Origin of the sequence: Halomonas alkalisoli (assembly GCF_021412585.1) — a bacterium.
In the GTDB taxonomy this organism is placed as follows: Bacteria; Pseudomonadota; Gammaproteobacteria; order Pseudomonadales; family Halomonadaceae; genus Halomonas; species Halomonas alkalisoli.
The window spans coordinates 1-57,235 of the sequence record NZ_JAKCMI010000018.1; the positions used below are offsets into that span (position 1 = coordinate 1).

Annotated in this window: 52 protein-coding genes (1 of these 52 cut by a window edge); 29 read left to right on the top strand and 23 right to left on the bottom strand. The window is 64.8% G+C overall.

Features of this window, described 5'->3' with window-relative positions:
* A partial coding sequence (locus tag LY622_RS05230; protein WP_234289923.1) for a hypothetical protein occupies positions 1–211 on the top strand: 211 nt, incomplete at its 5' end.
* A 217-nt stretch (positions 212–428) separates the two neighbouring features.
* On the opposite strand, the gene LY622_RS05235 is transcribed toward LY622_RS05230, so the two are convergent.
* The 4 genes from LY622_RS05235 to LY622_RS05250 are packed head-to-tail and all read right to left on the bottom strand — an operon-like array spanning position 429 to position 6,131.
* Positions 429–3,287, bottom strand: coding sequence for an FAD-binding and (Fe-S)-binding domain-containing protein (locus LY622_RS05235; protein ID WP_234289924.1), 2,859 nt, complete (start codon positions 3,285–3,287; stop codon positions 429–431).
* On the bottom strand, positions 3,284–3,952 hold the full coding sequence (locus tag LY622_RS05240; RefSeq protein WP_234289925.1) for a LutC/YkgG family protein: 669 nt from the start codon (positions 3,950–3,952) through the stop codon (positions 3,284–3,286). The genes LY622_RS05235 and LY622_RS05240 overlap by 4 nt, the downstream gene beginning before the upstream one ends.
* Positions 3,949–5,379 (bottom strand): LutB/LldF family L-lactate oxidation iron-sulfur protein, encoded by a 1,431-nt coding sequence (locus tag LY622_RS05245; protein ID WP_234289926.1) that lies wholly within the window; start codon positions 5,377–5,379, stop codon positions 3,949–3,951. Before LY622_RS05245 ends, LY622_RS05240 begins: the two co-directional genes overlap by 4 nt.
* The gene (locus LY622_RS05250) at positions 5,376–6,131 is read right to left on the bottom strand and encodes a (Fe-S)-binding protein (RefSeq protein WP_234280462.1); all 756 of its coding nucleotides are present in this window, start codon (positions 6,129–6,131) and stop codon (positions 5,376–5,378) included. The genes LY622_RS05245 and LY622_RS05250 overlap by 4 nt, the downstream gene beginning before the upstream one ends.
* 371 nt (positions 6,132–6,502) lie before the next feature.
* Here LY622_RS05250 and LY622_RS05255 point away from each other — a divergent pair, with 371 nt between their 5' ends.
* The 3 genes from LY622_RS05255 to LY622_RS05265 are packed head-to-tail and all read left to right on the top strand — an operon-like array spanning position 6,503 to position 10,589.
* Positions 6,503–7,276 (top strand): GntR family transcriptional regulator, encoded by a 774-nt coding sequence (locus LY622_RS05255; RefSeq protein ID WP_234280463.1) that lies wholly within the window; start codon positions 6,503–6,505, stop codon positions 7,274–7,276.
* Positions 7,277–7,288: 12 nt separating this feature from the next.
* Positions 7,289–9,214, top strand: a complete 1,926-nt coding sequence (locus LY622_RS05260; protein WP_234289927.1) for a sensor histidine kinase — start codon at positions 7,289–7,291, stop codon at positions 9,212–9,214.
* Positions 9,207–10,589, top strand: a complete 1,383-nt coding sequence (locus tag LY622_RS05265) for a sigma-54-dependent transcriptional regulator (RefSeq protein WP_114479537.1) — start codon at positions 9,207–9,209, stop codon at positions 10,587–10,589. The genes LY622_RS05260 and LY622_RS05265 overlap by 8 nt, the downstream gene beginning before the upstream one ends.
* Here LY622_RS05265 and LY622_RS05270 read toward each other — a convergent pair.
* The 3 genes from LY622_RS05270 to LY622_RS05280 form a co-directional block, all read right to left on the bottom strand.
* Positions 10,565–11,236 (bottom strand): metal-dependent hydrolase, encoded by a 672-nt coding sequence (locus LY622_RS05270; protein WP_234280466.1) that lies wholly within the window; start codon positions 11,234–11,236, stop codon positions 10,565–10,567. The genes LY622_RS05265 and LY622_RS05270 overlap by 25 nt on opposite strands.
* 238 nt (positions 11,237–11,474) lie before the next feature.
* A complete protein-coding gene (locus LY622_RS05275; protein ID WP_234289928.1) occupies positions 11,475–12,023 on the bottom strand; it encodes a gamma carbonic anhydrase family protein in 549 nt (182 codons plus the stop codon).
* A 31-nt stretch (positions 12,024–12,054) separates the two neighbouring features.
* Positions 12,055–13,395: a sodium-dependent transporter gene (locus tag LY622_RS05280; RefSeq protein ID WP_234289929.1), complete on the bottom strand. Its 1,341-nt coding sequence runs from the start codon at positions 13,393–13,395 to the stop codon at positions 12,055–12,057.
* Between the two features lie 170 nt (positions 13,396–13,565).
* On the opposite strand from LY622_RS05280, the gene prlC reads away from it, so the two are divergent.
* From prlC to LY622_RS05305, 5 genes are all read left to right on the top strand, one after another.
* Positions 13,566–15,617: an oligopeptidase A gene (gene prlC / locus LY622_RS05285; protein ID WP_234289930.1), complete on the top strand. Its 2,052-nt coding sequence runs from the start codon at positions 13,566–13,568 to the stop codon at positions 15,615–15,617.
* A gap of 82 nt (positions 15,618–15,699) precedes the next feature.
* On the top strand, positions 15,700–15,945 hold the full coding sequence (locus LY622_RS05290) for a YheV family putative zinc ribbon protein (RefSeq protein WP_066443493.1): 246 nt from the start codon (positions 15,700–15,702) through the stop codon (positions 15,943–15,945).
* Between the two features lie 391 nt (positions 15,946–16,336).
* Positions 16,337–17,320, top strand: coding sequence for a TAXI family TRAP transporter solute-binding subunit (locus LY622_RS05295; RefSeq protein WP_234280470.1), 984 nt, complete (start codon positions 16,337–16,339; stop codon positions 17,318–17,320).
* Between the two features lie 90 nt (positions 17,321–17,410).
* On the top strand, positions 17,411–19,570 hold the full coding sequence (locus LY622_RS05300) for a TRAP transporter permease (RefSeq protein ID WP_234289931.1): 2,160 nt from the start codon (positions 17,411–17,413) through the stop codon (positions 19,568–19,570).
* A gap of 111 nt (positions 19,571–19,681) precedes the next feature.
* Entirely contained in the window at positions 19,682–20,764 is a 1,083-nt protein-coding gene (locus LY622_RS05305; protein ID WP_234289932.1) for a TAXI family TRAP transporter solute-binding subunit, read from the top strand.
* Between the two features lie 69 nt (positions 20,765–20,833).
* On the opposite strand, the gene sodC is transcribed toward LY622_RS05305, so the two are convergent.
* Both sodC and metF read right to left on the bottom strand, forming a co-directional pair.
* A complete protein-coding gene (gene sodC, locus LY622_RS05310; protein ID WP_234289933.1) occupies positions 20,834–21,370 on the bottom strand; it encodes a superoxide dismutase [Cu-Zn] SodC in 537 nt (178 codons plus the stop codon).
* 74 nt (positions 21,371–21,444) lie between these two features.
* Positions 21,445–22,284, bottom strand: a complete 840-nt coding sequence (gene metF / locus LY622_RS05315; RefSeq protein ID WP_234289934.1) for a methylenetetrahydrofolate reductase [NAD(P)H] — start codon at positions 22,282–22,284, stop codon at positions 21,445–21,447.
* Between the two features lie 238 nt (positions 22,285–22,522).
* Here metF and LY622_RS05320 point away from each other — a divergent pair, with 238 nt between their 5' ends.
* The 3 genes from LY622_RS05320 (at position 22,523) to LY622_RS05330 (ending at position 24,373) form a co-directional block, all read left to right on the top strand.
* Complete coding sequence (locus LY622_RS05320; protein WP_234289935.1) at positions 22,523–23,455, top strand: AEC family transporter; 933 nt, start codon at positions 22,523–22,525, stop codon at positions 23,453–23,455.
* 88 nt (positions 23,456–23,543) lie between these two features.
* Complete coding sequence (locus LY622_RS05325; RefSeq protein ID WP_066443465.1) at positions 23,544–23,903, top strand: DUF6152 family protein; 360 nt, start codon at positions 23,544–23,546, stop codon at positions 23,901–23,903.
* A 5-nt stretch (positions 23,904–23,908) separates the two neighbouring features.
* Entirely contained in the window at positions 23,909–24,373 is a 465-nt protein-coding gene (locus LY622_RS05330) for a hypothetical protein (protein ID WP_234289936.1), read from the top strand.
* On the opposite strand, the gene ahcY is transcribed toward LY622_RS05330, so the two are convergent.
* Together ahcY and metK are read right to left on the bottom strand one after the other, a co-directional pair.
* The gene (ahcY, locus tag LY622_RS05335; protein ID WP_234289937.1) at positions 24,370–25,779 is read right to left on the bottom strand and encodes an adenosylhomocysteinase; all 1,410 of its coding nucleotides are present in this window, start codon (positions 25,777–25,779) and stop codon (positions 24,370–24,372) included. The genes LY622_RS05330 and ahcY overlap by 4 nt on opposite strands.
* A gap of 170 nt (positions 25,780–25,949) precedes the next feature.
* Positions 25,950–27,170 (bottom strand): methionine adenosyltransferase, encoded by a 1,221-nt coding sequence (gene metK, locus LY622_RS05340; RefSeq protein ID WP_234289938.1) that lies wholly within the window; start codon positions 27,168–27,170, stop codon positions 25,950–25,952.
* Between the two features lie 313 nt (positions 27,171–27,483).
* Here metK and tkt point away from each other — a divergent pair, with 313 nt between their 5' ends.
* Complete coding sequence (gene tkt / locus LY622_RS05345) at positions 27,484–29,475, top strand: transketolase (RefSeq protein WP_234289939.1); 1,992 nt, start codon at positions 27,484–27,486, stop codon at positions 29,473–29,475.
* 79 nt (positions 29,476–29,554) lie between these two features.
* Here tkt and LY622_RS05350 read toward each other — a convergent pair whose 3' ends face one another.
* The 3 genes from LY622_RS05350 to LY622_RS05360 form a co-directional block, all read right to left on the bottom strand.
* Positions 29,555–30,607, bottom strand: coding sequence for a class I fructose-bisphosphate aldolase (locus tag LY622_RS05350; protein WP_234289940.1), 1,053 nt, complete (start codon positions 30,605–30,607; stop codon positions 29,555–29,557).
* A gap of 126 nt (positions 30,608–30,733) precedes the next feature.
* Positions 30,734–31,135: an Hsp20/alpha crystallin family protein gene (locus LY622_RS05355; RefSeq protein ID WP_234289941.1), complete on the bottom strand. Its 402-nt coding sequence runs from the start codon at positions 31,133–31,135 to the stop codon at positions 30,734–30,736.
* A gap of 29 nt (positions 31,136–31,164) precedes the next feature.
* A complete protein-coding gene (locus tag LY622_RS05360) occupies positions 31,165–31,626 on the bottom strand; it encodes an Hsp20/alpha crystallin family protein (protein WP_234289942.1) in 462 nt (153 codons plus the stop codon).
* A gap of 163 nt (positions 31,627–31,789) precedes the next feature.
* On the opposite strand from LY622_RS05360, the gene LY622_RS05365 reads away from it, so the two are divergent.
* The 15 genes from LY622_RS05365 (at position 31,790) to LY622_RS05435 (ending at position 47,014) form a co-directional block, all read left to right on the top strand.
* Positions 31,790–32,146 carry a CidA/LrgA family protein gene (locus LY622_RS05365; RefSeq protein WP_234289943.1) on the top strand — a complete coding sequence of 119 codons (357 nt, stop codon included), beginning with the start codon at positions 31,790–31,792 and terminating at the stop codon, positions 32,144–32,146.
* Positions 32,139–32,861, top strand: a complete 723-nt coding sequence (locus LY622_RS05370; RefSeq protein WP_234289944.1) for an LrgB family protein — start codon at positions 32,139–32,141, stop codon at positions 32,859–32,861. The genes LY622_RS05365 and LY622_RS05370 overlap by 8 nt, the downstream gene beginning before the upstream one ends.
* A 74-nt stretch (positions 32,862–32,935) precedes the next feature.
* Positions 32,936–33,961, top strand: coding sequence for a type I glyceraldehyde-3-phosphate dehydrogenase (locus tag LY622_RS05375; protein WP_234289945.1), 1,026 nt, complete (start codon positions 32,936–32,938; stop codon positions 33,959–33,961).
* 65 nt (positions 33,962–34,026) lie between these two features.
* Positions 34,027–35,193, top strand: a complete 1,167-nt coding sequence (locus LY622_RS05380; protein WP_234289946.1) for a phosphoglycerate kinase — start codon at positions 34,027–34,029, stop codon at positions 35,191–35,193.
* Positions 35,194–35,294: 101 nt separating this feature from the next.
* A complete protein-coding gene (gene fba, locus LY622_RS05385) occupies positions 35,295–36,359 on the top strand; it encodes a class II fructose-bisphosphate aldolase (protein WP_234280483.1) in 1,065 nt (354 codons plus the stop codon).
* A 553-nt stretch (positions 36,360–36,912) separates the two neighbouring features.
* Entirely contained in the window at positions 36,913–37,923 is a 1,011-nt protein-coding gene (locus tag LY622_RS05390) for a glycosyltransferase family 2 protein (RefSeq protein ID WP_234289947.1), read from the top strand.
* Positions 37,924–37,941: 18 nt separating this feature from the next.
* A complete protein-coding gene (locus tag LY622_RS05395) occupies positions 37,942–38,988 on the top strand; it encodes an NAD-dependent epimerase/dehydratase family protein (RefSeq protein ID WP_234289948.1) in 1,047 nt (348 codons plus the stop codon).
* Between the two features lie 64 nt (positions 38,989–39,052).
* Positions 39,053–39,832 (top strand): glucose-1-phosphate cytidylyltransferase, encoded by a 780-nt coding sequence (rfbF, locus tag LY622_RS05400; RefSeq protein ID WP_234289949.1) that lies wholly within the window; start codon positions 39,053–39,055, stop codon positions 39,830–39,832.
* Positions 39,833–39,838: 6 nt separating this feature from the next.
* Entirely contained in the window at positions 39,839–41,146 is a 1,308-nt protein-coding gene (locus tag LY622_RS05405) for an NAD(P)H-dependent oxidoreductase (protein ID WP_234289950.1), read from the top strand.
* 40 nt (positions 41,147–41,186) lie between these two features.
* A complete protein-coding gene (rfbC, locus tag LY622_RS05410; RefSeq protein ID WP_234289951.1) occupies positions 41,187–41,735 on the top strand; it encodes a dTDP-4-dehydrorhamnose 3,5-epimerase in 549 nt (182 codons plus the stop codon).
* A 97-nt stretch (positions 41,736–41,832) separates the two neighbouring features.
* On the top strand, positions 41,833–42,858 hold the full coding sequence (locus tag LY622_RS05415; RefSeq protein ID WP_234289952.1) for a LacI family DNA-binding transcriptional regulator: 1,026 nt from the start codon (positions 41,833–41,835) through the stop codon (positions 42,856–42,858).
* A 145-nt stretch (positions 42,859–43,003) separates the two neighbouring features.
* Positions 43,004–43,978: a sugar kinase gene (locus LY622_RS05420; RefSeq protein ID WP_234289953.1), complete on the top strand. Its 975-nt coding sequence runs from the start codon at positions 43,004–43,006 to the stop codon at positions 43,976–43,978.
* Between the two features lie 10 nt (positions 43,979–43,988).
* Positions 43,989–44,969: a 2-hydroxyacid dehydrogenase gene (locus tag LY622_RS05425; protein ID WP_234289954.1), complete on the top strand. Its 981-nt coding sequence runs from the start codon at positions 43,989–43,991 to the stop codon at positions 44,967–44,969.
* 125 nt (positions 44,970–45,094) lie between these two features.
* Positions 45,095–45,448 (top strand): hypothetical protein, encoded by a 354-nt coding sequence (locus tag LY622_RS05430; protein WP_234289955.1) that lies wholly within the window; start codon positions 45,095–45,097, stop codon positions 45,446–45,448.
* 177 nt (positions 45,449–45,625) lie between these two features.
* Positions 45,626–47,014, top strand: a complete 1,389-nt coding sequence (locus tag LY622_RS05435) for an SLC13 family permease (protein ID WP_234289956.1) — start codon at positions 45,626–45,628, stop codon at positions 47,012–47,014.
* Positions 47,015–47,199: 185 nt separating this feature from the next.
* On the opposite strand, the gene LY622_RS05440 is transcribed toward LY622_RS05435, so the two are convergent.
* The 9 genes from LY622_RS05440 to LY622_RS05480 form a co-directional block, all read right to left on the bottom strand.
* Positions 47,200–47,592 carry a hypothetical protein gene (locus LY622_RS05440; protein ID WP_234289957.1) on the bottom strand — a complete coding sequence of 131 codons (393 nt, stop codon included), beginning with the start codon at positions 47,590–47,592 and terminating at the stop codon, positions 47,200–47,202.
* Between the two features lie 300 nt (positions 47,593–47,892).
* A complete protein-coding gene (gene uxuA, locus LY622_RS05445; RefSeq protein ID WP_234289958.1) occupies positions 47,893–49,071 on the bottom strand; it encodes a mannonate dehydratase in 1,179 nt (392 codons plus the stop codon).
* Positions 49,072–49,086: 15 nt separating this feature from the next.
* Positions 49,087–50,556, bottom strand: a complete 1,470-nt coding sequence (locus tag LY622_RS05450) for a mannitol dehydrogenase family protein (RefSeq protein ID WP_439649576.1) — start codon at positions 50,554–50,556, stop codon at positions 49,087–49,089.
* 19 nt (positions 50,557–50,575) lie between these two features.
* On the bottom strand, positions 50,576–51,856 hold the full coding sequence (locus LY622_RS05455) for a TRAP transporter large permease (RefSeq protein ID WP_234289960.1): 1,281 nt from the start codon (positions 51,854–51,856) through the stop codon (positions 50,576–50,578).
* Positions 51,857–52,444 (bottom strand): TRAP transporter small permease, encoded by a 588-nt coding sequence (locus tag LY622_RS05460; RefSeq protein ID WP_234289961.1) that lies wholly within the window; start codon positions 52,442–52,444, stop codon positions 51,857–51,859.
* A gap of 47 nt (positions 52,445–52,491) precedes the next feature.
* Positions 52,492–53,460 (bottom strand): TRAP transporter substrate-binding protein, encoded by a 969-nt coding sequence (locus LY622_RS05465; protein WP_234289962.1) that lies wholly within the window; start codon positions 53,458–53,460, stop codon positions 52,492–52,494.
* 69 nt (positions 53,461–53,529) lie between these two features.
* Entirely contained in the window at positions 53,530–54,552 is a 1,023-nt protein-coding gene (locus tag LY622_RS05470; RefSeq protein ID WP_234289963.1) for a Zn-dependent oxidoreductase, read from the bottom strand.
* A 10-nt stretch (positions 54,553–54,562) separates the two neighbouring features.
* A complete protein-coding gene (gene manD / locus LY622_RS05475) occupies positions 54,563–55,774 on the bottom strand; it encodes a D-mannonate dehydratase ManD (RefSeq protein WP_114479495.1) in 1,212 nt (403 codons plus the stop codon).
* A gap of 68 nt (positions 55,775–55,842) precedes the next feature.
* Entirely contained in the window at positions 55,843–56,598 is a 756-nt protein-coding gene (locus tag LY622_RS05480; RefSeq protein ID WP_234289964.1) for a GntR family transcriptional regulator, read from the bottom strand.
* A gap of 268 nt (positions 56,599–56,866) precedes the next feature.
* Between LY622_RS05480 and LY622_RS05485 the strand changes: the two genes are divergently transcribed.
* Positions 56,867–57,235, top strand: partial view of an HAD family hydrolase gene (locus LY622_RS05485; RefSeq protein WP_234280498.1) — the 5' portion only. 330 nt of this gene lie beyond the right edge of the window; only the first 369 of its 699 coding nucleotides appear in the window; the start codon lies at positions 56,867–56,869; its stop codon lies off the right edge, out of view.

Genomic DNA, 57,235 nt, shown 5'->3' on the forward strand with positions numbered 1-57,235 from the left:
CTCGCTTGCTGTCGTGGCGGCCGACTCTGTCGGCGGCCTCGCCAGCGCCCTGCGAGGAAGGCGTATTCTACTGAAGTGGCTGAGTTTGTCAACTCTCTTCGCGGCCGTCACCGGGGTGAGCCTGATGCGAAGCGCCGCGCTTGCCGGCTGCCTTCAGCGTGGCGTGCATTCTACCGTCTCCGGTGCTTCTGTCAATCGCGAATCGCTCTAGCCGATTCGAAAAAAACCAAACAGAAACAAGCACTTTCTCCACTTCCACCGCCGGTAACGTTTGCCCGTTGCCGGCAGCGGATGCGTACTTTACGGGCTGGGGGCCGCGGCCGCAAGGACTTTTGTCGGAAAATTTCACCGCCCGCCCGAAACGCCCGTCCACAGGCGGTTTCGGGCGAGTGGCTGTGGATAACCGGTCGCTTTCGGCTCGCCTGCCGCTATTGGCTTGCACGATCGAGCAGCGACAGGATCGAACGATAGGGGATGCCCCCATGCAGCGCCAGCCCGATCTCACAGGTCTTGGAATTGGAGTAGCCCGCATCGCAATCTGCCACCTGGGCGGCCAGCCCCTTCAGCGCCGAGGCATTGAGCTCCGGCGTGGAAAGCCCCTTGTCGCCGGCGAAGCCACAGCAGGTGATCTCCGCCGGCACCACCACCTCACGGGCACAGGCCCTGGCCAGCGCCACCATGCGCTCGCCAAGCCCCATATGAGTACTGGAGCAGGTGACATGTACCGCGACACGCTCATCCAGGGGTGTGAGCTCGAGCCGTGGCAACAAGTGGTCATGGGCGAAGGCAACCGGCTCCTGCACTGACAGACGCTGATCCAGGCGCGATTGCATATGCAGCACACAGGGGCTGGTGTCGCTGATGATCGGATAGCGACCGTTCTGGCTGGCCACCAGCAACTCGCGATTGAGTTCACGGGCCTTGTGCGTCGCCTCGTCGAACTGCCCCTTGGAGTGAAACGCCATGCCGCAACACAGATGCCCCGTCATCTCGGGCAGTATCACCTCGAAACCCGCCCGCTCCAGCAGCGACAGGGTAATCTCCATGATCGAGCGGCTCTCGGCATCGCCATGGGTGGCACCGAACACTCGAGTCGCACAGGAGGGCAGGTAGACCACCTTGTCCCTTGATCCACCACCGGGTGAGCGCTGCTTGAGTACTCGTATCGGCGCCGCCTTGGGCAGGGTGGGCACCCACTGGGGCACTCGGTTGCCACTGGCCTTCGTTATCGTACCGCTGACGCGGGAGAGTCCCTTCTCGCCCAGCACCGCACGGCCAACGCCTGCCATGTTCAGAACGCCCCGGGCAACACGCGTCACCCCGGAGAAGTGGCGCCCCACCCGCCGCGACAGATCGGCATGCTTCGCCAGGCGCTCATGACGCATCTCGCGGATCAGTTCACCGGTATTGATACCCACCGGACACTGGGTGGCGCAGAGGCCGTCGACGGCACAGGTCTCGTCGCCGGCGTAGCGATAGTCGCGGCGCAAGGTGGCCAGCCGTTCGGCATCCTCCCCGTCGATGGCATCGCCCAGCGCCTCGAGCCTTGCCATCTCACGGGCAATGACGATGCGCTGGCGCGGCGTGAGGGTCAGGTCCTTCGACGGGCAGACGTGCTCGCAGAAACCGCACTCGATGCACTTGTCGATGATGTCGTGGGCCGCCGGCAACGGCTTGAGGTTCTCCAGGTGCAATGTCGGGTTGCGGCTGAGGATGACCTCGGGATTGAGCAGATTCTCGGGGTCGAACAGCGCCTTGATCTGCCACATCAGGGCGTAGGCCTCGGGCCCCCACTCCAGCTCGACATAGGGAGCCATGTTGCGTCCGGTGCCGTGCTCGGCCTTGAGCGAGCCGCCGTACTCGACGCCGACCAGCTGCGCCACTTCGTCCATCAGAGCCTGGTAGCGCTCCACCTCGCCGGGCTTCTCGAAGCCCTGGGGGAAGACGAAGTGCAGGTTTCCTTCCAGGGCGTGGCCGAAGAGGATGGCCTCCGGATAGCCATGGCGATGGAAGGCATCGGTCAGCGCCTGAACGCCTTCGTCGAGGCGCTCGATGGGAAAGGCCACGTCCTCGATGATCACCGTCGTGCCGGTGTCACGCACCGCGCCCACCGCGGGAAAGAGACCCTTTCGGATCTTCCAGTAGAGCTCGTAGGTGCCCTTGTCGCGGGTGAAGGTAACGGGCTCCAGGGTGTGAATGCCCTCAAAGATGTCACGCACCGCCTGAAGCCGCGCTTCGAGCTCGCCCTCGTCATTGCCGCGTACGTCGATCAGCAGCGCGGCCGCCCCTTCCGGCAGCGTTTTCAACACCTCGGGCATTCCCGGCTTGCGCTCCACCGAGCGCAGCGCCGCGCGGTCCATCAGCTCCACCGCGGAAACCGGCGCCGGCTTGAGGGCGATCGTCGCCCGGCAGGTGGTGGCCATGTCCGGCAGGAAGACCAGTGCCGCGGCCTTCAGCGGCTCATCCACCACGGTGTCGTAGGTAATGGTGCTGATGAAGCCCAGCGTCCCTTCGGAGCCGATCATCAGATGCTTGAGAATCTCGATACCATCGGTGAAGTCGACCAGGCTGTTGAGCGCATAGCCGGTCGTATTCTTGAGCCGGTACTTGTGGCGAATCTTCTCGGCCAGCGGCGCATTGGCCCGGGTCTCGGCGGAGAGCCGCTCGAGCCCTTCGACGAGTTCGGCATGGCTACGCCGAAACGCCTCACGACTGGCCGGGTCGGCGGTGTCCAGCCGGGTGCCGTCGGCCAGGATCACGCGGATATCGCGCACCGTGCGATAGCTGTTCTGTGCGGTACCGCAGCACATGCCCGAGGCATTGTTGGCAGCGATACCGCCGATCATGCAGCTGCCGATGGAAGCCGGGTCCGGACCTATCTTGCGACCAAAGGGGGCCAGCACCTGGTTGGCCCGGGCGCCGATCACCCCGGGCTGCAGGCGGATCGCCTGCCCACCCTCGAGGATCTCATGGCCGCGCCAGCCCTGGCCCATCTGGATCAGCACGGAGTCGGTAACCGCCTGGCCGGAAAGCGAGGTGCCGGCGGCACGGAAGGTCACCGGCAGCCGGCGGGAGCGACACGCCGCCAGCACTGCCATCAGCTCGTCCTCGCTCTCGGGGCGCACGATCAGCTTGGGAATCAGACGGTAGAAGCTGGCATCGGTGCCGTAGGCCAAGGTGCGCAGCGGATCATCGATCAGCCGCTCGACAGGCACGGCCTCGAGCAGTTCGCGCTTGAGATCCTGCCAGGCATCGGCAGCGGGAGGCGCTGAGGTCACGACAGTCATACGCGCTCCTCGGGATGGCGCACCAGCACGATCAATTCCCGGGGACCGTGGACCCCGTAGGCCAGGGTCTGCTCGATATCGGCGGTCTTGCTCGGGCCCGAAATGAGCAATGCATTGGTGGGCATGCCGCCGGCCCAGCCATGGGCCTCGATGACATCGAAGAAGGTGTCTTCCAAGGTGTCGGCATCCAGCACGGCGATATGAATCGGCGGCACCAGGCTGATCAGGCGGGGCTCATCCGGAGTCGGCCACAGCCACAGGCTACCGGTCTCGGCGATGCCGCCACGGGTTGAGGTCAGCCCGGCGTCGGTATCGTGAAACTGAGCGTGCTGCCAGGTCTCGACATCACGATCGGCATCGATCAGGGTCACCTCCCCTTCGGCCAGAGCGGCACGCGCCTCGGCGGCAACCGGATGCTCGCGACCCAATGCCAGCCGTCTTACCCCCTTGGCTTGCAGCAGCTTTGCCAGGTCGGCGGTCCAGTTGCCACGGGAGGTATGGATGACCTCGCCATGAACGGAGCTGATCCAGCGCTCGAAGCGCTCCAGCCGCTCTTGCGCACTCCAGCCGCGCCCGGTAACGACGGCAAAATCGCTGTCAGGTGCCGTGAGCGGGCCATCGGTGCGCTCACGCAGGCGCTTGAGAATGTTATCGCGGGCGCTCATGACTCATCCTCCCCTGCCCGGCGGTGCGACTTGACCAGCGCATGCAGTGAGCGCTTGGCCGGCTTCAGGGCAGTGCGGTATTGCGTCCAGGGCCCGAGCCTGGATGGCGTCAAGGCGCGCAGCTTGCCAGCCATGAGCAGGCTTCCCCGCCAGGCCGAGGGGTGGGTCGCCAGCCACTGCCAGGTTTTCCAGGCCGCCACCTCCTTCTTGGTGCGCTTTACCCCGGCGCCGGGAACGTTGCCACGCCCCTCGCCCACCGCCTCGCGGCGCAGGCGCACCAGCAGGTCGGGAATCGGGATCTTGACCGGGCAGACCTCGCCGCAGGCGCCGCACAGGCTCGAGGCCGTCGGCAGGTCCTTGGTCTCCTCCAGCCCCAGCATGTGAGGCATCAGGATGCTGCCGATGGGACCGGGGTAGGTGGTGCCGTAGCTATGACCACCAACGCGGGTATAGACCGGGCAGTGGTTCATGCAGGCGCCGCAGCGAATGCAGCGCAGGGTATCGAGCAGCTCATTGTCCTGGTAGATGCGGGAACGTCCGCTGTCGACCAGCACCAGGTGGACTTCCCGCGGGCCATCATGCTCCCCCGCCTTGCGCGGGCCCGAGATCATGTTGAAGTAGGTGGTGACATGCTGGCCGGTGGCCGAGCGAGTCAGCAGGGCATAGAGCGGCGGCACATCGCGCAGGTGCTCGACCACCTTCTCTATACCCGTCACGGCAATATGCACCGGGGGTACCGTGGTGGTCATGCGGCCATTGCCCTCATTCTCCACCAGGCACAGGGTACCGGTCTCGGCCACGGCGAAGTTGACCCCCGAGACACCCACGTCGGCATTCATGAAGCGCTCACGCAACTGGGCCCTGGCGGCAGCGGTCATGTAGTCGACATCGCGGGTTCGCTCGGTCCCCGTCTTTTCGTGCATGATGTCGGAGATCTCGTCGGTATTGAGATGGATCGCCGGCATGATGATATGCGAGGGCGTCTGCTCGTTGAGCTGTACCAGGTACTCGCCGAGGTCCGACTCCAGGGCCTCGATGCCGGCCGCCTCCAGGTGGGCATTGAGATGCATCTCCTCGGACACCATCGACTTGCCCTTGATGACCGATTTCGCGCCATGCGATTCACACAGCTCACGAATGATCCGGCACGCCTCCTCGCCATCTTCGGCCCAGTGGACCCGGATACCGTTGGCCTCGCAGTTGGCTTCCAGCTGCTCCAGCAGGTCGGGCAGCCTGGCCAGCGCCCTCAGGCGGATATTGGCGCCCAGCTCGCGCAGGGTCTCCAGATCCCAGTCGCTGAAGACATCGCGACGCTTGGTCATCAGGCCATCCATGGCACGGCGAAAGTTGGAGCGGATCTGCGGGTTGCCCAGGGCATCATGGGCCTGGCGGTGAAAGGCCCGCGGCGTATAGGTCTCGACGCTCATGAGGTTCTCCGCCACAGGTAACTGGCGATATGCTCGCCCTGGATCGCCTTCTTCTGGTGTTCGAAGCGGCCGTTGATGTTCATCAGGCAGCCGCAGTCGGACGAGACGAAGTGGCTGGCACCCGTCGCTTCGATGGCCTGGGCCTTGTCATCCACCATGGCGGCGGAGACTTCCGGATGGCGAACGGAAAAGGTGCCACCGAAACCACAGCATTCGGCAGCCCGTTCCTGCTCCACCAGCTCGACCTGTCCAAGCCTGGCCAGCAGCATCGGTCCTGTCTCGGCCAGTCCCATCTCGCGTCGCGCGCTGCATGAGGTATGCATCGCCACCGTTTCGGCCTGACCACGATCGTCGAGCCGGAGATGGCAGACATGAACCAGGTATTCCGTGAGCTCGTACACCCGGCTCGCGACCTCACCGGCCAGTGACTCCTGTTCACTGCCGGCAAACAGCTGCGGATAATGGGTCCGCATCATGCCGCCGCAGGAGCCCGAAGGCACGATGATCGGCCAGGGCTCCGGGAATAGCCTGAGCTGTGCCGCCGCCACGGCGCGAGCCTCGCTCTGATAGCCGGACGTATAGGCCGGCTGTCCGCAGCAGGTCTGGTCTTCGGGAAAGAGCACCTCGATGCCTTCACGCTCCAGCAGGCGAATGCCATCCAGACCCGCTTCGGGGTAGAACATATCGACGAGACAGGTGCCGAAGAAGTAGACCTTTTCGGACTTGGGGGGATAGAGCTTGACTGGCGTCATGAGGTGCCCTCACGGTCGGCCCGCGGGAAGCTGCGGACTGCGGTAGGATATGCTGTGTCACACGACTGCTATTGTCTTGCATGACGTCGGATCTTCGCACAGGATTTGCCTGGCTTCTCCATCTGCGGTAAATTGGTAATACCAATTTACCGCAGATGAAAAAGGCACATTAGGGTGCGGCTTGCACAGTGTCAAACGACAGGCCGCGTTTTACCCCACCGAAGAGGCTATACTTTGGTCGAAGCCCTGCAATAACTGTTGCAAGCTCATGATAGTCGGCCAGATTTTCTCGCCTCTTTCCGATTGCATCGTGACCGCAATCGCGGCAATATTGGTCAGACCAATTATAGCCGGCCGCCAGGAAAACCTGCATGTCCTACCAGACCGTTCGCCAGCCCAAACTGGCCGATGTGATCACCGAGCGCCTCGAGGCCATGATTCTCGAAGGTAGCCTCAAGCCGGGCCAGCGGTTGCCACCGGAGCGGGAGCTAGCCGAGCGCTTCGGCGTCTCTCGGCCGTCGCTGCGCGAAGCCATCCAGAAGCTGGCCACCCGCGGACTGCTGACCAGCCGCCAGGGGGGCGGCACCTTCGTGACCCACGAACTCAACAGCGGCTACAGCGACCCTCTGCTGGACATGCTCTCCCGCCATCAGGAATTTCATCTGGACCTGCTGGAATTCCGCGATGCCATGGAGGGCATATCGGCCTACTATGCCGCCTTGCGCTCCACCCCGGCCGACAAGGCCATGTTGATCAAGCGATTCGACGAGCTGGAAGCCTGTTTCGCCGGCCGCAACCCGGCGCTCGAAGCCAAGGCCGACGCCGCCTTTCACCTGGCCATCGCCGAGGCGGGCCACAACGTGCTGCTGCTGCATACCATACGCGGTATCTTCCATCTTCTGGAAAAGAGCATCGTCGACAACCTGGCCCACCTGTTCGAGAAACCTCAGTCGCGCCCGCTGCTGATGAAACAGCACCGCGCCCTGCTGGATGCCATTCTCGAAGGCCGGGCCGAGGACGCTCGCGCTCGTGCTCACGAGCACCTGGTCTTCGTCGAAGAGGAGCTGCTGGAAATGGAGCGCGCCGAGACCCGATCCCAGCGGGCGCTGCGGCGTGCCCAGGCACTTCCCGAAAACCCGAGCTGAGGACACTCGCGCTTGAAAGGTCCGCATCGCCCACCGAGAATTTCTCGCCCCCTGCGCCGGCTGTTGCTGCTGCTGATACCGCTGGGCCTGGTCATCATCGTGTGGCAGGCATCCCAGACCGCTCGCGAGCAGGCGCTGCAGAACATGGTGCGGGAGGCCGAGAACGAGCTACGTCTCTCGGCTTCCGGCCTGGAGGGCCATCTGACGCGGCATGACTACCTGCCGCAGCTGCTGGCTTCCCGCGAAATGGTCAGGCGGTTCCTGGCCAATAACGGGAACCAGGACCCCATGCCGCTGAACCTGTTGCTGGATCAGTTCCGTGCCATCGCCGATGTCTCCGACGTCTACCTGCTGGATCGCGTGGGCACGACGCTGGCGGCCAGCAACTGGCATCTGGACAATACCTTCATCGGCCACAACTACGCCTTCCGCAGCTATTATCAGGACGCCATCGAAGGCCAGCGCGGCCGCTTCTTCGGCCTTGGCACCCAGTCCCAGGAGCGTGGCTACTACTTTTCCGCCCCGGTATGGCTGGACGATACGGCACCGGATGCCCAACCCTTCGGGGTGATGGTCATCAAGGTGCTGCTCGATGCCGTCGAGGAGAGCTGGACAGAGCAGGATGCCGAACTGCTGGTCACCGATGCGGATAACATCATCTTCATGGCCAGTCGTCCCGAGCTGCAGATGACCGCGCTCTACCCCCTCTCCCGGGAGGAGCACCAGGCGCTGCTGGGCACACGACGCTACGCCGACGAGCCGCTCCCCCCGTCGGGTATCGAGGTCTTCGAGGACCGGGAAGACGGTAGTCGCCTGGTGCGATTTGCCGATGGCCCCCTGGCCGAGGGCAGCTATCTTGGCCTGACCCGGCATATGGATGAGCTCGGCTGGGACATGCACATCCTCAAGTCGCTAGATTCGGTGAACAACGCGCAGTGGCTGGCCGCGCTGCTTGCCGGAGGCCTCTACGGCGTGGTGGTGCTGGCCGGCGGCGTAGGCTGGCAGCGCCTCAGGCTGCGCCGCGAGCGGGAGCTGTTCGCCGAGCGCGAACGCCGCACGCTGGCCCACGCCAGGGATGAACTCGAGCGCAATGTGGAACACCGCACCCGGGACCTGGTGGAAACCAACCGCCTGCTCTCCGACGAGATCGAAGTGCGCCGCCGGGCCGAGGAGAGCCTGCGCCAGACTCAGGACGAGCTGATTCAGGCGGCCAAGCTCGCCGTCCTCGGTCAGCTCGCCGCCGGTATCAATCATGAGCTCAACCAGCCCCTGGCGGCGATCCGCGCCTATGCGGAGAACGCCCGGTCCTTCCTCGCCCGCAGCCGGCAGGATGCCGCCGATGCCAATCTGGCCCAGGTCGTCGAGCTCACGGAGCGCATGGCAGAGATCAGCGCCCAGCTGCGTCAGTTCTCGCGCAAGAGCGGCGGCACCCTGACCGCCGTCTCAGTCCAGGCCTGTATCGACTATGCGCTGCGCCTCTACCAGGCACGATTGCGCAGCAGCAATGTGGAAGTCATTCGCCGCTGGACCGACGAGGAGGTCTGGGTGCACGCCGACCTGGTCCGCCTCGAGCAGGTGCTGGTCAACCTGATCGGCAACGCTCTGCAAGCCATGGCCGACACTCCCGACCCCCAGTTGACCCTCGCTATCGACACCGACGACCGCCACGTGCGCATCAGCGTCGCCGATACCGGTCCGGGTATACCCGAGCAGCACCTGTCGCGCATCTTCGAGCCCTTCTTCACCACCAAGATACCCGGCAGCGGGCTGGGGCTGGGGCTCTCGATATCGTCACGCATCATCGACGACCTGGGGGGGCGGCTCGATGCCGCCAACCTCACTGGTGCCGGCGCCCTCTTTACCATTACCCTGACCCGTGACGGCGATCCCGAGAGATCCCGACTCGCACAGACCCAGGAGCCATCTTCCCATGCATGACCCGGCGGCCGCCCCGGTACTGATCGTCGATGACGAACCCCACCTGCGCATCACGGCCGGCCAGACGCTGGAACTGGCCGGCTACCTGCCCGAACCACACGCCAGCGCCGAGAGCGCCCTGGCGATGCTATTGCCCGACTTTCCCGGCGTTATCGTCAGCGATATCCGCATGCCCGGCATGGACGGCATGGCCCTGCTGAAGGAGGTGCGCCTGCGCGATCCCGACCTGCCGGTCATCCTGATCACCGGTCACGGTGACATTTCCACCGCCGTGGAGGCGATGCGGGAAGGTGCCTGGGACTTCCTGGAAAAACCCTTTGCCGGCGAGCGCCTGGTGGAGATGGTGCGCCGTGGCGTCGACAAGCGGCGCCTGAGCCTGGAGAACCGCCGGCTCAAGGCCGAGCTGGAAGCGCAGCAGGCCGCCCCAGGCCCACGCCTGGTGGGGCGCACCCTGGCCATCCAGCGCCTGGCTTCCATGATCCAGCGTATCGGCCAGGTGCAAACCGACGTTCTGCTGTTCGGCGAGACCGGCACCGGCAAGGACCTGGTGGCCCGCGCCATCCATGAGCGCAGCCCACGCGGCGGCCACCCGTTCGTCGCCATCAACTGCGGGGCAGTACCGGAAAGCATCATCGAGTCGGAGCTGTTCGGCCACGAGAAGGGGGCATTCACCGGCGCCGTGGAGCGTCGCATCGGCAAGTTCGAACACGCCAACGGCGGCACCGTCTTCCTCGACGAGATCGAGTCCATGCCCCTGGCCCTGCAGGTCAAGCTGCTGCGTGTGCTCCAGGAGCGCTGTGTCGAACGGCTGGGTGCCAATGAGCCGGTGCCCCTGGATATCCGTGTCATTGCCGCCACCAAGGTCGACCTCAAGGTCGCCGCCGAGGAGGGCCAGTTCCGCGAGGACCTCTACTACCGCCTCAATGTGGTCACCCTGCCGATTCCGCCGCTGCGGGATCGCCGCGAGGATATCCCGCTGCTCTTCCAGCACTTCGCCGTGGTCGCGGCCAATCGCAGCGGCCTGGAGGCGCCGCCCCTCGACGCACGTGGCGTCTCGGCGCTGATGGCCCATGACTGGCCCGGCAACGTCCGCGAGCTGCGCAACCTGGCCGAACGCTATGTGCTGCTGGGCTCGGCCTTCGACTATCGCCTCGATGCCCTGCTCGAGGGCGTCGAGACCACCGGTGCCGACCTGGCCCTGCCGCAGCAGGTCGAGCTATTCGAGAAGAGTCTCATCAGCCAGTCCCTGGCCAGCCACCGCGGACGTATCAATGACGTCTGCGAACACCTGGGCCTGCCGCGCAAGACTCTCTATGACAAGCTGAAGAAATACGGGCTCAAGGCCGAGGACTACCGCCAGAAGGTCAAGCCCTGAGCGACCAGCTCGCCCAATACCGACCAGGACGGCAGCCAGGGCACCATGCCGGCCACCAGCAGCAGCATGAGGAGAGAGTTGCGAGGGGCGCGGTAGTCGAACGGCTTGAGCGCCGTGCCGAAGGAGCGCTTGAGCCGGGCCCCGGTTAGATCCACGCTATAGAGCTCGTCCAGCGCCAGATGGATCAGATAGCCCAGCACCAGCGCCAGCCCCTGGGCCCAGGCAAGCCGACCCTCCTGGGCCAGGAAGTGGTAGCTGGCCACGCTGGTCGCCAGTCCGCACAGCACGGCGGCCAGCAACGAGTGCCAGATCCCGCGGTGCACGGAGAAGCGCTTGAAGATCGGGCTCAGCACATGGCGCACCCCGATATAGAGCCCGCCGCAGACCATCAGCAGCGCACCCGGCTCCAGCCGAGCGTGCAGCAATAGCACGCCCACCATCACCGCCAGCACGGCCATGGTATTGAAGATCAGCCGCACGGCGTGGGAGTGATCGGCATCGATATCGGGCAGGATGCCGCCGAAGGCGGTCAGTACCGCCAGCGGCAGTGCCTCGGCCGGTGTCCAGAGACCGCCCTGCCAGCCGGTGACGGCCAGCAGGACACCGCCACCCACGGCGGCACTGAGATGGGTGCGAAAATCGGCCATGCCGGGTCGGACTCCCTGAAGCCTTGGACAAGAGATACTGGATAAATTACCAGATTATCGCCCGACTCGGCATGAAAAAACAACGTGTTAGGCACTGTCTGAAAAGTCGGCGAGCGATGGCCAGACAAGGCAAAAATCAGCGAAAAGACGGAGTTTACGGGGTGTAAATGAGTACTTTGAGCTGATTTTTAACGAAGTATGACCGAGCGCAGACAGTTTTCGGACAATGCCTAGGGGATTATTCCTGTGCTGCCAGGTACTCGTCCTTGAGCTTCACGTAGTTGCCCGCGGTATAGGGAAAGAAGGCACGCTCGCTCTCCTTGATCGGCCGCATCGCCCTGGCCGGATTGCCGGCATACACATGCCCGCTCTCCAGGCGCTTGCCTGGCGGAACCAGCGCCCCCGCGGCAATGATCACCTCATCCTCGACCACGGCGCCATCCATGACGATGGACCCCATGCCCACCAGAATGCGGTTACCCAGAGTGCACCCGTGCAGGACCGCCTTGTGGCCGATGGTCACGTCATCGCCGATGGTGAGCGGAAAGCCATCGGGATTGAAGTCGCTGGCATGGGTGATGTGCAGCACGCTGCCATCCTGCACGCTGGTGCGCGCACCGATACGAATGCGGTGCATGTCGCCACGGATGACCGTCATGGGCCAGACCGAACAGTCATCGCCCAGCACCACGTCGCCCAGCACCACGCTGGCCGGGTCCACATAGACCCGCTCTCCCAGGCTCGGGGTCACGCCCTTCCAGCTGCGAATAGGGTTTCCCGCTTGCATCTCGCCTCCTTTGGCCGGCTCGCCGGCCATGTCATAGCAGCCCGGCAGCCAGCACCAGGACCGTCAGTGGAATCGACACCCAGCGTACCACCCCCAGCCAGAGGCGAAAGCCCGGCTCACCGACACCCAGGGCGCCCCGGGCAGCTCCTTGCGGCATGACCCAGGCCGCAAAGACGGCTATCAGCAGGCCACCCACCGGCAGGAATATCTCGGTGGGAATGGTCGTCACCAGGTCGAAGACGTTCATGCCCGCCAGCGGGCGCCATTCGGCCAGCGTCGAGAACGACAGCACCGACAGCAGGCCCATCAGCCACACCGCCACGCCGATGACCGCGGCGGCCTGGCCGCGCCCGAGCCCCAGGCCCTGCAGCGTGGCGACCATCGGCTCGGCCAGGTTGATCGACGAGGTCCAGGTCGCCAGCAGCAGCAGCAGGAAGAAGGTGCTCAACCACAGCGCGCCCCAGGGCAGCTCGGCGAAGGCTATCGGCAGCGTCACGAACATCAGGCCCGGCCCCTCGGCGGGGTCCATGCCCTGGGCGAACACCACCGAGAAGATGGCGATACCCGCCAGCAGTGCCACGCCCACGTCGAGAGCCGCCACCGCGGCGGCGGCTCGGGGCAGGCTCTGGCGCTCGGGCATGTAGGCACCATAGGCCATCAAGGCACAGGCTCCCACTGCCAGCGTAAAGAAGGCGTGGCCCATGGCATGCATCACGACGAGGGGTGTGATCACCGCGAAGTCGGGCTGAAACAGCCACGCCAGGGCCGGCCGGAACCCTGCCGTGGTCGCCGCATAGCCGGCCAGCAGGAGAAGGAGCAGGTACAACAGCGGCATCAACAGGTTGTTGAGTCGCTCGAGCCCCTTGGCCACGCCGGCGGCCACCACGCTCATGGTCATGAAGAGAAAGAGCGTATGATTGAAGGCCATGCGCCGGGGGTCGGCGAGGAAGGCGTCGAACCCGGCCCCGATCTCGGCGGCACTGCGACCGACGAAGTTGCCGTTGACCGACGCCACCAGGAACTCGATCGACCAGCCGGAGACCACGGAGTAGAAGGAGAGGATGCAGAATACCGTAACGGCGCCGAAGAGCCCCAGCCAGCGCCAGTGGCCGCTGGCACCGGCGGCAGAGGCGAGATGCCCCAGCGACTGCATCGGCGAACGGCGGCCGGCGCGACCGACCAGTATCTCGGCCATCATCACCGGCAACCCCAGCAGCAGCACGAACGCCACATAGAGCAGCAGGAAGGCGGCCCCGCCGTTCTCGCCCGTGATATAGGGAAAACGCCAGATATTCCCGAGCCCTACGGCTGCACCGGTCACCGCCAGTATAAAGGCCCGCCGGGTACTCCAGCGCTCCAGGGTTGCGTTCATGCCGTCGGCCTCTCCTTCGTGAAGGCCGCAAGCCTATCAGGCCGGCTCGATGGCACCAAATCCTTCGATATCCCGTCATGCATTGAAACCCGGCCTGCCCGGCCGCATCTAAAGCCAATTACGGTTAACCTGATACCTACCCATCTTTCCTCCCTGTTCCCGAGGTGTGCATGTCCCACAATCCGCTGCTCGACTCCCACGACCTGCCACCCTTTGCCGATATAGGCCCGGCCCATGTCGTGCCGGCCATTGAAAAGCTGATCGCGGAAAACCGTGCAGCCATCGATGCCCTTGTCGCGCGCGCGCAGCAGGAGACGCCGACCTGGGAAAGCCTCGCCGCTCCCCTGGAGGCCCTCAACGACCGCCTCTCCCGGGCCTGGTCGCCGGTCTCTCACCTCAATGGCACCATGAACACACCCGAACTTCGCGAAGCGTATCAGGCCTGCCTGGGCCAGCTCTCCGACTACGGCACCTGGCTTGGCCAGCACGAAGGGTTGTTCCTGGCCTGGCAGGCGCTGAAGGAGGGGCCTGCCTGGGAGTCGCTGGATGAAGGTCAGCGCCGCAGCATCGACAACGCCCTGCGCGACTTCCACCTCGCCGGCGTCGACCTGCCCGCCGAGAAGAAGGAGCGCTACGGCGAGATCAAGTCACGGCTCTCCGAACTCTCCAATACCTTCTCCAACCAGCTGCTGGATGCCACCCAGGCATGGCACAAGGACATCGACGACGCTGCCCAGCTGGCCGGCCTGCCGGAGAGCGCCCTGGCGACGCTTGCCGCCAACGCCGAGGCCAAGAATGCGCGCGGCTATCGCATTACCCTGGACTTCCCCAGCTTCTATCCGGTGCTGACCTTCGCCGACGATGCGTCGCTGCGCCGCGAGGTCTACACGGCCTTCGTCACCCGCGCCTCCGACCAGGGCCCCAACGCCGGCGAACACGACAACGCACCGATTATCGAGGAGACCCTGCGCCTGCGCCGCGAGCTGGCCGAGCTGCTCGGCTTTGCCACCTATGCCGACTACTCCCTGACCACCAAGATGGCCGAGTCGCCCCGACAGGCGATCGATTTCCTGGACGACCTGGCCAGGCGCGCCGTGCCCCAGGCCCGCGAGGAGTTCGATGAGCTGGCCGAGTTCGCCCGTAGCGAGCTGGGCATCGCCGAGCTCTCTCCCTGGGACGTGGGTTATGCCAGCGAGAAGCTGCGCGAAGCGCGCCACGCCATTTCCCAGGAGCAGCTGCGTCCCTACTTCCCGGCGCCCCGGGTGGTGGACGGGCTGTTCCGGGTCGTCGAGCGTCTCTATGGCGTGACATTTCAGGAGGATGCCTCGGCCCCGCGCTACCACCCGGAAGTTCGCTACTTCCAGATCCTCGAGCACGGCCAGGCCATCGCCGGCTTCTATCTCGACCTTTACGCCCGAGAAGGCAAGCGTGGCGGCGCCTGGATGGACGAGTGCCGGGTGCGGCGCTGCCGTGAAGATGGCTCCCTGCAGCTGCCGGTGGCCTATCTCACCTGCAACTTCACCCGCCCGGTGGGCGACAGGCCCGCCCTGCTGACACATGACGAGGTCACCACCCTGTTCCACGAATTCGGGCACGGGCTGCATCATATGCTGACCCGGCAGACCGTAGCCGATATCTCCGGCATCAACGGGGTGGCATGGGACGCCGTGGAGCTTCCCAGCCAGTTCATGGAGAACTTCTGCTGGGAGCGCGAAGGGCTGGACCTGATCGCCGGCCATGTCGACACCGGCGAAGCGCTGCCGAGCGAGCTGCTCGAGCGCCTGCAGGACGCCAGGAACTTCCAGTCGGCCATGGGCCTGGTGCGCCAGCTCGAGTTCTCCCTGTTCGACCTGCGCCTGCATCATGAGCTGGCCGCCCCCACGGCCGCCGACGTACAGGCGCTGCTCGACGACGTGCGTGCCGCCGTCTCGGTGGTACCCCGGGCCGATTTCAACCGTTTCCAGAACGGTTTCAGCCATGTCTTCGCCGGCGGCTACGCGGCGGGCTACTACAGCTACAAGTGGGCCGAGGTACTCTCCGCCGATGCCTGGAGCGCCTTCGAGGAGGCCGGGATCTTCGATCTCGAGACCGGCCAGCGTTTCCGCCACGAGATTCTCGAGCAGGGTGGCGCCCGGGATGCCGCCGAGCTGTTCCGGGCGTTCCGGGGACGCGAGCCCAGCGTAGAACCGCTGCTGCGCCATAGCGGGATTCGTGCCGCCTGACCCGATACCCGCTCCACGGGGTATCGACCATCGACCGCCATCGGGGCATTGCCGCCCCGGTGGCTGCCATACGGGAGTTTCCATGGCCGTTCAGAAACGTTTTATCGCCGGTGCCATCTGCCCTCGCTGCGCCGAGATGGACCGCATCCGCGCCTGGGAGCAGAACGGGATTCGCTACCGCGACTGTGTCAACTGCGACTTCTTCGAGCAGGCCGCCATCGCGGACGATGCCCACGACGAGCTGGAAACCCGGGTCAACCGGGAGCGTGAGGAACAGCGCAACGACACCATTCAGACCGTCAGGATTCTCGACCCCAAAGGACGTTGATCCTGCCCCGTGCAAGCCGTTCGTCAACATTGGCAGCGTGATCTGGCCGAGCGTCTGCGCCAGCAGAGGCTCGATCCCTTACGCTGAGTACGACCTGGCGAATCGACTGATTGCCGTACGGGTCACCCCACCCCCGCCACGATGACCTGGAGTGTGCGGAGACCCGCACACACCCCCACTCCCCCCGTGCGACATCCCAGCCAGAGCGGTCGCCAGCACCCTCGACCTTGGTCTAACCCCGTTTGCTCAAACTATTGAGCAAATAGCATTTTGCCTTTCAAGGCACGCCGATTGCCTATACTGGGTGTTGTACGCCAGACTTTTCCTGAGCGTTCGTTCTATTCACTGAAGCGTTACGCTCTCATAACGACAACTCGATTGGAGTGACACCATGCGACATGCAGCATCCAAGCTGATCGTAACCTCATGCTTGAGCGCCGCCCTGGTAGCAACCGGCGTCCAGGCCGATGACCGCGAAGATTGGCCCCGCAGCCTGACCGTGGGCACCGCCAGCCAAGGCGGCACCTACTACATCTACGGTTCCGGCTGGGCCAACCTGGTTGGTGACGCCATCGACGTTTCCTTCGGCGCTGAAGTGACCGGCGGCCCGGTCCAGAACGCCACCCTGGTACAGATGGGCGAGCACGACTTCGGCATGGTCACCATGGGACCCGCCTACCAGGCCTGGATCGGTGAGAGCGAGCTGGCGCCGGGCGTCGAGCACACCGATATACGCGCCGTCTTCCCGATGTACCAGACCACCCTGCAGATCATCACTCTGCAAGGCTCCAACATCACCTCCGTGGCTGACCTGGACGGCAAGACCGTGGGCGTGGGCCCGGCCGGCGGCACGTCGGACATGTACTACCCGCAGCTGTTCGAAAAACTCGGCCTCGACGTCGACACCCGTAACGGCGGCGCCTCCGACCAGGCAGGCCAGCTTCAGGATGGCCTGATCGACGCCTTCGCCTTCGCCGCCGGCGTGCCGATCTCGGCCTTCAGCCAGCTCGAGGCCCAGGCCAACGTCAACATCTTCTCCTTCTCCGAGGAGGACATGGATCGGGTACTGGGCGACTACCCCGAGCTGTCGCCGTCCACCATCCCGGCATCCGTGTACAACAGCCTTGAAGAAGATCTGCCGGCCATCTCCATCTGGAACTTCGCCATCACCCATAAGGACATGCCGGAATCACTGGTCTACGAAGTGACCAAGACGGTGATGGAGAACCACGAGCGTATGCAGCAGATCCACGGCGCCGCGCGTGAGACCGTGCCCGAGAACTTCGAACACAACACCTTCATGCCTTGGCATCCGGGTGCCGTGCGCTGGTTCGAAGAGAACGGCTACGACATCCCGGAAGATCTGCGCGGCTGAGTTCAATCAACGCGCCAACGACGCCGGCCTCCGGGCCGGCGTCAACGCCTCGCCCAACGCAGGCACCCGTAACCTTCTAGGCACTCCGGCATGAATCACGAAACCCAACCCAACGAAGCCGCACCCAAGATCGGCACAGATGGGGTCGCTGACGTCCCCATCGCACATAATGAGCGGGTACTCTCCGGCCTGGTCGGCCAGACGGTATTCCTCGCCTGTGTGCTGTTCACGGCCATGCACCTCTACGCCCTCAACGTATCCCCCATCGAGACCTGGACGTTTCGCATCATTCACGTGGCGGGCGGTCTCGCCGTTGGCTTCGCCATTACTGCAGCCATGACGCTGGACCGCAGCCCCGAGCAGGTACGCATCAACCGCCTCGAGTGGTTTGCCCTGATTCCCGCGGCCGCTGCCATTATCTATGCCACCTTTACGATTCTCTACGCCTGGTACATGCGCGAAGCCGGCACGCCGCCTGCCAACTGGTTGGTCGTGCATCTGAGCTGGTCGCTGGTGTTCGCCACCACCATTGCCCTGGTCAGCAGCTGGATATGGCGCAGCTCCAGCCGCTCCATCCACTGGGCCGACGCGATCCTGATCGTTGCCTCGATCCTCGTTGCCGCCTATCTCGTTCTTGTGCTCAATCGCTGGCGCATGGCTGCCGGCACGCCGTTTGCCGGGCAGAACGAATTCATGATCGCCGCCGTGGGCGTGGCCCTGATCATGGAATTGACCCGCCGTGTGGCCGGCCTCGCACTGATCGCCATCACCGGCGTCTTCCTGATCTACGCCTTCGCCGGGCCTTACCTGCCGGGCCTGCTGGAACATCGCGGGTACTCGGCCGCGCGCTTCTTCACCTATCTCTATACCGACAACGGCATCCTCGGGCCGACCACCGCCGTCTCGTCGACCTATATCATTCTATTCATCACCTTTGCCGCCTTCCTGCAGGCCTCCAAGGTGGGTGACTACTTCATCAACTTCGCCTTCGCCGCCGCCGGCCGCGCCCGGGGTGGCCCGGCCAAGGTCGCGGTGTTCGCCTCCGGCCTGATGGGCATGATCAACGGCACCTCCGCCGGCAACGTGGTGGCCACCGGCTCGCTGACCATCCCGCTGATGAAGAAGGTGGGTTACCATCCGCGCAGCGCCGGCGGTATCGAGGCAGCCGCCTCCACCGGCGGCCAGATCGTGCCGCCGATCATGGGCGCAGGCGCCTTCATCATGGCCGAGATCACCGGTATCCCCTATACCGAGATCGCCATTGCCGCGCTGATTCCCGCCGCGCTCTACTTCCTCTCCATCTACCTGATGGTCGACCTGGAAGCGCGCCGCGACGGCATGGAGGGCATGAGCAAGGACGAGATCCCGCAGTTCCGCAAACTGGTCAAGCAGGTCTATCTCTTCCTGCCCATCATCATCCTGATCGGCACCCTGTTCATGGGCTACTCGGTGATTCGTGCCGGCACCCTGGCCATGGTCAGCGCCGCCGTCGTCTCCTGGTTCACCCCGCACTGGATGGGGCCCAAGGCGCTGCTCAACGCCCTGTCACTGGGCGCACGCATGGCCATTCCGCTGATCGCCGTGTGCGCCTGTGCCGGCATCATCGTCGGGGTCATCTCGCTGACCGGGGTCGGTGCCCGCTTCGCCTCCATGCTGCTGGGCATCGCCGATGCCAGCCACCTGCTGGCGCTGTTCTTCGCCATGTGTATCTCGATCTTGCTGGGCATGGGCATGCCCACCACCGCAGCCTACGCCGTCGCCGCCTCGGTGGTCGCGCCCGGCCTGCAGCAGATCGGCATCCCGCCGCTGGTCGCCCACTTCTTCGTGTTCTACTACGCGGTGCTCTCGGCGATAACGCCACCCGTCGCACTGGCCGGCTATGCCGCCGCGGCCATCGCCAACACCGATCCGCTGAAAACGGCCATGACCTCCTTCAAGTTCGGCCTGGCCGCCTTCATCGTGCCCTTCATGTTCTTCTACAGCCCGGCGCTGCTGATGGATGGCACCTGGATGCAGATCCTGCGCGTTGCCATCACCGCCGCCATCGGCATCTACCTGCTGGCGGCCGCCGTCCAGGGCTGGTTCCTCAACGGTGTAGCCAACCTGGTGCAGCGTGTCCTGCTGTTGGCAGCGGCACTGTCGATGATCGCCGGCGGCTGGATGACCGACCTGGTCGGCCTGGGTATCGGGGGGCTGGTCTTCCTGTGGCAAGCCGCCGCCCTCAAGGCCAAGCCCGGCGTCCCGAACTGAGTCCTCGGCTCGACTGAGTCCTCGGCTCGAACGCCAGCAAGCCCGGCCGGGGCGGCATCCGCCGCTCCGGCCGTTTAGTCAGCAAGACCGAACAACCGCAGGAGGCAAGCCATGGCTAGCTTACGGTGTACGATCCTCCCCCCCCTCCTTGCCGCCGGCACCCTGTTGGCCAGCACTCTGCTGGCCGGCAACGCCCTCTCCGACGAGCGCGACGACTGGCCCGAGCGGGTCCACCTGGGTACCGCCTCCCTCGGCGGCACCTATCAGGTCGTTGGCGACGGCCTGGTGACCCACATCAGCGACACGCTGGACGTGCTTGCCTTGTCCCAGGCCACCGGCGGGCCCTACCACAACATGACGCTGGTCCATACGGGAGAAGCGGAGCTGGGTCTGGTTACCCTGGGCCCGGCCCGGGAACTGTGGGACGGAGAGGGCGTCGCCGCTCCCGGCGAAGAGATGCGCAACGTCCGCGCCCTCTTCCCCATGTACCAGACGCCCTTCCATGTGGTGACGATGGCCGACTCGGGGATCGAGAGCATCGACGACCTGAGCGGCAAGCGGGTCGGCGTGGGTCCCATGGGCGGCACCTGTGCCGCCTACTGGCCACAGTTTCTGGACGCACTGGGCGTCGAGGACGTCCACCTGCAGTACGCCGGGGCCAATCACCTGGCGGACTACCTGCCGTCGCGGCTCAGCGATGCCTTTGCCTTCTGTGCCGGCCTGCCGATCCGCGCCTTCCAGCGCCTCGAGCGCAACCATGATGTACACATGTTCGGGCTGACCGAGGACGAGCAGGCCACGCTGATGGAAGCTTTCCCGGTCGCCTCGTTCGAGATCCCCGCCGATACCTACGCGTCCATGGATGCCCCCCATGCGTCGGTGGCCTTCTGGAACTTCGCCATCGGCCATAAGGATCTCCCCGAGAGCTTTGTCTATGAGCTGATGAAGCTGGTGCTGGATGACAACGAAACCATGGAGGCGATCCACCCCGCCATGGCCGAAGCCAGGGCGGAACACCTGGACAAGAACGATGTGCTCTGGTTCCACCCCGGAGCGGTGCGCTATTACGAGGAGCAAGGCCTCGAGGTACCGACTGCCATGCTGCCGCCGGAGATGCGCCCGGAGGAGGAAGCGGCAGACGTCGCCGCCGATGACGCCAACGACGAGACGATGCCAACGGACACCACCGACTAACCCCCGGCAACACAGCAGAAGGCCCCGCCTTGGCGGGGCCTTCTGCGTTCTCGGCCATGCTGTCGTCCGTCAGAACTCGACCGTGCCGCAGGCCATGCGATCACCGCCACCGCCAAGATGAGGCTCGTCCGAGTAGGTATCGCCCCCTGCATGGATCATCAGGCTTCGCCCATCCATGTCATCGAGGCTGAGTCGCGGTGCCAGCACCGGCAGGTTGGCTTCACCCTCCTCATTGACGACCAGTACCGGCAGATCACCCAGGTGACCGTCGCCATAGGGGCCCTGGTGGGTATCGGTATCGTCGGGGTCATAGTGCCCGCCCGCCTCGCCGGCCGCGGTCATCTCGCCGTCGTCGTTCTCGCTTGGCTCGCAGCTGGCATGCTCATGCACGTGAAAGCCGTAGACACCCGGCGGTAACCCGCTCAGGTCGGGCGTAAGCAGCAGACCACCGTGGCTCTCTTCCAGCGTGATGGTACCGATGGCGTCCTCGATACCATCGGCACTCACCAGATTTATCTCGACGTCATGTCGCTCGTCGGCGTGGCTGGCACTGGCGGCCAGCAGAAGGGAGGCGGCAGCGACTCCCGGTAGGATGGCATTGCGCATCTAGCGTCTCCTGTTCCTGATTCCATGGACATGCATGGATCAAGCTAGACGCTGAAACGACAGCAGGCCAGTGCTCAGCTCAGATTGTCGAGTATGCGCAGGCTCGGTGTGGCCTGATTGAGCGTATAGAAGTGAAGGCCCGGGGCACCACCATCCAGCAGTCGCTGGCACAGCCGTGAAACCACTTCCTCGCCGAAGGCCGCAATGGATTCGCTGTCATCGCCATAGGCCTCGAGCTGCTTGCGAATCCAGCGTGGGATCTCTGCACCGCAGGCGTCGGAGAATCGTGCCAGTTTGGTGTAGTTGGTGATCGGCATGATGCCCGGGATAATGGGCGCCTCGACGCCCAGCGCACGCGCCCGCTCCACGAAGTGGAAGTAGGCATCGGCGGTGAAGAAATACTGGGTGACGGCGAGGTTGGCTCCCGCCTTCATCTTGCGCACGAAGTTCTCCAGGTCCTTCTCGAAGCTGGGCGCCTGGGGGTGGGATTCCGGATAGGCCGCCACCGCGATCTCGAAGTGATCGCCGGTCTCCTCACGGATGAACTCGACGAGCTCGTTGGCGTAGCGCAGCTCGCCGATGCCGCCCATGCCTGAGGGAAGATCCCCCCTCAGCGCCACCAGGCTGTCGATGCCCTGCTCACGATAGCGATGCAGCAGGTCACGCAGCTGGGCTTTCTCGCTACCGACACAGGAGAGATGCGGGGCGGTGGTGATACCCGACTCGCGCACGGCCTGCACGGTACTGATGGTGCGAGCCTGGGTGGAACCGCCGGCGCCGTAGGTCACCGAGAAGAAGCGCGGGTTGCGTTCGGCAAGGGCATCGCGCACACCCATCAGCTTCTCACGCCCGAGGTCGGTATTCGGCGGAAAGAATTCGTAACTGATACCCAGCGGGTGTGCCTGCGTGCTCATCGGTCAATCTCTCTTCGTTAGCCGGCGAGGCCGAAATGGGCCGCGCCACGATGTATCGATCACTCTGCTTCGAGTCTATGGCCACCATTTTGCCGGGCAGCCTCAAGAGAGACCAATGAAAGTTTCCGGGCATGCACATTAGTTCCGGTCATGTTGAGGGCAGCGGTCGACGCGACTCGCTGACAGAAGCGTGAGCGCCAGGCATCATGACGGCTTTCGGCAAGGGATTGAAAAGACGATGATCGACCCCGGCGCCCTGATGGGCCCTCTCTGGACGCTGCTGGCCTTCGTCGGCCTGGGCTGGCTGGCGGCTCGGCATCTGGCCGTGGACCCGCGCCCCATCGCCACGCTGCTGATCTACCTCATTGCCCCGCTCACCTTCTTTCGCGGCCTCACCCTCGGCGGCCCGACACCGGGGTACCTGCTGCTGACCCTGGCCCTGTTCGCGCTGGCCAGTCTGATGGCCATCCTCGTCAATCTGGTGGGCAAGCGCTTTCTCCCCGCCCAGGAGAGCGCCCTGCTGGCCTTTTCGGCCGGCACCGGCAACACCGGCTACTTTGGCCTGCCGATCGCCATGGTCCTGCTGCCCCCCGAAGGCGTGACGCTCTACCTGTTCTGTGTCCTCGGGGTCACCCTCTACGAGTTCACGGTGGGCTTCTATCTCAGCGCCCGGGGCCAGTTTTCGGTACGTCAGAGCCTGATCAAGATCATCCGGCTGCCGCTGATCTACGCCTTCCTCGCCGCCCTGCTGGCCAGTGGCCTGGGGCTGGCGATTCCCGTCGCAATCATGGACGGCCTGGCCGTGTTCCCGGCCACCTATACCCTGCTGGGCATGATGATCATCGGCATGACCCTGAGTCGCGTATCGGTAAGGGAGTTCGACGGCCGCTTCATCAGTGCCTGCGTGGCGGTGCGTTTCGGCCTCTGGCCCCTGGTCGCACTGCTGGCCGTGCTCGGTCTGCAGGCGTTCTTTTCACTGTCGATCGAGCTGGCCATGGCCCTGCTGCTGGTGGGGGTAGTGCCCATGGCCGCCAATGTGGTGGTGGTCGCCATGGAGCTAGGCATCCGGCCGGAAAAGGGTGCCATTGCGGTGCTGCTGACCACCCTGGCGGCGCCGTTGCTGATCCCCTTCTACCTGGAGGGCCTGATACGCCTGACCGGGCTGGGGTGAAATAGGGCAGCCCACCCATCAGCCGTCTTGCAACCCATGCCGGCATGGCTAGCCTGTAAGGAAACCCCTGCACAGGAAGGAGAGGACCATGTCACGGCTATCAGGAGTCGGCTGGGGCGCCCTGTTGTGCGCCCTGCTGCTGTTCGTAAGCCCTGTCCAGGCTCACCATGGCTGGATCGGTGGCGAGACCATCGAACTCAGCGGCACCATCACCTGGGTACGCCTGGGCAATCCCCACGGCGAGCTGACCCTGGACGTCGACGGGGAGGAGTGGACGGTAGAGGTGGGGCAGCCCTGGCGCAACGAGCGCGCCGGCCTGGAAGAGGGCGACCTGGCCGAAGGGGTGACCCTGCGCGTGTCTGGCGAACATGCCGCTGAACGGCTGCTCAAGGCCGAGCAGCTGTGGATCGGCGAAGAGCACTACGTCCTCTACCCCGGGCGCATCTAAGCCCGATGGAAGAGCTGCTGACTCGGCTGGCGGCGACTCCGCTGGCCGAGTGGATGCGCCTGTCGCGGTGGGGCTATGCCGTTGTCAACGCCCTGCATGTGCTGGGTATTGGCCTGATGATCGGCGCCATCGCTGCGCTCGACCTGCGCCTGATGGGGTGGCGCCGCGACCTCCCGCTTTCCGCACTGGCCCGGTTGCTGCAGCCGGTGGCTATCGGCGGGCTGCTGCTGGCCATCGCCATAGGTGGCCTGCTGTTTCTCGCCGACCCCACCGGCTATGCCGGCATGCCGCTCTTCCAGCTCAAGCTGGGACTGATCGGCCTGGCGATCGCCAATGCCCTGCTGCTCAACCTGGGGCCGGGGCTGGCCAAGGCAACGGCGCTACGGCTGCGTATCAGCGGTGCCCTGTCACTTGGCCTGTGGCTCTCCGCACTGGTTGCCGGACGCTTCCTCGCCTTCGTCGATGGCTAGTAGCGATAGGTGTCGGGCTTGAAGGGCCCCTCCACCGGCACCCCGGTGTACTCGGCCTGGTCCTCGGTCTGGCGTGTGAGCACCCCGCCGAAGCCCTCGACCATGTAGCGGGCCACCTCTTCATCGAGATGGCGCGGCAGCACGGTGACTTCCAGGCCGTCGCGCCGCGCCTCCTCGGGCAGGTCGGCGAAGCGTCGCTCGAAGAGATGGATCTGCGCCAGCACCTGATTGGCGAAGGAGCCGTCCATGATCCGCGAAGGGTGGCCCGTGGCATTGCCCAGGTTGACCAGGCGGCCTTCGGAGAGCAGCAGCAGGTAGTCGCTGCTTGCCGGGTCGAAGCTGCCCGGCTTGCTGTCGCGATAGACCTTGTGCACCTGGGGCTTGACCTCCTCCCAGTGCCAGTGGCGACGCATGTAGCCGGTATCGATCTCGTTGTCGAAGTGACCGATGTTGCAGACCACAGCGCCGGACTTGAGGGCGCCGAGCATGGCGGCATCGCAGGCGCGGATGTTGCCGGTGCAGGTCACCACCAGGTCGATCCGGCCCAGCAGTGCCCGGTCGACGCTCTCCGACCCGCGATTGACGCCATCCACATAGGGCGAGACCACTTCAAAGCCGTCCATGCACGCCTGCATGGCGCAGATCGGGTCGATCTCGGCGACCTTGACGATCATGCCCTCCTGGCGCAGCGACGCCGCCGAGCCCTTGCCCACGTCGCCGTAGCCCACCACCAGCGCCTGCTTGCCGGCCAGCAGATGATCCAGGCCCCGCTTGATCGCATCGTTGAGCGAATGGCGGCAGCCGTACTTGTTGTCGTTCTTCGACTTGGTCACGGCGTCGTTGACGTTGATGGCCGGCACCTTGAGCAAGCCGTCGCGCAGCATCTCCTGGAGCCGGTGCACGCCGGTAGTGGTCTCCTCCGAGATGCCATGAATCTCGGCCAGCAGTTCCGGGCGCTTCTCATGCAACAGGGCCGTGAGGTCGCCGCCGTCGTCCAGCACCATGTTGGGTCGCCAGTCGTCGGGGCCTTCCACGGTCTGCTCGATGCACCACCAGAACTCCTCCTCCGTCTCGCCCTTCCAGGCGAACACCGGGATGCCGGCGGCCGCGATGGCGGCGGCAGCATGATCCTGGGTAGAGAAGATGTTGCAGGACGACCAGCGCACCGAGGCGCCCAAGTCTATCAGGGTCTCGATCAGCACCGCGGTCTGGATGGTCATGTGGATGCACCCGGCGATGCGGGCGCCCGCCAGCGGCTGCTCTGCGTGGTATTTGCGGCGGATCGCCATCAGCGCGGGCATCTCGGTCTCGGCGATGCGAATCTCGCGACGCCCCCAGTCGGCCAGCGTGATATCGGCAACCTTGTGATCCTGAGCATTCAGGGCAGAAACGGCGGCCTGGTTCATGCGTCACCTCGTCGATTGGAATCGGTGACCCTCACTATAGGCCCAGCGGGGCCGCCCGCGCCAAGTCATCCCTTTCACGCAAGGCGAAGCCGCAGCGGCCACACCAGACGACGACGCCCGGCACAGGGCCGGGCGTCTGTCTGTCACGCAGGCTGGCTGCCGGGTATCGGTTAGAGGCCGGCGGCCTGACGCAGCGCCTGGGCGCGATCGATCCGCTCCCAGGGAAAGGCCGTGAAGGTCTCGGTCTGCTCCTGCCCCTTGTCGTCCTTCCAGCTGTAGGAGGTCTCGAAGGGCTCGCGGCCGAAATGACCATAGGCCGCGGTGAGCTGATACATGGGGTGAAGCAGGTCGAGCATGCGGGTGATGGCAAAGGGGCGCAGGTCGAAGTGCTCGCGCACCAGCTCGATGATGCGCGCCTCGTCCACCTTGCCGGTGCCGAAGGTATTGATCGCCACCGAGGTCGGCTGGGCCACGCCGATGGCGTAGGAAACCTGGATCTCGCACTTGTCGGCCAGGCCGCCGGCGACGATGTTCTTGGCCACGTAGCGGCCGGCGTAGGCGGCGCTGCGGTCGACCTTGGAGGGGTCCTTGCCGGAGAAGGCGCCGCCCCCATGGCGTGCCATGCCGCCGTAGGTATCGACGATGATCTTGCGCCCGGTCAGCCCGCAGTCGCCTACCGGCCCACCGATGACGAACTTGCCGGTGGGGTTGATATGGTACTGGGTCGCCTCGGTGAGCCACTCCTCGGGGATCACCTGCTCGATGATCTCGTGCTTGACCATCTTGCGCAGTTCGACCTGGTCGATCTCCGGGTCGTGCTGGGTCGACAACACCACCGCCTCCACGCCGCAGGGCATGCCGGCCTCGTCGTAGCGGAAGGTGACCTGGCTCTTGGCGTCCGGGCGCAGCCAGGGCAGCAGGCCGTTCTTGCGCAGCTCGGCCTGACGCTCCACCAGCCGGTGGGCATAGTGGATCGGCGCCGGCATGAAGGAGTCGGTCTCGTTGGTGGCGTAGCCGAACATCAGCCCCTGGTCGCCGGCACCCTGGTCCTCAGGCTTGACGCGGTCGACCCCCTGGGCGATGTCCACGCTCTGCTTGCCGATCAGGTTGAGCACGCCGCAGGTCTCGCCATCGAAGCCCACCTCGGAGGAGGTGTAGCCGATACCGGTGATGACCTCGCGCACCAGCGCCTCGAGATCGACCCAGGCCGAGGTGGTGATTTCGCCGGCGACGATCGCCACGCCGGTCTTGACCAGCGTCTCGCAGGCGACACGGGCCTGCTTGTCCCGGGCGATGATGGCATCCAGCACCGCATCGGAAATCTGATCGGCGATCTTGTCCGGATGTCCTTCGGACACGGACTCGGAGGTGAACAGGGAGTATTCGCTCATGGGCATCCTCGACCATCTGGGTAACGTCAAAACGCTGCAGCGCAATTCCCGTCAGGATAACAGCCTCTGCCGGTACAGGCGGAATCGAGACGACAGGAAAGAGAATCCAGGGTTTTCGGGGCCAAGAGTTTACACGCTGGTACCTTTGGAGACACCCGCCATTTGATGACCGGCGGCAAGTCGGCGACAATAGGCGGCCGAAATTCTACCGCGCCGCCGCCATCCTGCGGCGCCCCAGCCAGAATGAAAACCCGGCAGGCACTTGGGTGCCGCCGTGGACTGCCCATTCTGCCGCAGGTGAGGAGCCAACCCAATGCCGTCCCGTTTCGAACTGGCCAATGCCATTCGCGCCCTGTCCATGGATGCCGTACAGAAGGCCAAGTCCGGCCATCCCGGCGCCCCCATGGGCATGGCCGACATCGCCGAAGTGCTGTGGAACGACTACCTCAAGCACAACCCCAACGACCCGAAATGGCCCGACCGCGATCGCTTCGTGCTCTCCAACGGCCACGGCTCGATGCTGCTCTACTCGCTGCTGCACCTGACCGGCTACGACCTCAGCCTCGAGGAGCTGCAGAATTTCCGCCAGCTCCATGCCAAGACCGCCGGGCACCCGGAGTTCGGCTATGCCCCCGGCATCGAGACCACCACCGGCCCGCTGGGCCAGGGCCTGGCCAATGCCGTGGGCATGGCCATCGCCGAGAAGACCCTGGCGGCCCAGTTCAACCGCCCGGGACACACCGTCGTCGACCACAACACCTGGTGCTTCGTGGGCGACGGCTGCCTGATGGAGGGTATCTCCCATGAGGTCGGCTCACTGGCCGGCACCCTGGGCCTGGGCAAGCTGATCACCTTCTACGACGACAACGGCATCTCCATCGACGGCGAGGTGGAAGGCTGGTTCACCGACGATACCGCCAAGCGCTTCGAGGCCTATGGCTGGCACGTGGTGCCCAACGTCGATGGCCACAAGCCCGATGAGGTCAAGGCGGCCATCGAGCTGGCCAAGAGCCAGGACGACCGGCCGAGCCTGATCATCTGCAAGACCGTCATCGGCTTCGGCGCCCCCAACAAGCAGGGCAAGGAAGAGTGCCACGGCGCCCCGCTGGGCGACGACGAGGTCGCCGCGGCCCGCGAGCAGCTCGACTGGCCCCATGCGCCCTTCCACGTGCCCGAGCCGGTCTACCAGGGCTGGGACGCCCGCGAGGCAGGCAAGAGCGCCCAGGAGGCGTGGCAGGCCAAATTCGATCGCTACCGCGAGGCCCACCCGGCACTGGCCAAGGAATTTCTGCGCCGCATCCAGTGCAAGCTGCCGACGGAGATCACCAGCGAGGCCTTGATCGAGAAGGCCCAGCAGCAGGGCGAGAGCATCGCTTCGCGCAAGGCGTCGCTGGCCTGCCTGAACGAGCTGGGCCCTCAGCTGCCCGAACTGCTTGGCGGCAGCGCCGACCTGGCGCCCTCCAACCTGACCTTCTGGAGCGGCGCCAAGGCGATCTCCAAGGAGGATGCCAGCGGCAACTACCTGCACTACGGCGTGCGCGAGTTCGGCATGGGCGCGATCATGAACGGCATCGTGCTTCACGGCGGGTTCATTCCCTACGGCGCCACCTTCCTGATCTTCATGGAGTACATGCGCAACTCGGTGCGCATGGCGGCACTGATGGGCAAGCGTGCCATCTACGTCTTCACCCACGACTCCATCGGCCTGGGCGAGGACGGCCCCACCCACCAGCCCATCGAGCAACTGACCAACCTGCGTACCACGCCGAACCTGTGCACCTGGCGCCCCTGCGACGCGGTGGAGACCGCCGCCGCCTGGGATGCCGCCATCAAGCGCAACTCCGGGCCCACGGCGCTGGTGCTGTCGCGCCAGAACCTGCCGCACCAGGCGCGCAGCAAGCAGCAGCTGGCCGAGATACAGTGCGGCGGGTACATCCTGCGCGACTGCGCGGGCACTCCCGAGCTGATCCTGATCGCCACCGGCTCCGAGGTGGGGCTGGCCATGGAGGCCGCCGCCGAACTGGAAGGCCAGGGTCATGCCATTCGCGTGGTCTCGATGCCCTCGGCCTACCGCTTCGACGGCCAGGACGCCGAGTACCGCGACAGCGTGCTGCCGAGGGCAGTGACCAAGCGCATCGCCATCGAGGCCGGCCACGCCGACTACTGGTACAAGTATGTCGGCCTCGACGGCCGGGTGATCGGCATGCGCACCTACGGCGAATCCGCCCCGGCGGAGGACCTGTTCAAGCACTTCGGCTTCACCGTCGATAACGTCGTCAAGCAGGCCAAGGAGCTGCTGGGCTGATGGCCAGCCAGCACTGAGCGGGAATAGTAAGGGCGCGACCTGACGGTCGCGCCCTTTTTCCTTTGGCCTGGCTGCATCCTCAGGCGACAGTCACACCCTTGTCCAGGTAGACATCCTGGATGGCCTGGAGCAGCTCCACGCCTTCGGTGACCGGCTTCTGGAAGGCCTTGCGACCGGAGATCAGCCCCATGCCGCCGGCACGCTTGTTGATCACCGCGGTACGCACCGCCTCGCCCAGGTCGGTATTGCCCTTGGAGCCGCCCCCGGAGTTGATCAGCCCGGCGCGCCCCATATAGCAGCAGGCCACCTGATAACGAGCCAGATCGATGGGATGATCCGAGGTCAGTTCTTCGTAGACCTTGGCGTGAGTATGGCCAAAGCCGATATCGCTGTAGCCACCGTTGGTTTCCGGCAGCTTCTGCTTGACGATATCCGCCTTGAGCGTCGAGGCGAGGTGATTGGCCTGACCGGTGAGGTCGGCGGCCACGTGGTAATCCTTGCCATCCTGCTTGAAACCCGGGTTGCGCAGGTAGGCCCAGAGCACCGTCGCCATGCCCAGCTGGTGGGCCCGCTCGAAGGCCTCGCTGATCTCCATGATCTGGCGGCGGCTTTCCGGCGAGCCGAAGTAGATGGTCGCACCCACCGCGGCACAGCCCATGTCGTGGGCCTGCTCCACCTCGGCGAACAGCGTCTGGTCATAGATCGCCGGATAGGTCAGGGTCTCGTTGTGGTTGAGCTTGAGGATCATGGGAATGCGGTGGGCATAGCGACGCGCCACCGACGACAGCACGCCGAGCGTCGAGGCGACGCCATTGCAGCCCCCCTCCAGGGCCAGCTCGACGATGTTGGCCGGATCGAAGTAGCGCGGGTTCGGCGCGAAGGAGGCGCCGGCGGAATGCTCGATGCCCTGATCGACCGGCAGCAGGCTCAGGTAGCCGGTACCCGCCAGGCGGCCATGATTGAACAGCGCCTGCAGGTTGCGCAGCACGGCGGGGCTGCGGTCGCTGTCGCACACCACGCGGTCGATGAAGTCGGGGCCGGGCAGGTGCAGCTGCTCACGGGGAAATCCGCGACAGCGGTGATCGAGCAGGTATTCGGCGTCGTCACCCAGTAGTTGGGGAATATCAGTCATATTGCTCCTCTCCTTGGTTTTGGCCTTCACTTTCCCCAGCGTAGTGGAAACCGTACCGAGCGCGCGCCTCGCTTGCAAATGCAGGCGCCCTCCCGGTGGGAGAGCGCCTCGAAGAGCGACCATCGCTCAGGCTGCCCTGACCTCGATGCGACGCCGATGGTGGGACTGCTTCTTCGGCAGCAGCAGGTGCAGCAGGCCGTTGTCGAGTCGGGCCTCGATCGCCTCGGCATCGATCTCGTGGCTCAGGGTGAAGCGACGTGCGAAGCGCTGTGCCTGCACCTCGGCATAGATCGCCGACATCCCTTCCGGCATGTCGAGGCGGATCTCGCCCTCGATGGTCAGCACATTGTTGTCCACCTCGATGCTCAGCGAGTCGGACGTGACGCCGGGCATATCGGCAACCAGGTGCAGGGCATTGCCCTCTTCATGGATATCCACCGGTGGCTGCAACGCCCTGCCGCTATCCCGCTCGGGGGCCCGGGTCTCGGCAGCCTCTCGGGGCGTATCACGACGGGTGACATCGTTCATGGCGGTTCACCTCCCTCAGTCGTCAGGCATCATGGGGATTGGATCTCGATACGACGCGGCTTGAGTTCTTCACGCTTGGGCAGGTGGATCACGAAGACCCCATTCCTCGAGCGTGCCTCGGCGCGGTCGGCATCCAGCCCTTCCGGCAGCGCGATGGAGCGGGCAAATTCGCCCCGGATGCGTTCCCGACGGAAGTAGGGGCGCCGGCCATTGTCCTGCGTCCCGGTATCCTCATCGGTACGCCGCCCCTGCAGCGTCAAGACGTTGTCCTGGATATTGATCTCCATGTCATCGGCTGACAGCCCGGCCGCAAAGACATAGACTCGCACCGCATCGTCGGTACGACCGATGTTGATCATGGGATAACTGCCAGCGGGTACCGAGCGGATGTTGGCTAGACCGGGGTCGGGAAACAGCTCGTCCAGCAGTTCCCGGAACCGGTCCGCTCCCCGCAGCGGCCCACTATCGAAACGCCTGAGATCTCCGAACATGGCGAACACCTCCTACGTAGTGGGGTTGGGATCAGGAGGCCGCCGGGTTGACCCCGAGCCTCCCTATACAGGCAAATAGGAGCGCTTGGGCGGTTTTCAAGCCCCTGACCTATCGTTTTTCGCACGGGTTTTCGAGCCGCTTATTTTCGTGCCAAGGAATGTCATGTCATCGCTCTACGGATTTCTCTGGCTGGTGGGGTTTCTGCTGTTGGGAGAGGCCCTGGTATGGCTGCTGCACCTGCCGGTCTCCCCCGGGGTGGTGGGCATGCTCGCCTTGACCCTGTGGCTGATGGTGAGAGGCCGCGTCAGCCAGGAAATACAGTCCGCCAGCCAGCCGCTGATCGCGATACTGGCCATGCTGATCATGCCCGGTGTGGTGGGGGTGTTCTTCATCGTCGAGGCGTTTGCCGGCCAGTGGCTCATCGTCGGCGTGGCGCTGGTGCTCGGCACCCTGCTCAGCGTCGCCACCACGCTCTGGCTGATGCTGCGCTTCATGCCGAAGGCGGATTCCGATGAATGAGGGCCTGGCAGGGCTGCAATCGGTGTGGCTCGAGACCCCCATGCTGGCCATCTTCCTGACCCTGGCCGCCTATCTCACCGGCGCCCGCCTCTTCCTGCGCCTGGGCAAGCCGAGCTGGTGCCCCGCGGTACTGATCGCCGCCATGCTGCTGGCCGCGACCCTGGCGCTGACCGGTATCGACTACGACGACTATCGCGCCGGCGCCGGCTGGCTGATGCTGCTGCTCGGCCCTGCCACCGTGGCACTGGCCGTGCCGCTCTACCAACAGCTGCCGCGCATTCGCGAGCTCTGGCTTCCGGTCCTCTGCACCCTGCCCCCGGCGGCCATGCTGGCCGCGCTCTACTCGGTGGGGCTCGCCTGGCTGCTCGGCGCCACGCCCGAGGTACTCGCCTCCCTGGCGCCAAAATCGGTGACCGCACCGATCGCCATGGGCATCACCGAGCAGCTCGGCGGGGTCATTCCCCTGATGATGGGCGGCCTGTTGATCACCGGCGTGATGGCCACCGCCTTCGTCGGGCTGCTGTCTCGCTGGCTGGGTATCCGCGACGAACGGGTACTGGGCTTCGTTCTGGGCGTCAACGGCCATGTGATCGGTACGGTACGCGCCTTCGAGTACGGCGCCACCGCCGGCGCCTTCGCCTCGCTGGGCATGAGCCTGACCGGCATCTTCAGCGCCCTCTTCCTGCCCCTCGCCTGGCGACTGGTGGGGCTCTAGAGCAGACGTTCGGCCTGCAAATGCGCTAGAATCGCCGGCTTGTGTTCCACGCTTCGGGAGTACCAGGCAGCCCCATGGCCCATCGCATCGCCATCAACGGTTACGGTCGTATCGGCCAGTGCGTGCTGCGCGCCCTGGAAGAGCGCCATGCTCCCGAACTGGAAGTCGTGGCGATCAACGAACTGTCCGACCTGGACACCATCGCCTACCTGACCCGCTACGACACCACCCACGGCCGCTTCCCCGGCAGCGTCAAGGCGGAAAACGGCCGGCTCGTGGTCAACGGACGTCCGATACGCATTCTCTCGGAAGCCGATCCGTCACGGCTGCCCTGGGATGCGCTGGGCATCGACCTGGTGCTGGAGTGCTCGGGCAGCTTCAAGGATCGCGCCACGGCAGAGCGCCACCTTGCCGCCGGCGCCGGCCGCCTGCTCTTCTCCCAGCCGGCGGAGAGCGACGTGGATGCCACCATCGTCTGCGGCATCAACGACGCCGCCCTGGCACCGCACCACCGCATCGTCTCCGCCGCCTCATGCACCACCAATTGCCTGATACCGGTCCTCACCGTGCTCGATGAGGCACTGGGCATCGAGCACGGCGTGACCACCACCGTGCACTCGGCCATGAACGACCAACCGGTGATCGACGCCTACCACCAGACCGACCTGCGCCTGACCCGCTCGGCGATGCACTCCATCGTCCCGGTGGACACCAGCCTGGCGCGCGGCATCAACCGCCTGATGCCGCACCTGGCCGGCCGCTTCGAATGCCTGCACATGCGGGTGCCGACCATCAACGTCTCGGCCATGGACCTGTCGATCTGCGTCCGCCGCGATACTTCGGCCGCCCAGGTCAACGCCCTGCTGCGCCACGCCTGCCAGGGCCACCTGGCCGGGCTGCTGGGCTACACCGAGGAGCCCATGGCCTCCAGCGACTTCAACCACGACCCCCGCTCGGGTATCGTGGACGCCACTCAGACCCGGGTGGCGGGCGGCCGCCTGATCAAGCTGCTGTGCTGGTTCGACAACGAATGGGGCTTTGCCAACCGCATGCTCGATGTGAGCCAGCGGCTCGCGGCCATGCCCACGGACACCCCATGACCCTGCTCCGATAACCCAGTTTCGATGACCCCGCTTCGGTTTCCCCAGATGAGGAAGACGCCCCGATGAACGTGCTCAAGATGACCGACCTCGATCTCTCCGGACAGCGCGTGCTGATCCGCGAGGACCTGAACGTACCCGTCAAGCACGGCAAGGTGAGCAGCGATGCCCGTCTGCGGGCCTGCCTGCCGACGATCATGGCCGCCCGTGACGCCGGTGCCAAGGTGATGCTGATGAGCCACCTGGGCCGCCCCACCGAAGGCGAGCCGGCCGAGGAGTTCTCCCTGGCCCCGGTGGCCGAGCACCTGGGCCAGTTGCTCGGTCGCCCGGTCACCCTGATCAAGGAGTACCTGGACGCCTCGCTGGACCTGGCCGACGGCGAGGTCGTGCTGCTCGAGAACGTACGTTTCAATGCCGGCGAGAAGGGCGACGACGAGACCCTCTCCCGGCAGTACGCCGAACTGTGCGATATCTTCGTCATGGACGCCTTCGGCACCGCCCACCGCGCCCAGGCCTCCACCCATGGCGTGGCCCGCTTCGCCCCCCAGTCCTGCGCCGGCCCGCTGCTGGCCGCCGAGCTCGACGCCCTGGAGAAGGCGCTGGCCACGCCGAAGCGCCCCATGGTTGCCATCGTCGGTGGCTCCAAGGTCTCCACCAAGCTCGACGTGCTCAACGCGCTCTCCGAGAAGTGCGACCAGCTGATCGTCGGTGGCGGTATCGCCAACACCTTCATTGCGGCGGCCGGTTACAATGTCGGCAAGTCGCTGCATGAAGCCGATCTGGTCGGCCAGGCCAAGGAGCTGATGTCACGGGTGGAGATCCCGCTGCCCACCGATGTGGTCGTCGCCACGGAGTTCTCCGAGCAGGCCTCCGCCGTGGTCAAGCCGGTGGATCAGGTGGGCGACGACGAGATGATCCTGGATATCGGTCCCGATACCGCAGGCCGCCTGGCCGGACTGCTCAAGGACGCCGGCACCATCCTGTGGAACGGCCCCGTCGGCGTGTTCGAGATCGACCAGTTCGGCCACGGCACCGAGGCGCTGTCACGGGCCATCGCCGAGAGCAACGGCTTCTCCATCGCCGGTGGCGGCGATACCCTGGCCGCCATCGACAAGTACGGCATCAGCGATCGCGTCTCCTATATCTCCACCGGTGGCGGGGCCTTCCTCGAATACGTGGAAGGCAAGACCCTGCCGGCGGTGAAGGCCCTGGAAGACGCCGCCGAACGCTGAGACGACTCACCCCCGGCACCTTAGATCGGCGCGGCCACGGCCGCGCCGTCATTGCACAGACCCATTGCATAGACAGATTGCACACAGAGGCAGGTAATTTCATGGCACTGATCAGCATGCGCCAGATGCTGGACCACGCCGCCGAATACGGCTACGGCGTTCCGGCTTTCAACGTCAACAACCTCGAGCAGATGCGGGCCATCATGGAAGCCGCCGACAAGACCGACTCCCCGGTCATCGTCCAGGCCTCCGCCGGCGCCCGCAAGTACGCCGGCGCGCCCTTTCTTCGCCACCTGATCCTCGCCGCCGTGGAGGAGTTCCCGCACATTCCGGTGGTCATGCACCAGGACCATGGCACCAGCCCCGCGGTGTGCCAGCGCTCCATCCAACTGGGCTTCTCCTCGGTGATGATGGATGGCTCCCTGGGTGAAGACGGCAAGACACCGATGGATTACGACTACAACGTCGACGTCACCCGCCGCACCGTGGAGATGGCTCACGCCTGTGGTGTCTCGGTGGAGGGCGAGCTGGGCTGCCTGGGCAGCCTGGAGACCGGCATGGCCGGCGAGGAGGACGGCATCGGCGCCGAAGGCAAGCTCGACATGGACCAGCTGCTCACCGACCCCGAGGAGGCCGCCGACTTCGTCAAGGCGACCCAGGTCGATGCCCTGGCCATCGCCATCGGCACCAGCCACGGCGCCTACAAGTTCACCAAGCCGCCCACCGGCGATACGCTGTCGATCCAGCGCATCAAGGAGATCCACGCCCGTATCCCCGATACCCACCTGGTGATGCATGGCTCCTCCTCGGTGCCCCAGGAGTGGCTGGCGATCATCAACGAGTTCGGCGGCGAGATCCCCGAGACCTACGGCGTGCCGGTCGAGGAGATCGTCGAGGGCATCAAGCACGGCGTGCGCAAGGTCAACATCGACACCGACCTGCGCCTGGCCTCCACCGGCGCGGTGCGCCGCTTCCTGGCCCAGAATCCGTCCGAGTTCGACCCGCGCAAGTTCCTCAAGGAGACCGTCAGCGCCATGCGCGACGTCTGCATTGCTCGCTACGAGGCCTTCGGAACCGCCGGCAACGCCAGCCGGATCAAGCCGATCAACCTCGAGGAGATGTTCCTGCGCTACGAACGCGGCGAGCTGGCTCCCAAGGTGAAGTGAAGGATCGCACCTTCGATAGTTGCGGGAAGGCGATCCGCCTTCCCGCAAGGCCTGCATCGAGGCAAGCCTCAGTCCAAGCAACCGAAACCGCCCCGGTGCATGACGACTCAATGCCACCAGTAGCAAAGTTACATATTAAAAATCACGGGAACACTAGTCTCATCGTAATGAAAAAAATGGTGCTGAAATAGAGTCCAAAAACCCAGCGCGCACATTGACACCCCTCCCCCCCTGACATAGCTTATTAAATGTAACTTCCTGTTTCAGTCGCAACAATGCAGCGGCCGCCAACATGAAGCATGGCGACCCTGGCATCAAAAAGCGCCTGATATTTCATAACACTCCACGCAACACTCCATGCAGGATGCGAAAAGTTACAGAAAAATAATGACAACACTGTTTGTTACATATTCCTTAATTGTTCCCCCTGGTCACCTCCGGCATTTATAAAGGCGTGGCAACTTCAGGTCGGGCGAAAGAAAACAGCAGGGAAAATCAAGAGAGTGCCAACGCTCCTAAAAATGGCATCACAGAAATCGCAGGGAAGGTTGCCATGAAAAACGTAACAGCTGTCATACTGACCTTCAATCGTAAAGAGCTTCTCCGGCAGTGCCTGGATGCGGTCTATGCGCAGACACGTCCCTGCGACAGCATTATCGTCGTTGACAACGCCAGCACCGACGGTACCCGAGAGATGCTGCTGGCCGATAACCACCCCCAGCTGGCTATCTTCACCCTGCCCCGGAACATCGGCGCATCAGGTGGCTTCAACACTGGCTTTCGCCTGGCGTACCAGCAGGGAGCCGAGTATCTCTGGGTGATGGATGACGATGTCATTCCTCGACCCGATGCCCTGCAGCGCCTGGAGGAAGCCGAAGAACTCCTCAAGAGCGAAGGCATCGACCGGGCCTTCCTCCTGTCCAAGGCGGTCACGGAAAGCGGCTCGGTCACCAACACGCCGGCAGTGAGCTCGCTGAGCAACAGGATCGGTTACCAGAGCTGGCCCCAGGTATTGGAGCATGGGCTCGTCCCGGTACGTCGCGCCACCTTCGTCTCGATTCTCTTGCACCGTGCCACCCTGGAAAGACACGGACTCCCCATCTCAGACATGTTCATCTGGGGAGAGGATACAGAGTTCACCATGCGCGTGACCCGCGATAAACCGGGCTTCATGGTTGGCAAGAGCCAGGTCATGCACTTACGCCAGGAGAGCGGCCCCATTTCCATCCTGACAAACAACTGCCCGGGGCGGCTTGGCTTATATCGGCACCACATACGCAACAAGATATTTATTGCCAGGAAATATCGCCACTATCAGAAATACCTTGTCCTGCAAGAGCTTTTCAAGATCACAGGACTTTTCTTCAAGTTGATCGGACGGCGTGAATTCAAGAAGGCCGGCATAGTGTTTCAAGGCATGATCGAGAGCATCAGCTTCTACCCCAGGCAGGAAGCAGCCGATGCCAGCACCGAGATAGCCGACATCAACCGGCTGGAATATAAACGAAAAGCGCCTCTCAAGCCGATGATCGTCATGCCGGAAACGGCTCAAAGGGAAAGTTGATATTGCCGGGAGGCTATCTTGAAAATATTAATCATCGGCAACATGGGCTATGTCGGTCCGATGGTGGTGCGCGAGTTGGCCAGACGCCACCCTGACGCCATTCTCCACGGCTACGACAATGCCTATTTCGCCCACTGCCTGACAGGCGCCGCATGCCTTCCCGAGCGGCATCTGGAGCAGCAGTTCCTTGGCGACATACGCACGCTCCCGGATGCCATGCTGGAAGGCTATACCGCCGTGGTTCAGCTGGCGGCCATTTCCAACGACCCCATGGGCAACCGCTTCGCCTCCGTCACCACCGAGGTCAACCAGGATGCCACGGTTCGCATTGCCCGGGCGGCCTCGAAGGCGGGCGTGAAGAACTTCGTCTTTGCCTCCAGCTGCAGTATCTATGGTGTCGCGTTGGGGCCCCCCAGGTCCGAGGCGGACCCGGTGGCACCCATCACGGCCTATGCCAGGTCCAAGATCGGCGCCGAAGAGGGCCTTGCCGATATCAGTGGCGACATGGTCATCACCAGCCTTCGTTTCGCCACGGCATGCGGCATGTCGGACCGGCTACGCCTGGATCTCGTTCTCAACGACTTCGTGGCCTGCGCGCTCAGCCAGGGCTGCATCACCGTGCTCAGCGATGGCTCTCCCTGGCGCCCCTTGATCGACGTCGCGGACATGGCCCGGGCAATCGATTGGGCCGTCCAGCGCACGGCCGAGAACGGAGGCCGCGTGCTCAGCGTCAATGCGGGCTCCGACACACGCAACCATCAGGTGCGTGACATTGCGGCAGCCGTAGCCGCCGCGGTGCCCGGCACCACCTTGAGCATCAACACCGAGGCGCCGGTGGACAGCCGCTCCTACCAGGTGGATTTCGGCCTGTTCCGCCGCCTCGCCCCCGAGCATCAGCCCAGGGTCACCCTGATGCAATCCATTATCGGCGTGATCTCGGGGCTGCAGCGCATGAACTTCTCCGACCCACAGTTTCGAACCTCGTCACTGGCTCGCCTGACTGTCCTGCAGGGCCATATCGAGGAAGAACGACTCTGCGAGAACTTGAAATGGCAGGTTCGCTGAACCGGTGGCCAGCGCATCACCACCGGCTTTGCCCTTGGTTGTTTACTGAATGAGGGATCTGGACATGAAAGTTGCGATCTTGGCGGGAGGCTTCGGAACACGACTGAGCGAGGAAACGGCCATCTGTCCCAAGCCGATGGTGGAAGTGGGCGGAAGGCCGATTCTCTGGCACATCATGAAAATCTATGCTCACCACGGCTTCAAGGAGTTCGTGGTTCTGGGGGGCTACAAGGTCGAGTACATCCGCGACTACTTCCTCAACTACCGTGGCAATCGGACCGACTACACCATTGACCTGAAGACCGGCGCCATCGACTGGCTGGAGAGCGTCAATGACGACTGGAAGGTGACCGTCCTCGACACCGGGGCGGACGCCATGACAGGCGGGCGCATCAAGAAGGCCAGGCATCTGCTGTCGGATGGCCCGTTTTGCCTGACCTATGGCGATGGCGTGAGTGATGTGGACATCGCGGCGCTGGTCGACTCCCACCGCGCTTCAAGCAACTGGTGCACGCTGACCGCCGTGACGCAACCGGGGCGCTACGGGGCGTTGCGGCTGAAGAAAAACTCCAGTCACGTCGAAGGCTTCCGCGAGAAAGGCGCCACGGACGGTGGGCTGATCAACGGCGGCTTCTTCGTCTGCGAACCCGAGGTGTTCGAGCTGATCGACGACAGCCAGAGCGTTTGGGAAAACGACCCCATGGATCGCATGATCAAGCTCGGCAAGCTGGGCTACTACCATCACAGCGGGTATTGGCAAAGCATGGATACGCTGAGGGACCGGATGGTGCTGGAAGCCGCCTGGGCGGAGGGCAACGCCCCCTGGAAACTATGGAAGGACTGAACGCCGATGATTATTGTCGATACCGCCCTGGCCAAGCGACAGGCCGAGGGCAACCCCATCCGCGTCGGCATGATCGGTGCGGGCTTCCAGGCCAGCGGCATCGGCCTGCAGATCATGACCGCGACACCGGGTATGCGACTCTGCGCCATCGCCAATCGCCACCCTGATGCGGCGGTCAACATCTTCCGTCAGGCCGGGCAGGAAGCGCGCCACTGTGACACCCAGGCCGAGCTGGAAGCGGGCATCTCTTCAGGGTATCCGGTCGTCACCGAGGATGCCGTGGCCCTGGCGCGGGCGGAAGGCCTTGATGCGATCATCGAAGTCACCGGCTCGATCGAGTTCGCCGTCCACGCCGTACTGGCCGCGCTGGAAAGTGGCAAGCACGTCATACAGATGAATGCCGAACTCGATGGCACCATCGGACCCTTGCTCAAGGCCAGGGCCGACGCGGCAGGCGTCATCTATACCTTTGCCGACGGCGACCAGCCGGGCGTACAGATGAACCTCTACCGGTTCGTCACCGGCCTCGGGGTGACGCCGGTGCTCTGCGGCAACATCAAGGGCCTGCACGACCCCTACCGCAACCCGGCGACCCAGGAGGCATTCGCCAGACGCTGGGGCCAGAAGCCCGCCATGGTCGCCTCGTTTGCCGACGGAACCAAGATCTCCTTCGAACAGGCTATCGTGGCCAACGGCACCGGCATGGGAATCGCGCGCCGGGGCATGCTTGGCCCCGACTTTTCCGGCGGCAACCCAGGCGCCCCGCTGGTGCCGATCGAAGAGACCGTCTCCTCCTTCGAACCCTACCTGGACCCGGATGGGGCGGGGCTGGTGGACTATGTTGTCGGGGCTCGCCCGGGGCCGGGCGTCTTTGTCCTGGGCGCCATCGACCACCCCCGCAAGCGCCACTATCTGGAGCTCTACAAGCTGGGCAAGGGGCCCTATTACTGCTTCAGCACGCCCTATCATCTCTGTCATTTCGAAGTGCCGACCTCCGTCGCCCGCGCCGTTCTGTTCAATGACCCGGTCCTTACCCCTCGGGCAGGCCCGAGGGTCGGCGTGATCGCCGTGGCCAAGAAGGCACTATCGGCTGGCGAGACGATCACCGATTTCGGCGGCTTCGAAGTCTATGGTGTCGCCGAAGAGATGGATGTGGTCCGTGGGGAAAACCTGCTGCCGGTCGGCCTGGCCCTCGGCTGCCGGGTGAGTCGACCCATCGAGAAGGATACGCCGCTCACCTTCGCCGACGTCACGGCACCCGAGGGCCGCCTGATCGATACGCTGTATGCCGAGCAGGAGCGCCTGTTCGCCTGATCCGTGCTGCCCTTACCTGCACTCTCCTGGAGAATGGACGATGCGCTTTCATCAAACGACGCTCAATGATGCCTGGCTGATCGAGCTCGAGCCGCGTGGCGACCAGCGCGGCTTCTTCGCTCGCACCATGTGCCGCGAGGAGTTTGCAGCTCACGGGCTGCGCAACGATTTCATGCAGCAGAACACCTCCTTTTCGGCCCAGCGCGGGACCCTGCGAGGGATGCACTACCAGCAGCAGCCCTATGGTGAGGCCAAGCTGGTACGCTGCATTCGTGGCGCACTGCTGGACGTCATCGTCGACCTGCGGGAGGATTCCTCCACCTACCTGCAGCATGCCGGCTTCGAACTGACCGACGCCAATCGGCACCAGCTCTATGTGCCGCCGGGTTTCGCGCATGCCTTCCAGACATTGAGCGACGACGTTGAAGTTAGCTACCTGGTATCGGCCCCCTACCGGCCGGAAGCCGAGCGGGGGCTGCGATACAGTGATCCCCGCCTGGCCATCGACTGGCCCCTCCCCGTGACCGTCGTGTCGGACAAGGACGCCTCCTGGCCACTGCTCGACGAGCGTACGGGTCCCCTGTACTGAACGGGCGGACCATCGACGAATTACCGCGTGGTTAACCGCTTGTCGTTGCCGTGTCCACCGCCTATGATGGGAACGGTTCCACTGCAACGGATCGACAATGACCGCCCAGACACCGCGTCGCCCCACCATCCTTGAAGTGGCCCGGGAAGCCGGCGCCTCGAAGACCAGCGTGTCGCGCTATTTCGGCGATGAGCGCGATCGCCTGTCCCGAGGGCTGCAGGGCCGGATCGCCTCAGCTGCCAAGCGCCTGGGCTACCGCCCCAACCAGATGGCCAGGAGCCTCAAGGGTGGCCATTCGCGCCTGATCGGCATGCTGGTGGCCGATATCCGCAACCCCTTCTCGGTCGCGGTGATGCACGGCGTCGAACAGGCCTGCCGGGCAAGCGGCTATTCGCTGCTGGCCTGCAACACCGACAACGACCCTGCCCAGGAGAGCGCTCATCTGTCACTGCTGGCGTCGTATCGGGTCGAAGGGTTGGTGATCAATGCCACGGGCAGCCCCCATGGCGCCCTGCAGGCACTCATCGACCAGGGCACGCCGCTGGTACTGCTCGACCGGGAAGTGGACCGGGTCGCCGCCGACGTGGTGGGACTCGACAATCCCAGGGCGATCGATATGGCCCTGGAGCACCTTGCCGAGCGCGGCTATCGCGAGCTGCTCTACATCACCGAACCGCCCGAGGAAGCCAGTCCTCGCCAGCGCCGCATGGCGCGCTTCCGGGCCAGGCTCGCTGACTTCGGCATGACCGGTGAATCGCTTTGCCTCCCGCTGACGGATGACACGGCGACGCCCCACGCCGCCATCGCTGCTTTCCTGAACCGGCCGGGGGTGGCACCGAAGGCCCTCCTTTGCGCCAACGGCAAGATCACCCTTGCCGTGACGCGCACCCTGCAAGCACTGGGTGTCCGGCTCGGTGAGACGGGACTGATGGGCATCGACGAGCTGGAATGGTGCGAACTGGTCGCACCGGGCATCACCACCCTGGCCCAACCCACCGAGGCGATCGGCAGGGCGGCGGTGGAGTGCCTGATGCAGCGCCGCGAGCCCCAGCACCACCCATCGCCACCACGCCACATCCACTACCAACCTGTGCTGATACCCCGAGGCTCTACCCAGCGCTGACAAACCTCCCACCCCAGGGCTCATGGGGCAGCAAGCAGTTGGGAACGTTCCCACTCATTCTTGCGGACGACATCCCGCAAAGCCGACAGCCGATTTGAACGCCAGCCCCGCTGGTACACTCAGGGAACAAGCAGAGGAGAACGGCATGACAACCTCCCCCCCTTCACCGGAGATCCTCGCTTTCGGCGAGGCCATGGCCCTGTTCGTTGCCGACGCCCCCGGGGCGCTGGACGAGGTGGAGCACTTCCAGCGCCGCATTGCCGGCGCCGACACCAATGTCGCTATCGGCCTGGCCCGCCTGGGGTTTCGGGTCGGCTGGCTGAGCCGGGTCGGGGCCGACAGCTTCGGCCGCTACATCCGCCGCACCCTCGAGGCCGAGGACCTGGACTGCCGCCACCTGCTCGACGACCCGGACCACGCCACCGGACTGATGTTCAAGGAGCGAGCCGTCGGCGGCGCCGACCCACAGGTCGAATACTTCCGCCGCAACAGCGCAGCCAGCCACCTGTCGCCCACCGACGCCGCCCAGGTGGACTTTGCCGGCCTGCGGCACCTGCATGCGACCGGCATTCCCCCGGCGGTCTCCGCCAGCTGCCGCGAACTCTCGCTGCACATGCTGACCCAGGCCCGCAACGCCAACGCCAGCATCTCCTTCGACCCCAACCTGCGTCCCGGGCTCTGGTCCAGCGAGACCGAGATGTGCCAGACCCTGAACGACATGGCGGCCCAGTCCGACTGGGTGCTGCCCGGCCTGGCCGAGGGACGTCGTCTCACCGGCCTGGAGACTCCCCACGACATCGCCGGTTACTACCTGGAGCGCGGCGCTCGCGCCGTTATCATCAAGCTCGGCCCCCAGGGCGGCTACTACCGGGGGCATCTGGGCGGCAAGGAGGAGAGTTTTACCGTCCCCGGCTTCACGGTGAGCGAAGTGGTCGATACGGTAGGCGCAGGCGATGGCTTTGCGGTGGGCGTGGTCAGCGCGCTGCTCGAGGGTCGGTCGCCTCGTGAGGCGGTACGCCGCGGCAACCTGATAGGTGCCCAGGCGGTGCAGGTCATCGGCGACATGGAGGGGTTGCCACATCGTTCACGCCTGGATGAGTTGGAAGCCAACCTGAATTGAGGAGAGCCCCATGCCCAAGCGTATCCTGGCCTATGGCCGCCTGAACGACGATCAGCTTGCCGAGCTGGCCCGTGACTTCGAGGTCGACGTTTTCGAGGGACTCGACCCGGCGAACGACCCGGCCTTTCGCACCGCCCTGAAGGGCGCCCACGGCCTGATCGGCTCAAGCCTCATCATCACGCCGGACCTGCTCGACGAGGCGCAGGAACTGGAGATCATCGCCAGCATCTCGGTGGGCTATGACAACTATCCGGTCGACGAACTGACCCGCCGCGGCATCCTGCTCTGCAATACTCCGGATGTGCTCACCGAAACCACCGCCGATACCGGCTTCGCCCTGATCATGGCCACGGCCCGCCGCGTGGTGGAACTCGCCGAGCTGGTCAAGCGCGGTGAGTGGCAGGCAAGCATTGGGCCTGCTCACTTCGGCTGCGACGTGCACGGCAAGACCCTCGGCATGATCGGCTTCGGCCGTATCGGTGCCGCCGTGGCCCGCCGTGGTGCCCTGGGCTTCGGCATGAAAGTACTCTACTCAAACGCCTCCCCCAAGACTGAGCTGGAAAAGGAGCTCGGCGCCGAGCGCCGAGAGCTGGACGAACTGCTCGCCGAAGCGGATTTCGTCTGCGTGACGGTGCCGCTCACGCCCGAGACCCATCACCTGATCGGCGCCCGGGAGTTCGGCCTGATGAAACGCTCGGCGTGTTTCGTCAATATCGCCCGCGGCAAGGTGGTCAACGAGGCCGCCTTGATCGGCGCCCTGGAGACGGGTGAGATCCGCGCCGCCGGCCTCGACGTCTTCGAACAGGAGCCTCTCTCGACCGAATCGCCACTGCCCCACATGGCCAACGTGGTGGCCCTGCCGCATATCGGCTCGGCAACCCACGAAACCCGCACCGCCATGGCCCAGCGCGCCGTGGACAACATCACACGGGCGCTCAAGGGCCAGCGTCCCATCAGCCTGGTCAACGAGGAGGCCTGGCGTCGAGCGTGACGGCTGACTCATGAGCTCAGGGAAGCTGAACCCGACATGATTTGTTGTAGCGCAGCATAGGGAGGCCCACACTAACGGGATAGCGGCCCTCGGTCGCTCCCGACTCCTGACGAAGAGGCCAGTCCATGAAAAGCCCGACCCATTTTCCTATCCTGCCACAGACCCCCGCTGCAATGATGGATGTCTGGAAACTGGGAGTCATGGCCTTCGAACTCTGGTCGACCTCGGCCTCAACCATCGCCCTGCGCAATAATCTATGGCAGACCCAGGCTCCCAACAGCGCCAGCATGATCAAGGAGAACCAGCGAATGGTGAGCGAAAAGCTCGAAGCCAGCCTGGAAACCGGCGTCGAGATCCAGAAAGCCATGCTGGGCATGGCATTCGGCCAGAGCACCCCCTGGTGGGTCACGGGTCGCCGCACCCTGACGCCCTATCATCGCCGCAGCAGCGCCAACTCTCGCCGGCTTTCCCGAGGCTGAGGGCAGCCGGGGCACCTCCCGGCGAGCGACTTGCCACACCGGGTATCAGCTTGGCACCCAACAGCCACATCATCCAACCGGGTGAGCCGCAGGCGGCCCCGCCGGTCGAGCCATAGGGATCACCGCAGGTGATTCGCCTGCTAAACTCTGCGGCTATCCCACTCGCCCGGAGCCGTCATGCCTGCCGCAGCCGCCAAGTCGTTGCCCACGCCTCGCCACTGGATATCTCTCGTGGCCATCGTGGGAGTCACGCTTTTCCTGCTGGGGATGCCCGCGGCGCCGGTCATGGTTCGGGCGGGGGCGGTAATCGGGCTCTGTATCGGGCTCTGGGCGACCGGCTGGCTGCCGCAGTGGCTGACCGCACTGGTCTTCTTCACGCTCTGCACCCTTGCCGGCGTGGCACCGGCGGAGACGGTATTCGCCGGCTTCGGCTCGGCGGCAACCTGGCTGGTCTTCGCCGGCCTGATCATCGGCGCGGCGATCCAGTTCACAGGGCTCGGCACCACGCTGGCCCAAGGGGTCGGCCCCTGGCTCGCCGGCTCCTACCGCAAGGCGCTCGTCGGTGTCATCGTGCTGGGGCTGGTGATGGCATTCTTCATGCCCTCGGGCATGGGCCGGATTCTGCTGATGGTCCCCATTCTAACCACACTGGCCGATCACCTCGGCTATGCCCAGGGGGAGCGGGCCCGGACCGGGCTGATACTCGGCGGCATCATGGGTACCTTCCTGCCTACCTACGCCATCCTTCCCGCCAATGTGCCCAACAACGTCTTGATGGGGGCCGCGGAAGCGGTACTGGGCACGCCGCCCACCTACAGCGACTACCTGCTGCTGCACTTTCCGGTGCTGGGCCTGCTCAAGACACTGCTGCTGATCGGGGTCATGCTGTGGCTCTTCCCGGGTCAGGCACCGGCGCAGGCCCGAGAGCCGGCGCCATCCTTGCATCTCGCTGCACCCGAGCGCTGGCTGGCAGCGCTATTGTCGGTGGCGGTCCTGCTATGGATGACCGACGCCTGGCACGGGATCTCGCCCGCCTGGGTCGGCATGGGAGTGGCACTGGTCTGCCTCTTTCCCGGTAGCCGGCTGATGGGCGAGAAGCCACTGCAGTCGATCAGCTTCGACTCCTTCATCTATGTGGCGGGCATCGTCAGCCTCGGCGCACTGGCCTACCAGAGTGGATTGGGCACCCTGGTGGCGGGCGGCCTGCTATCGGCGCTGCCCCTGCGCGAGGCCAGCGATGCTGCCGCCTTTGGCATGCTCTCGGCGCTCGCCATGCTGCTGGGCACCCTGGTCACCCTGCCGGGTATTCCCGCCATCCTGACTCCCATGGCGCCAGGGCTCGCCGAGATGACCGGCTGGTCGCCGGAGGCGGTCTACATGACCCAGGTGGTGGGGTTCTCCACGGTGCTGCTGCCGTACCAGGCGCCACCGCTGATCGTCGGCATCCTGGCGGCACGCATTTCGCTGAGGGAAACCGCCCGCCTCTGCCTGGTCACCGCGCTGCTCAGCGTGGTGTTGCTGTGGCCACTGGACTACTTCTGGTGGCAGTGGCTGGGGTGGCTATAGGGAAACACTGCATAAATGTCTGCGCTTCCATAGCACCTGAATGTGACCTGGTGTGTCTGACACACAAAGAACCGCCCCCGGCATGACCGGGGGCGGGTGAGGCGGATGATGCTATCGCATCATCCTTGAGGAGACGACACCGCCCGTCCTTGGGCAGCGACCGCCATCCCTGGCAGTATCAGGGCTTACCACTCCTGATCGTCTTCCTCATCCTCTTCCCACTCTTCCTCTTCGTTCTCTTCTTCCCACGCGTCGGTGGTTTCGTCTTCCCACTCGTCATCCGAGCCGAAATCCGCATCGGCGCCAGCGCCTGCACCTGCTTCAGCACCGGTCTCACCTGCGCCGAAATCGGTATCAGCGCCTGCTTCAGCACCGGCCTCACCAGCACCGTAACCGGTATCGGCACCTGCACCTGCACCCATGTCGGCGTCAGCGCCAGCTTCGGGAGCGGTCTGCTCCGGCACGATACCTTGCGCGTCCTCTTCATCGTGGAATTCGGCAAATGCCAGCGGGCTGGCGGTCAGGCCAAAAGTGATACCGACAATGCCGAGTTTCTTGAGAAATTCCTTGGACATCATGTTCGTCCCTCCAATGGGTCAGAACTTGTGTTTCCATTTCAAGCCGTTAGGCTTCGCTCGTCGTACCGGAAATCCGCTTGCCAGACTCTCTAGTAGCAGGACTTACCGGCTTGTCTTGCTCACCCAGGGTATTGCAGGGAGCGGGCCAACCCATGCCAGATTTAAAAACATTCCTTCTATTTCATAGTGTTGAAAGAATCGCTCTCGTTCCCTTCTCCGCCAGAAAGCCTAAGAAAAGTGGAGCGTTCTGGCACATGGGCCGGGAAGGCGCAGTCGCAGGCCCGAAGTCGCCCCGGGCTGTCAGTCGGTCAGGCGACGCACCGCCTGTTCCACGCCACGCAGTTCGGCCAGGCCGCGCAGCCGACCGTAGAGGGGGTAGCCCGGTGCGGTGGCGCGCTGCTGATCATCGAGAAGTTGGTGGCCATGGTCGGGACGCATCGGCAGCCGTGCCCCGCCCTGCCGCTCGCGGCGACGCTCCTCCGCCACCAGGGCCTGGATCACCGCCACCATATCGACATCGCCATCCAGGTGAGGGGCCTCGAAGAAGGAGCGCGGATCCGACGCCTCGCGGCGGGTCGAGCGCAGATGCACGAAATGGATCCGTGGCCCGAAGCGGCTCGCCATATCGGCCAGGTCGATGTCCGCTCGCACCCCGTAGGAACCGGTGCACAGCGTCAGGCCGTTGGCCGGGCTGGGCACGGTATCGAGGATCCACTGGGCGTCCTCCGGCGTGGAGACCACCCGCGGCAGCCCGAGCATGGGGCGCGGCGGGTCATCGGGATGGATCGCCATGCGGATGCCGACCTCCTCGGCCACCGGGATCACCGCATCCAGGAAATACGCCAGATGTTCACGCAGCCGGTCGGCATCGATCCCGGCGTAGGCCGTCAGCACCTCACGGAATTGGGCCAGGGTGTAGCCCTCCTCGGCGCCGGGCAGGCCGGCGATCAGGGTATCGACCAGCCTGTCGCGGTCGGCCTGGCCAAGGGTTTCGAGATAGTCCCGGGCCTCGCGCTGCTCCACATCGCTGTAGTCGTTCTCGGCGCCGGGGCGCGCCAGCAGATACAGATCGAAGGCGGCGAAGGCGACCTGATCGAAGCGTAGCGCCAGGGCCCCATCGGGCAGGTGATAGCGCAAGTCGGTGCGAGTCCAGTCCAGCACCGGCATGAAGTTGTAGCAGACGGTATCGATGCCGCAGGCCGCCAGGTTGCGCAGGGTCTGGCAGTAGTTGGCAATCAGCCCGTCGCGCGCCGCCAGCCCCTGCTTGATCGCCTCGTGCACCGGCACGCTCTCCACCACCGACCAGGTCAGGCCGGCGGACTGGATCATCGCCTTGCGCTCGTCGATCGCCGCAGGAGACCACACCTCGCCATTGGGTATCTCGTGCAGCGCGGTGACGATGCCGGTGGCACCGGTCTGGCGAATCTCGTCGAGGCGAATGGGGTCCTTCGGGCCGAACCAGCGCCAGGTATGCTCCATGAAAATCTCCTTGTGTCAGTCTCGCACCAAGGCGGAAAGCGCCCCGGCAAGCCCCTCTCGTGTCAGTATCCGATAGGCATCGACCACCGCTGTGACAAAGGACGGCTGTCGAGCCAACGCAGGCGGTATCACGTCGTCCATAGCCAGGAAGGCATCGACCAGCGCCTCGGCATCGTCGGCGTGCCGGGCATGCAGGTCGGCAAAGCGCGCGGCCAGCGGATCGTCGACCGGGTATTGGGCCCCGTGCAGGTCTTGGCCCGCGGTGTAGCGGACCCAGGCGGCCACACCCAGCGCCGTGCAGGGCAGCGCCTCGCCGACCTCGATCCGTGCCAGGGCACCCTGCAGCCAGCGCTGGGGCAGCTTCTGGCTGCCGTCCATGGCGATCTGTTGCAGGCGGTGGCGCAGGCTGTCATTGGCGAAGCGCGCCAGCAGCGAGTCGCCGTAGGCGACCAGGTCGGTGCCCGCGGGCATCGCCAGGGTGGGAGCGGCCTCCTCGAGCATATAGCGCCGCAGTAGCGCACTGAGATCCTCGCGGCTGACCGCATCGAATACCGTCTCGATGCCTTCCAGGGCACCCAGGTAGGCCAGCAGCGAGTGGCTGCCATTGAGCATGCGCAGCTTCATGGTCTCGAACGGCACGACATCCTCGACCATCTCCACCCCGTCAGCCTCCCAGCCGGGGCGCCCCTGGGGGAAGTCATCCTCCACCACCCACTGGCTGAACGCCTCCCCCACCACCGCGTTGGGATCCTCGATACCCAGCTCAACGAGGCGCACGTGATCCTCTGCAGTCATGGCCGGCACGATGCGATCGACCATGCTGCAGGGAAAAGCCACCTCGCGCTCGATCCAGGCGGCCAGTTCGACATCGCGACAGGCAGCGAGCTTTACCACGGCATGGCGGGTGCGCCCGCCGTTGTCCGGCATGTTGTCGCAGCAGAGCACCGTAAAGGGTGCAATGCCAAGTTCACGCCGCCGCGCCAGCGCCTCCGCCAGGATGCCTGGCGCGGTGCGTGGCGTGGTAGGCGCGGCGATGTCCGCGGCGATCATGGGATCATCGGCGAGCAGCTCGCCGCTGGCCGGGTTGAGGAAGTAGCCTTTCTCGGTGACGGTCAGGGTAACAATACGCACCCCGGGATCCGCCATCCGCGCCAGCAACGGCGCCAGGTCGCGTCCCCAGTGGCCGTCTGCGCCTCGCCCGGAGAACAGCGCCTCTTCGATTACCCCAATCTCGCGCAGGGCGACGGTCTGGCTGTCGGCGTACTCGGCGACATGGTAGCGATGACCGGCCGCCGCCAGGCCGTCCACCAGGACCACATTGCCGCGCAGGTTGGCGCTGCAGATACCCCAGGTGTCATCGCTGCTGCGCTGGCGGTAGCGCTCCAGATAGACCGCCTGGTGGGCACGATGGAAGGCTCCCAGGCCGAGATGGACGATGCCGATGGCCCCACGCCGTGGCGCCGCCGGGTAACGGGTGATGGACATCATCTCTCCTTATGGTGGGTCATTCGCCCATGATCAGGGTTGGCAGCCACAGCGATACCGCCGGCACATAGGAGACCAGCAGCAGCACGCCGATATTGCAGATCAGGAACGGCACGATGGCCCGGGCCACGGTAAGCATCGGCAGCTTGCCGATGCCGGCGACGACGAACAGGCAGACGCCCACCGGCGGCGTGGTCAGGCCGATCATCAGGTTGAGCACGGCCATGACGGCGAAGTGCACCGGGTCGAGGCCGACACCGGTGGCGACACCGAGCAGCGCCGGGAACAGGATGATCAGCGCGGCGATGGTCTCCATGAAGGCGCCGACGAACAGCAGAATCAGGTTGAGGATCAGGATCACAATGATCGGGTTCTCGCTGATCGACAGGATCAGGGCGGCGATCATCTGCGGCACCTGCTCGCTGGTCAGGATCCAGCCGAACAGATTGGCCAGCCCCACCAGCAGCAGCAGCGCCGAGGAGGTGAGCACCGTATCGCTGAGGATGCCCGGCAGCTTGCGCCAGGAGAGCCCCTTATAGACGTACATGCCTACCACCAGCGCATAGAGGCTGGCGACGATGGATGCCTCGGTGGGCGTGAAGAAACCACCGATGATGCCGTAGAGGATGATCACCGTCATCAGCAGCGCCCAGAAGGCGGTGCGCCCCTCGCGCAGCAGCTCCATGAAGGTGGCCCGCTTGCCCCTGGGATAGCCACGCCGCACGGCGAGAATATAGACCGTGATCATCATCGCCAGGCCCAGCAGAAGGCCGGGGATGGCGCCGGCCAGGAACATCCGCCCCACCGAGACGCCGGAGAGCGAACCGGCGATGATCATCGGCACGCTGGGCGGGATGATCGGCCCCACCGTGGAGGAGGCGGCGGTGACCGCGGCGGCGAAGGGCTTGTCGTAGCCGGAGCGGGCCATGCCGGGAATCATCACCGAACCGATGCTCGCCGAGTCGGCCACCGCGGTACCGGAGATGCCGCCGAAGATCATCGAGCCGCCCACGTTGGCCAGCCCCAGGCCGCCGCGGATATGGCCCAGCAGGGCGTTGGAGAAGCGGATGATGTGCTCGGTGATGTTGCCGACATTCATCAGGTTGCCGGCCAGCACGAAGCCGGGAATGCACAGCAGCACGAAGGTATCGATGCCGGCGTACATGCGCTGCGGCACGATGGTCAGCGAAATGCCCTCCAGCAGCAGATAGACCAGCGATGCGATACCCAGGGCGAAGGCGATCGGCAGGCCAACCACCAGCAGCACCAGAAAGGTGACGAACAGCAGGATGACTTCCATTCAGCGTGCCTCTGCATCGTTGTCGGCGGGCCGGCGCAGCATGGCGACCAGGCCCTCGAGAAAACCGATGGCGCTGTAGACCAGCAGCAGCAGGAACAACACCACGGTGGAGAAGAAGATGTAGAGCATGGGTACCTTGAGGGTCGGCGAGGTCTGCCAGGCACCGTTCTCGGCGTACTGCCAGGCATAGGGCAGTACGATCCAGGCAAAGCCGCCGATCAGCAGGCACACCAGGGCCTGGTAGCCGGCCCGGGCACGGGGCCCGAGGTAGTGATGAAACAGTTCGACGTTGACGTTGCGGTGACGGCGCAGCACCACCCCCGCCGAGAGCGCCACCATGTAGACGAACAGGTAGCGCGACAGCTCCTCGGTCCAGGCCATCGGGAACGGCAGGAACAGGCGGCCGGATATCTGCAGCAGCACGGTGCCGGCAATGGCCACCAGGGCCACCACCGCCAAGCCGGTGAAGAGCGCATCGATCCAGCCGATCAGGCGCCCCACCGGCCCCTGGAAGGTGGGCACCACCGAGAGGGTGTCGAGGCTGTCGATGGCCTCCCGCTCGAGGGCCTTGTGTTCGGGTGTCGTCATTGGCGTGCCCCTCACGGGGCGGGCACCGCAGTGCCCGCCCCCATGGCTCACAGGTCCTGGATGGCGTCGAACAGCGCACGCTGCTCGTCATCCAGCGCTTCCAGCACCGCCGGCCGCGCCTTCTCGGCGAAGGCCTCGATATCGACCTCGACGAACTCCATGCCGCGGTCGGTCAGGGCCTGCTCGAGACGCTGCTGGTCCTCGTCGAACAGCTCGGCCTGGTACTCCTGCATCACCGCGGCGGCATCGAAGACCACCTGCTGCAGGTCGTCGGGCATGCTCTCCAGGGTATTGCGGCCGATCACCACATAGATCCAGCTGCGCACATGGCCGGTGAGGTTCACGTAGTCCTGCACCTCATAGAAGCTGGCGCTCTCGATCAGGCTGAGCGGGTTTTCCTGGGCCTGGATGGTGTTCTGCTGCAGGGCGGTGAACACCTCGCTGAAGGCCATCGGCGTCGGGCGTGCGCCCAGCGCTTCCCAGGTATCGACGAACAGCGGCACATTGGGCACCCGCAGGCGCATGCCGTCCAGGTCGTCGGGATGCTCGATGCGGCGATTGGAGGTCAGCTCGCGGGGGCCGCGCTCGAACCAGGCCAGCGGCACCAGGTTGGCCCGTTCGATGATCTGCGCCTCGATCTCCTCGCCGATCTCGCCGCTCACCGCGGCATGCAGGTGTTCGGCGTCGCGGAACGCATAGGGCACCGCCATCATCGCCGCCTTGGGCGCCCAGTTCTGCAGGCTCTCCCCGGTGATGGTCATCTCGGCGGTACCCAGCTGGATGCTGTTGATCACATCCATCTCGCTGCCGAGCTGCTCGTTGGGATAGATGCGCACCTCGATGCGACCGTCGGAGTTGGCCTCGACCTCCTCCTTGAACTTCTCGGCGGCCTGGTGCCAGATATTCTGCTCGTTGGCCAGGTGGCCGAAGCGCAGCGTGAAGTCGGCGGACAGGGCGGCCTGGCTGCCTATCAGGGCGGCGCCGATCATCGCACCGGTGATGAGTCGCTTGATCATGACGTGAATCTCCTGCACATGCTGTTGTGAGTTATGGGTGTGCTATGGCATTGGCTATGCCGTTGGTCCTCAGGCACCGATCTCGATCAGTACCTTGCGGGCCCTTTCGGGATGATGCTCGAGCATGTCGATGGCGCCGGGCATCTCGTCGAACGGCAGCCGGTGGCTGACCAGCGCCGCGCCATCGAGCGCCCCGGATGCGAGCAGTTCGAGCACCTCCGGAAACTTGCGGTTGTTGAGTCGTGACCCGACCAGGGTCAGCTCCTTCTTGATCACCTCCAGCTGCACCAGGTCGCTGGGGGTGGGGTTGAAACCGAGCAGGCCGATGCGTCCCGCCGCCGAGGCCAGGCGCAGCATCTGCGGCAGCAGCGCCGGCACGCAGGCGGCATCCGCGATCAGCGGCACGCCCTCGCCGTCGGTGAGGCGCATGATCTCGGCCTCGACGTCGTCGCGGCTGCCATGCAGGGTATGCCGTGCGCCCAGCTCGCGGGCCGTGGCCAGGCGCTCGTCGATGACGTCGGTGACGATCACCTCCTCGATGCCCTTGGCCCGGGCCATCTGCAGCACGGTCAGGCCGATCACCCCGGCGCCGTAGACCAGCAGCCGATCGCCCGGCTGCGGCTGCATGCGGTCGAGCACATTGGCGGCGATGCTGTAGGGCTCGACCAGGGCGGCGATATCCAGCCCCAGGTGCGCCGGCAAGCGATGCAGGTTGGCCGCCGGCACGTTGACGTGCTCCTCGAAGCCGCCGTCACGATGCACGCCGATCACCTGCATGGCGGTGCAGACATTGGGCCGCCCGATGCGGCAGGGATAGCAGCGCCCGCAGCTGACCACCGGGTCGACGCACACCCGCTCGCCGATGTCGACGTTCTCGACGCCCTCGCCCACCGCCTCGACGATCCCGGTGAACTCATGCCCGGTGATGCGCGGAAAGCGCACGAAGGCGTTGTCGCCATGGATGATATGCATGTCCGACCCGCAGATGCCGGCGAATGCCACCTTCACCAGCACTTCACCGGGTGCCGCCGTGGGCACCTCGACGTCGGCGATCCGGTAGTCCAGCGGCGCATTGACCTGGAATGCTTTCATGTTGCTCTCCTCACCAGTGCCATAGGGTGCCGTCCTCGAGCCGGTTGACCGGCAGGCTGGCACGCTTGTAGGGGTACTGCTTGGCCAGCGCCTCGTCGATATCGACGCCGTGCCCCGGCGTCTCGCCGACCAGGAAGTGGCCGTCCTCGAAGCGGTAGTCGTGGGGAAAGACCGCGTCGGTCTCCGGCGTGTGGGGCATGTGCTCCTGGATGCCGAAATTGGGCACCCAGGTATCGAAATGCACGGCGGCGCCCAGGCACACCGGCGACAGGTCCGTCGGCCCATGGAAGCCGGTGCGCACGTGATAGAGCCCGGCCAGGTCGGCGATGCGCCGCACGTGGGTGATGCCGCCGCCGTGGGAGAGCGGCGTGCGGATGTAGTCGATCCACTGGTTCTCGAGCAGCTCGCGGTAGTCGTGGATCGAGTTGAACACCTCCCCCACCGCCAGCGGCGTGGTGGTGTGCTGGCGAATCAGCCGGAAACTCTCCTGGTTCTCGGCCGGCACGCAGTCCTCCAGCCAGAACAGGTGGTAGGGCTCCACCGCCTTGCCCAGCCGCGCCGCCTCGATGGGCGTCAGCCGGTGGTGCACGTCGTGCAGCAGGTGGATGTCGTCGCCGAAACGCTCGCGCACCGCGGCAAACAGCTTGGGCACGTGGTTGAGGTACTTCTCGGTGCTCCACACGTGCTCGGCGGGCAATTCGGCGTCGGCGGGCTCGTAGCGCTCGCCTTCGCGCTTGGCCACGCCATAGATAGTCGGAATCCCCGGCACCCCGGCCTGGACCCGCACCGCGCGATAGCCCAGGGCAATGTGCCGCTCGACCTCGTCCAGGCAGCCCTCGATATCGCGCCCGGTGCAGTGGGCATAGGTCATCACCCGTTCGCGGCTCTTGCCCCCCAACAGTTGATAGAGCGGCATGTCGGCGGCCTTGGCCTTGATATCCCACAGCGCCAGGTCGACGGCCGAAATCGCCGCCATGGTCACCGGTCCGCGGCGCCAGTAGGCGCCGCGGTAGAGGTAATGCCAGATATCCTCGATGCGGCTGGCATCGCGGCCGATCAGGGCAGGCAGCACGTGCTCCTCGAGATAGGCGACCACCGCCATTTCCCGACCGTTGAGGGTGGCATCGCCGATCCCGTAGGTGCCCGACTCGGTGACGATCTTGAGGGTGACGAAGTTGCGCCCCGGGGAGCTGACGATGAGATAGGCATCACTGATCTTCATGGCGATTCCGTTGCAGAGAGGAAATAGCGCAAATTTTCATGTGAGCCTCCTGTCGATTCGTATTGTGATTATTGGGTTGCGTCGAGTGGCGGCCTGACGTTGGGTAGTGAGACGACGCTAGCGGTGGCGTCGAACATCTCGGGAAAGCGGCGCATGAGTTCGGGCAGCGATTGAAGGATCTCTCGCTGATGGATACCCATGGCCTGAGTCGCGGCCTCGGGATCCTGCCGGGCGATGGCCTCGACGATCATCGAATGCTGATCGGTGAGCTTCGGGATCGGCGTCGACTCGGGAACGCTCAGATAGCGCACCCGGTCGAGCTGCGCCTTGACGTCTTCCGTCACGCGCCATGCCATGGCATGGCCCGTGCCCAACGCCAGGGCGCGATGAAAGGCCTCGTCGAGCAGAAAGAACCGGTCGTGATCCTCGGGGTCGATGCAGCGCCGTTGCCGCTCGATCAGCTCTTCGAGCTCGTCCAGCACCGCCGGCGCCAGGCCGTGCTGTGCCGCTTCCCTGGCAACCGCCACCTCGACGGCCTCCCTGACGAAACGCGCCTCGAGCACCGCCTGCCGAGAAATCCGCACCACATAGGTGCCGCGCTGCGGGCGCACTTCCACCAGCCCCGCTTCCGACAGGCGAATGAACGCCTCCCTGACCGGCTGCCGGCTCACCGAGAAGGTATCGGCGATCTCCTTCTCGGAGAGCGCCTGCCCGGGGGCCAGCACCATGCGGATGATCGACTGGCGCAGCACCTGGAAGAGGCGCTGCCTGACCGGGCCATCCTCTGCGGTACTTTGCCAAAGCGCATGCAAGCTGTGGTTCATGTGGATTCCTCACGGTTGCGTCGTATCAGCAAGACCTGACTCAAGCCCGACTGACAGGACTAGTATGGTAGTATGGAAGAAAAGGCGAAAGCTCGGATTGCCTGAACTTTAGTCGAACACTTGAAGAAAAGGCCAGTACGAGCAATACTGTTTGGAAACAGCGTTCGTAAAGGTTCGTCGTTTACATTCAACTTTCTGCAGAGCATGCCGATAACAGGTATATGGTTACTTTTCGACTAGCCTCTGACCTATCGAGGGATGTTCGGCCATGACAAGTCCCCTCTGCCTACTGTTCGATTGTGATGGAACCCTGGTGGACAGCGAACCGCTGCTGGCTGCCGAGATGGCCATCAGCCTGACGAGGCTGGGCTTGCCCTTTCAGGCCAGTGACTATATCGGCGAATTCCGCGGTAGCCGCTTTCGCAATATCGTGACGGTACTTGAGGATCGCTACGGCAGCGTGGACCCGCTACACCTGGCCGAGACCGAGACCGAGATGCGCAGCAATCTCAACCGTCGCCTCGAAACCGAGCTGGTGGCGATCACGGGTGCGACCGAGGCCTTGATGGCACTGGCCGACTTTCCCTGCGGCGTAGTGTCCAACGGGCCCGAGAACAAGATTCAAACCTCCCTCAAG

Excerpts from the sequence above, each read along its gene's own strand:
- LY622_RS05235 (WP_234289924.1), bottom strand. The coding sequence starts at position 3,287 with ATGACTGTCGTGACCTCAGCGCCTCCCGCTGCCGATGCCTGGCAGGAT.
- LY622_RS05240 (WP_234289925.1), bottom strand. The coding sequence starts at position 3,952 with ATGAGCGCCCGCGATAACATTCTCAAGCGCCTGCGTGAGCGCACCGAT.
- LY622_RS05245 (WP_234289926.1), bottom strand. The coding sequence starts at position 5,379 with ATGAGCGTCGAGACCTATACGCCGCGGGCCTTTCACCGCCAGGCCCAT.
- LY622_RS05250 (WP_234280462.1), bottom strand. The coding sequence starts at position 6,131 with ATGACGCCAGTCAAGCTCTATCCCCCCAAGTCCGAAAAGGTCTACTTC.
- LY622_RS05255 (WP_234280463.1), top strand. The coding sequence starts at position 6,503 with ATGTCCTACCAGACCGTTCGCCAGCCCAAACTGGCCGATGTGATCACC.
- LY622_RS05265 (WP_114479537.1), top strand. The coding sequence starts at position 9,207 with ATGCATGACCCGGCGGCCGCCCCGGTACTGATCGTCGATGACGAACCC.
- LY622_RS05270 (WP_234280466.1), bottom strand. The coding sequence starts at position 11,236 with ATGGCCGATTTTCGCACCCATCTCAGTGCCGCCGTGGGTGGCGGTGTC.
- LY622_RS05275 (WP_234289928.1), bottom strand. The coding sequence starts at position 12,023 with ATGCAAGCGGGAAACCCTATTCGCAGCTGGAAGGGCGTGACCCCGAGC.
- LY622_RS05280 (WP_234289929.1), bottom strand. The coding sequence starts at position 13,395 with ATGAACGCAACCCTGGAGCGCTGGAGTACCCGGCGGGCCTTTATACTG.
- prlC (WP_234289930.1), top strand. The coding sequence starts at position 13,566 with ATGTCCCACAATCCGCTGCTCGACTCCCACGACCTGCCACCCTTTGCC.
- LY622_RS05290 (WP_066443493.1), top strand. The coding sequence starts at position 15,700 with ATGGCCGTTCAGAAACGTTTTATCGCCGGTGCCATCTGCCCTCGCTGC.
- LY622_RS05295 (WP_234280470.1), top strand. The coding sequence starts at position 16,337 with ATGCGACATGCAGCATCCAAGCTGATCGTAACCTCATGCTTGAGCGCC.
- LY622_RS05300 (WP_234289931.1), top strand. The coding sequence starts at position 17,411 with ATGAATCACGAAACCCAACCCAACGAAGCCGCACCCAAGATCGGCACA.
- LY622_RS05305 (WP_234289932.1), top strand. The coding sequence starts at position 19,682 with ATGGCTAGCTTACGGTGTACGATCCTCCCCCCCCTCCTTGCCGCCGGC.
- sodC (WP_234289933.1), bottom strand. The coding sequence starts at position 21,370 with ATGCGCAATGCCATCCTACCGGGAGTCGCTGCCGCCTCCCTTCTGCTG.
- metF (WP_234289934.1), bottom strand. The coding sequence starts at position 22,284 with ATGAGCACGCAGGCACACCCGCTGGGTATCAGTTACGAATTCTTTCCG.
- LY622_RS05320 (WP_234289935.1), top strand. The coding sequence starts at position 22,523 with ATGATCGACCCCGGCGCCCTGATGGGCCCTCTCTGGACGCTGCTGGCC.
- LY622_RS05325 (WP_066443465.1), top strand. The coding sequence starts at position 23,544 with ATGTCACGGCTATCAGGAGTCGGCTGGGGCGCCCTGTTGTGCGCCCTG.
- LY622_RS05330 (WP_234289936.1), top strand. The coding sequence starts at position 23,909 with ATGGAAGAGCTGCTGACTCGGCTGGCGGCGACTCCGCTGGCCGAGTGG.
- ahcY (WP_234289937.1), bottom strand. The coding sequence starts at position 25,779 with ATGAACCAGGCCGCCGTTTCTGCCCTGAATGCTCAGGATCACAAGGTT.
- metK (WP_234289938.1), bottom strand. The coding sequence starts at position 27,170 with ATGAGCGAATACTCCCTGTTCACCTCCGAGTCCGTGTCCGAAGGACAT.
- tkt (WP_234289939.1), top strand. The coding sequence starts at position 27,484 with ATGCCGTCCCGTTTCGAACTGGCCAATGCCATTCGCGCCCTGTCCATG.
- LY622_RS05350 (WP_234289940.1), bottom strand. The coding sequence starts at position 30,607 with ATGACTGATATTCCCCAACTACTGGGTGACGACGCCGAATACCTGCTC.
- LY622_RS05355 (WP_234289941.1), bottom strand. The coding sequence starts at position 31,135 with ATGAACGATGTCACCCGTCGTGATACGCCCCGAGAGGCTGCCGAGACC.
- LY622_RS05360 (WP_234289942.1), bottom strand. The coding sequence starts at position 31,626 with ATGTTCGGAGATCTCAGGCGTTTCGATAGTGGGCCGCTGCGGGGAGCG.
- LY622_RS05365 (WP_234289943.1), top strand. The coding sequence starts at position 31,790 with ATGTCATCGCTCTACGGATTTCTCTGGCTGGTGGGGTTTCTGCTGTTG.
- LY622_RS05370 (WP_234289944.1), top strand. The coding sequence starts at position 32,139 with ATGAATGAGGGCCTGGCAGGGCTGCAATCGGTGTGGCTCGAGACCCCC.
- LY622_RS05375 (WP_234289945.1), top strand. The coding sequence starts at position 32,936 with ATGGCCCATCGCATCGCCATCAACGGTTACGGTCGTATCGGCCAGTGC.
- LY622_RS05380 (WP_234289946.1), top strand. The coding sequence starts at position 34,027 with ATGAACGTGCTCAAGATGACCGACCTCGATCTCTCCGGACAGCGCGTG.
- fba (WP_234280483.1), top strand. The coding sequence starts at position 35,295 with ATGGCACTGATCAGCATGCGCCAGATGCTGGACCACGCCGCCGAATAC.
- LY622_RS05390 (WP_234289947.1), top strand. The coding sequence starts at position 36,913 with ATGAAAAACGTAACAGCTGTCATACTGACCTTCAATCGTAAAGAGCTT.
- rfbF (WP_234289949.1), top strand. The coding sequence starts at position 39,053 with ATGAAAGTTGCGATCTTGGCGGGAGGCTTCGGAACACGACTGAGCGAG.
- LY622_RS05405 (WP_234289950.1), top strand. The coding sequence starts at position 39,839 with ATGATTATTGTCGATACCGCCCTGGCCAAGCGACAGGCCGAGGGCAAC.
- rfbC (WP_234289951.1), top strand. The coding sequence starts at position 41,187 with ATGCGCTTTCATCAAACGACGCTCAATGATGCCTGGCTGATCGAGCTC.
- LY622_RS05415 (WP_234289952.1), top strand. The coding sequence starts at position 41,833 with ATGACCGCCCAGACACCGCGTCGCCCCACCATCCTTGAAGTGGCCCGG.
- LY622_RS05420 (WP_234289953.1), top strand. The coding sequence starts at position 43,004 with ATGACAACCTCCCCCCCTTCACCGGAGATCCTCGCTTTCGGCGAGGCC.
- LY622_RS05425 (WP_234289954.1), top strand. The coding sequence starts at position 43,989 with ATGCCCAAGCGTATCCTGGCCTATGGCCGCCTGAACGACGATCAGCTT.
- LY622_RS05430 (WP_234289955.1), top strand. The coding sequence starts at position 45,095 with ATGAAAAGCCCGACCCATTTTCCTATCCTGCCACAGACCCCCGCTGCA.
- LY622_RS05435 (WP_234289956.1), top strand. The coding sequence starts at position 45,626 with ATGCCTGCCGCAGCCGCCAAGTCGTTGCCCACGCCTCGCCACTGGATA.
- LY622_RS05440 (WP_234289957.1), bottom strand. The coding sequence starts at position 47,592 with ATGATGTCCAAGGAATTTCTCAAGAAACTCGGCATTGTCGGTATCACT.
- uxuA (WP_234289958.1), bottom strand. The coding sequence starts at position 49,071 with ATGGAGCATACCTGGCGCTGGTTCGGCCCGAAGGACCCCATTCGCCTC.
- LY622_RS05450 (WP_439649576.1), bottom strand. The coding sequence starts at position 50,556 with ATGTCCATCACCCGTTACCCGGCGGCGCCACGGCGTGGGGCCATCGGC.
- LY622_RS05455 (WP_234289960.1), bottom strand. The coding sequence starts at position 51,856 with ATGGAAGTCATCCTGCTGTTCGTCACCTTTCTGGTGCTGCTGGTGGTT.
- LY622_RS05460 (WP_234289961.1), bottom strand. The coding sequence starts at position 52,444 with ATGACGACACCCGAACACAAGGCCCTCGAGCGGGAGGCCATCGACAGC.
- LY622_RS05465 (WP_234289962.1), bottom strand. The coding sequence starts at position 53,460 with ATGATCAAGCGACTCATCACCGGTGCGATGATCGGCGCCGCCCTGATA.
- LY622_RS05470 (WP_234289963.1), bottom strand. The coding sequence starts at position 54,552 with ATGAAAGCATTCCAGGTCAATGCGCCGCTGGACTACCGGATCGCCGAC.
- manD (WP_114479495.1), bottom strand. The coding sequence starts at position 55,774 with ATGAAGATCAGTGATGCCTATCTCATCGTCAGCTCCCCGGGGCGCAAC.
- LY622_RS05480 (WP_234289964.1), bottom strand. The coding sequence starts at position 56,598 with ATGAACCACAGCTTGCATGCGCTTTGGCAAAGTACCGCAGAGGATGGC.